The sequence below is a fragment of the Paenibacillus polymyxa genome, assembly GCF_018614975.1.
GTDB classification, from domain to species: Bacteria; Bacillota; Bacilli; order Paenibacillales; family Paenibacillaceae; genus Paenibacillus; species Paenibacillus polymyxa_E.
Window position 1 is genome coordinate 1 of record NZ_JAGGNR010000004.1, and the last position, 56,260, is coordinate 56,260.

At 37.6% G+C, this 56,260-nt stretch carries 49 protein-coding genes and 1 pseudogene; 8 read left to right on the top strand and 42 right to left on the bottom strand.

The window, feature by feature from the left end; genetic code table 11:
• Positions 1-97: 97 nt before the first annotated feature.
• The 16 genes from J7E78_RS01255 to J7E78_RS01330 form a co-directional block, all read right to left on the bottom strand.
• Complete coding sequence (locus J7E78_RS01255; RefSeq protein ID WP_215074566.1) at positions 98-1,015, bottom strand: ThiF family adenylyltransferase; 918 nt, start codon at positions 1,013-1,015, stop codon at positions 98-100.
• Position 1,016: 1 nt separating this feature from the next.
• Positions 1,017-1,829: a class I SAM-dependent methyltransferase gene (locus tag J7E78_RS01260; protein WP_215074567.1), complete on the bottom strand. Its 813-nt coding sequence runs from the start codon at positions 1,827-1,829 to the stop codon at positions 1,017-1,019.
• A gap of 220 nt (positions 1,830-2,049) precedes the next feature.
• Positions 2,050-3,174, bottom strand: a complete 1,125-nt coding sequence (locus J7E78_RS01265; protein ID WP_215074568.1) for a hypothetical protein — start codon at positions 3,172-3,174, stop codon at positions 2,050-2,052.
• Between the two features lie 339 nt (positions 3,175-3,513).
• Entirely contained in the window at positions 3,514-5,136 is a 1,623-nt protein-coding gene (locus J7E78_RS01270; RefSeq protein ID WP_215074569.1) for a hypothetical protein, read from the bottom strand.
• A 56-nt stretch (positions 5,137-5,192) separates the two neighbouring features.
• Complete coding sequence (locus tag J7E78_RS01275; RefSeq protein WP_215074570.1) at positions 5,193-6,719, bottom strand: hypothetical protein; 1,527 nt, start codon at positions 6,717-6,719, stop codon at positions 5,193-5,195.
• A gap of 358 nt (positions 6,720-7,077) precedes the next feature.
• A complete protein-coding gene (locus J7E78_RS01280) occupies positions 7,078-8,016 on the bottom strand; it encodes a hypothetical protein (protein WP_215074571.1) in 939 nt (312 codons plus the stop codon).
• 379 nt (positions 8,017-8,395) lie between these two features.
• A complete protein-coding gene (locus J7E78_RS01285) occupies positions 8,396-9,058 on the bottom strand; it encodes a hypothetical protein (protein ID WP_215074572.1) in 663 nt (220 codons plus the stop codon).
• 20 nt (positions 9,059-9,078) lie between these two features.
• On the bottom strand, positions 9,079-9,951 hold the full coding sequence (locus J7E78_RS01290) for a S1 family peptidase (protein WP_215074573.1): 873 nt from the start codon (positions 9,949-9,951) through the stop codon (positions 9,079-9,081).
• A gap of 102 nt (positions 9,952-10,053) precedes the next feature.
• Positions 10,054-10,284 (bottom strand): hypothetical protein, encoded by a 231-nt coding sequence (locus J7E78_RS01295; RefSeq protein WP_215074574.1) that lies wholly within the window; start codon positions 10,282-10,284, stop codon positions 10,054-10,056.
• 808 nt (positions 10,285-11,092) lie between these two features.
• Entirely contained in the window at positions 11,093-12,307 is a 1,215-nt protein-coding gene (locus J7E78_RS01300) for a helix-turn-helix domain-containing protein (protein WP_215074575.1), read from the bottom strand.
• Between the two features lie 28 nt (positions 12,308-12,335).
• A complete protein-coding gene (locus tag J7E78_RS01305; protein WP_215074576.1) occupies positions 12,336-13,073 on the bottom strand; it encodes a hypothetical protein in 738 nt (245 codons plus the stop codon).
• Between the two features lie 98 nt (positions 13,074-13,171).
• On the bottom strand, positions 13,172-14,719 hold the full coding sequence (locus J7E78_RS01310) for a TnsD family Tn7-like transposition protein (RefSeq protein WP_215074577.1): 1,548 nt from the start codon (positions 14,717-14,719) through the stop codon (positions 13,172-13,174).
• Complete coding sequence (locus tag J7E78_RS01315) at positions 14,716-16,368, bottom strand: ATP-binding protein (RefSeq protein WP_091013378.1); 1,653 nt, start codon at positions 16,366-16,368, stop codon at positions 14,716-14,718. Before J7E78_RS01315 ends, J7E78_RS01310 begins: the two co-directional genes overlap by 4 nt.
• Position 16,369: 1 nt before the next feature.
• Positions 16,370-18,496 (bottom strand): Mu transposase C-terminal domain-containing protein, encoded by a 2,127-nt coding sequence (locus tag J7E78_RS01320; protein ID WP_215074578.1) that lies wholly within the window; start codon positions 18,494-18,496, stop codon positions 16,370-16,372.
• Positions 18,477-19,322, bottom strand: a complete 846-nt coding sequence (locus tag J7E78_RS01325) for a TnsA endonuclease C-terminal domain-containing protein (RefSeq protein ID WP_215074579.1) — start codon at positions 19,320-19,322, stop codon at positions 18,477-18,479. Before J7E78_RS01325 ends, J7E78_RS01320 begins: the two co-directional genes overlap by 20 nt.
• Positions 19,315-19,785 carry a hypothetical protein gene (locus tag J7E78_RS01330; RefSeq protein WP_215074580.1) on the bottom strand — a complete coding sequence of 157 codons (471 nt, stop codon included), beginning with the start codon at positions 19,783-19,785 and terminating at the stop codon, positions 19,315-19,317. The genes J7E78_RS01325 and J7E78_RS01330 overlap by 8 nt, the downstream gene beginning before the upstream one ends.
• 328 nt (positions 19,786-20,113) lie before the next feature.
• On the opposite strand from J7E78_RS01330, the gene J7E78_RS01335 reads away from it, so the two are divergent.
• Positions 20,114-20,533, top strand: a complete 420-nt coding sequence (locus J7E78_RS01335) for a hypothetical protein (protein WP_215074581.1) — start codon at positions 20,114-20,116, stop codon at positions 20,531-20,533.
• 615 nt (positions 20,534-21,148) lie between these two features.
• On the opposite strand, the gene J7E78_RS01340 is transcribed toward J7E78_RS01335, so the two are convergent.
• Complete coding sequence (locus J7E78_RS01340) at positions 21,149-21,454, bottom strand: Vps53-like N-terminal domain-containing protein (protein ID WP_215074582.1); 306 nt, start codon at positions 21,452-21,454, stop codon at positions 21,149-21,151.
• Between the two features lie 19 nt (positions 21,455-21,473).
• The gene (locus tag J7E78_RS01345) at positions 21,474-21,842 is read right to left on the bottom strand and encodes a hypothetical protein (protein ID WP_215074583.1); all 369 of its coding nucleotides are present in this window, start codon (positions 21,840-21,842) and stop codon (positions 21,474-21,476) included.
• 761 nt (positions 21,843-22,603) lie between these two features.
• Between J7E78_RS01345 and J7E78_RS01350 the strand changes: the two genes are divergently transcribed.
• Positions 22,604-23,347: a hypothetical protein gene (locus J7E78_RS01350; protein ID WP_215074584.1), complete on the top strand. Its 744-nt coding sequence runs from the start codon at positions 22,604-22,606 to the stop codon at positions 23,345-23,347.
• Between the two features lie 86 nt (positions 23,348-23,433).
• Here J7E78_RS01350 and J7E78_RS01355 read toward each other — a convergent pair whose 3' ends face one another.
• From J7E78_RS01355 to J7E78_RS01375, 5 genes are all read right to left on the bottom strand, one after another.
• The gene (locus tag J7E78_RS01355; protein WP_215074585.1) at positions 23,434-23,595 is read right to left on the bottom strand and encodes a hypothetical protein; all 162 of its coding nucleotides are present in this window, start codon (positions 23,593-23,595) and stop codon (positions 23,434-23,436) included.
• A 296-nt stretch (positions 23,596-23,891) separates the two neighbouring features.
• A complete protein-coding gene (locus J7E78_RS01360) occupies positions 23,892-24,356 on the bottom strand; it encodes a helix-turn-helix domain-containing protein (protein ID WP_215074586.1) in 465 nt (154 codons plus the stop codon).
• Positions 24,357-25,240: 884 nt separating this feature from the next.
• Positions 25,241-25,609 (bottom strand): DUF6075 family protein, encoded by a 369-nt coding sequence (locus tag J7E78_RS01365; protein WP_215074587.1) that lies wholly within the window; start codon positions 25,607-25,609, stop codon positions 25,241-25,243.
• A 303-nt stretch (positions 25,610-25,912) separates the two neighbouring features.
• Complete coding sequence (locus J7E78_RS01370; protein ID WP_215074588.1) at positions 25,913-27,700, bottom strand: helix-turn-helix domain-containing protein; 1,788 nt, start codon at positions 27,698-27,700, stop codon at positions 25,913-25,915.
• Positions 27,701-27,948: 248 nt separating this feature from the next.
• Positions 27,949-28,191, bottom strand: coding sequence for a hypothetical protein (locus tag J7E78_RS01375; RefSeq protein WP_215074589.1), 243 nt, complete (start codon positions 28,189-28,191; stop codon positions 27,949-27,951).
• Between the two features lie 215 nt (positions 28,192-28,406).
• On the opposite strand from J7E78_RS01375, the gene J7E78_RS01380 reads away from it, so the two are divergent.
• The 3 genes from J7E78_RS01380 (at position 28,407) to J7E78_RS29640 (ending at position 29,698) form a co-directional block, all read left to right on the top strand.
• Positions 28,407-28,760: a hypothetical protein gene (locus J7E78_RS01380; protein WP_215074590.1), complete on the top strand. Its 354-nt coding sequence runs from the start codon at positions 28,407-28,409 to the stop codon at positions 28,758-28,760.
• A 174-nt stretch (positions 28,761-28,934) separates the two neighbouring features.
• Positions 28,935-29,492: a helix-turn-helix domain-containing protein gene (locus J7E78_RS01385; RefSeq protein WP_251034748.1), complete on the top strand. Its 558-nt coding sequence runs from the start codon at positions 28,935-28,937 to the stop codon at positions 29,490-29,492.
• A 71-nt stretch (positions 29,493-29,563) separates the two neighbouring features.
• Positions 29,564-29,698, top strand: coding sequence for a hypothetical protein (locus J7E78_RS29640; protein WP_285229339.1), 135 nt, complete (start codon positions 29,564-29,566; stop codon positions 29,696-29,698).
• A gap of 517 nt (positions 29,699-30,215) precedes the next feature.
• Here J7E78_RS29640 and J7E78_RS01390 read toward each other — a convergent pair.
• From J7E78_RS01390 to J7E78_RS01420, 7 genes and pseudogenes are all read right to left on the bottom strand, one after another.
• A complete protein-coding gene (locus tag J7E78_RS01390) occupies positions 30,216-33,257 on the bottom strand; it encodes a hypothetical protein (protein ID WP_215074591.1) in 3,042 nt (1,013 codons plus the stop codon).
• 168 nt (positions 33,258-33,425) lie between these two features.
• Positions 33,426-34,448, bottom strand: a complete 1,023-nt coding sequence (locus J7E78_RS01395; protein ID WP_215074592.1) for a copper amine oxidase N-terminal domain-containing protein — start codon at positions 34,446-34,448, stop codon at positions 33,426-33,428.
• A gap of 179 nt (positions 34,449-34,627) precedes the next feature.
• Positions 34,628-35,038 carry a hypothetical protein gene (locus J7E78_RS01400; RefSeq protein WP_215074593.1) on the bottom strand — a complete coding sequence of 137 codons (411 nt, stop codon included), beginning with the start codon at positions 35,036-35,038 and terminating at the stop codon, positions 34,628-34,630.
• A gap of 97 nt (positions 35,039-35,135) precedes the next feature.
• Positions 35,136-35,192: pseudogene (locus tag J7E78_RS29945) on the bottom strand (YgiT-type zinc finger protein); the annotation flags it as partial.
• A gap of 77 nt (positions 35,193-35,269) precedes the next feature.
• Positions 35,270-35,440 (bottom strand): AbrB/MazE/SpoVT family DNA-binding domain-containing protein, encoded by a 171-nt coding sequence (locus J7E78_RS01410; protein WP_215074594.1) that lies wholly within the window; start codon positions 35,438-35,440, stop codon positions 35,270-35,272.
• A 352-nt stretch (positions 35,441-35,792) separates the two neighbouring features.
• A complete protein-coding gene (locus J7E78_RS01415; RefSeq protein ID WP_215074595.1) occupies positions 35,793-36,005 on the bottom strand; it encodes a hypothetical protein in 213 nt (70 codons plus the stop codon).
• A gap of 106 nt (positions 36,006-36,111) precedes the next feature.
• Entirely contained in the window at positions 36,112-36,639 is a 528-nt protein-coding gene (locus J7E78_RS01420; protein ID WP_215074596.1) for a hypothetical protein, read from the bottom strand.
• 763 nt (positions 36,640-37,402) lie between these two features.
• Between J7E78_RS01420 and J7E78_RS01425 the strand changes: the two genes are divergently transcribed.
• Positions 37,403-38,125 carry a hypothetical protein gene (locus tag J7E78_RS01425; RefSeq protein WP_215074597.1) on the top strand — a complete coding sequence of 241 codons (723 nt, stop codon included), beginning with the start codon at positions 37,403-37,405 and terminating at the stop codon, positions 38,123-38,125.
• Between the two features lie 17 nt (positions 38,126-38,142).
• Here J7E78_RS01425 and J7E78_RS01430 read toward each other — a convergent pair whose 3' ends face one another.
• From J7E78_RS01430 to J7E78_RS01475, 10 genes are all read right to left on the bottom strand, one after another.
• Positions 38,143-39,297, bottom strand: coding sequence for a hypothetical protein (locus tag J7E78_RS01430; protein WP_215074598.1), 1,155 nt, complete (start codon positions 39,295-39,297; stop codon positions 38,143-38,145).
• 17 nt (positions 39,298-39,314) lie between these two features.
• Positions 39,315-39,917 (bottom strand): hypothetical protein, encoded by a 603-nt coding sequence (locus J7E78_RS01435; RefSeq protein ID WP_215074599.1) that lies wholly within the window; start codon positions 39,915-39,917, stop codon positions 39,315-39,317.
• A gap of 1,856 nt (positions 39,918-41,773) precedes the next feature.
• The gene (locus tag J7E78_RS01440; RefSeq protein WP_215074600.1) at positions 41,774-41,998 is read right to left on the bottom strand and encodes a hypothetical protein; all 225 of its coding nucleotides are present in this window, start codon (positions 41,996-41,998) and stop codon (positions 41,774-41,776) included.
• A 265-nt stretch (positions 41,999-42,263) separates the two neighbouring features.
• Positions 42,264-42,989, bottom strand: a complete 726-nt coding sequence (locus tag J7E78_RS01445) for a M48 family metallopeptidase (protein WP_215074601.1) — start codon at positions 42,987-42,989, stop codon at positions 42,264-42,266.
• A gap of 12 nt (positions 42,990-43,001) precedes the next feature.
• On the bottom strand, positions 43,002-46,094 hold the full coding sequence (locus J7E78_RS01450; RefSeq protein WP_215074602.1) for a type I restriction endonuclease subunit R: 3,093 nt from the start codon (positions 46,092-46,094) through the stop codon (positions 43,002-43,004).
• Positions 46,095-46,136: 42 nt separating this feature from the next.
• Positions 46,137-47,342, bottom strand: a complete 1,206-nt coding sequence (locus J7E78_RS01455; protein ID WP_215074603.1) for a restriction endonuclease subunit S — start codon at positions 47,340-47,342, stop codon at positions 46,137-46,139.
• Between the two features lie 10 nt (positions 47,343-47,352).
• Positions 47,353-48,882 carry a type I restriction-modification system subunit M gene (locus J7E78_RS01460; RefSeq protein ID WP_215074604.1) on the bottom strand — a complete coding sequence of 510 codons (1,530 nt, stop codon included), beginning with the start codon at positions 48,880-48,882 and terminating at the stop codon, positions 47,353-47,355.
• A 111-nt stretch (positions 48,883-48,993) separates the two neighbouring features.
• The gene (locus J7E78_RS01465; RefSeq protein ID WP_215074605.1) at positions 48,994-50,970 is read right to left on the bottom strand and encodes an N-6 DNA methylase; all 1,977 of its coding nucleotides are present in this window, start codon (positions 50,968-50,970) and stop codon (positions 48,994-48,996) included.
• Between the two features lie 1,205 nt (positions 50,971-52,175).
• Positions 52,176-52,529, bottom strand: coding sequence for a hypothetical protein (locus J7E78_RS01470; RefSeq protein ID WP_215074606.1), 354 nt, complete (start codon positions 52,527-52,529; stop codon positions 52,176-52,178).
• A 93-nt stretch (positions 52,530-52,622) separates the two neighbouring features.
• Complete coding sequence (locus J7E78_RS01475; protein WP_215074607.1) at positions 52,623-53,306, bottom strand: Fic family protein; 684 nt, start codon at positions 53,304-53,306, stop codon at positions 52,623-52,625.
• 190 nt (positions 53,307-53,496) lie between these two features.
• On the opposite strand from J7E78_RS01475, the gene J7E78_RS01480 reads away from it, so the two are divergent.
• Entirely contained in the window at positions 53,497-53,817 is a 321-nt protein-coding gene (locus tag J7E78_RS01480) for a hypothetical protein (protein WP_215074608.1), read from the top strand.
• A 441-nt stretch (positions 53,818-54,258) separates the two neighbouring features.
• Here J7E78_RS01480 and J7E78_RS01485 read toward each other — a convergent pair whose 3' ends face one another.
• Positions 54,259-54,408 (bottom strand): hypothetical protein, encoded by a 150-nt coding sequence (locus J7E78_RS01485; RefSeq protein WP_215074609.1) that lies wholly within the window; start codon positions 54,406-54,408, stop codon positions 54,259-54,261.
• Positions 54,395-54,970 carry an NUDIX hydrolase gene (locus tag J7E78_RS01490; RefSeq protein WP_215074610.1) on the bottom strand — a complete coding sequence of 192 codons (576 nt, stop codon included), beginning with the start codon at positions 54,968-54,970 and terminating at the stop codon, positions 54,395-54,397. The genes J7E78_RS01485 and J7E78_RS01490 overlap by 14 nt, the downstream gene beginning before the upstream one ends.
• A 173-nt stretch (positions 54,971-55,143) precedes the next feature.
• On the opposite strand from J7E78_RS01490, the gene J7E78_RS01495 reads away from it, so the two are divergent.
• The gene (locus J7E78_RS01495; protein WP_215074611.1) at positions 55,144-55,959 is read left to right on the top strand and encodes a hypothetical protein; all 816 of its coding nucleotides are present in this window, start codon (positions 55,144-55,146) and stop codon (positions 55,957-55,959) included.
• Positions 55,960-56,260: the final 301 nt, after the last annotated feature.

The window sequence follows — 56,260 nt, forward strand, 5'->3', positions numbered from 1 at the left end:
AGGAATTTTTTATTTGTTAAATCGAAGAAAGAGTTGTAGGGGAATATTTAGAACATTCAATATGCGAAAATCTATTCTCTGATACCATTTCCCTACCTTAATTCTTCCATTCACTAATAGGTATATACTTGGAAGAGAGTGTAATCACATCAAATTGCCACTGATTTAATAACAACTTTGTATTCTTATATTCCAAATATTTTATCCACTCGTTGATGGCAACACCAGCAACAATTGAATTGGAGAAACCTACTGAGGGCGGAATAAAATCCCTTTGGTACTGATTCCTTTCGAACTTGTCGCCTTTCTGATATAAGTCTGTGAGATTCCACAGACTATTTGAATCAACAATTGGTCCGACAACTAAGGTAGATTCCCAATATCCCATCACCATATGGGCGATCCCAGAATCCTTCAATATTGTCCCAATACGAAGTTGAATTGCACCGTCTTCTCCGTCTGCGGTAACAAATATAAAATCACCACTGAACCTTTCCGTTTTTATATAGAGCTCAGCGCATTTTGGATAAATGGTAACTACCGTTTGTGGACTGATATCATTAATCAATTTTTTTAAGACATCAACTTTGTACTTACCAACATCAGAATCGCTAAGCCAAAACATCCTTTGAATGTTTGTTGCATCTACAATATCTGGATCCACTAAAGTTATTTGGTTAGGATTCAAAGCGGCTAAATCAAGAGCCAATCGAGCTCCTAAACCACCACAACCTAATATTATGATATGTGCATTTCTGACCTTTTCAAGTAAGGTTACAGGATATGCTGTAAATAAAGAGAAGTACGAAAGTGTCCTTGAAAATTTATTTGAAGACTCAACTTTCTCGTAGTTTACCAAACCTACAGAATTTAACCTTTCAAGGACAAATTCATTCTCAATATCCTGAACATCCATTATTGTTCTTGTCAAATCTATTTTAAATCGATTAGTTAATCCAAGTCTGTAGCCGTTACTCCGAGAATTTGAGATAGTTAAAAAGGGTTTAATCTGCATTCTAATTGACCACATCCATAAGCAACTTTGTGCCTTGAAGCTTTCTCATTGTATACACTGCTAATAGTAAGTATTGTTCATTTTGAATGAACAAGTTAAGTGACTCACTTAGTTTACTTCTGTCATTATCTGATAAAGTTCTATTCCCCCTCTGCAAGTAGTCTGAAACGGAATCAACAGTATTTTTTACATTTTTAGCTCTGTGTATATATGGTTTGAAAACTTGCAAACCCTCCATGTAGAGAGAACCTTGTAAATGGATGTTATTCCAATAAGTTAAATTCAATCGGCTTACATCGAACTCAAGTAAATTTGTTATTTTGTATTGCAGATCTTGAGGCGGGGTAATATCCTCTTTATAACAATATTCAAGTGATAAGAGATATCCTCCAGGCTTCAAAACACGCTCCATTTCTTTTACCGCCGACTCACGATCCTCAACGAAAGAAAGTGTCCCCCCTGATACAATTAAATCAAAAGTTTCATTACTGAAGGCAAGATTTTGAGCATCGTCTGTTTTAACCAAAACATTCTTGTTAACCAATAAACCACTTTCTTGCAAATCATTTATATACTCTTTTGCTACTTCTGTCATTTTTGGAGAAATGTCGATTCCTATAATACTTTGTGTTGGAAACATTTCCGCTAATGCCGCAAGTGAAGAACCTGTATTACTTCCTATTTCAAGTATTTTTGCATCGCTGGTTAATGGAGAAATTCCATGAAGTGATTGTCGCAATAAAGACAATCCTCCAGGAGAAGGATTACCTTGGCGAATTCTTGCTATGAAATCAACATAGTCACTTTGATACATGTGTTTGTCCCCCTTATATTTTCCTCGTTCTTATTAACAAGAATTCCCATCCCCTTTGGATTGTATACCTATTTGACCAAACCCCAGGCAGTAATAAAGACTTTCTTCATAAAAGCCCCTTGCCTTACACAGAAGTAAATTTCAACAACAATAAATAGTTGTATATCTTCCGAAAAAACATGTTTTCTCCACAGCTTTCTCTACTATAAAATTAATACATTCACTCAAATTTTATCTCTTCCTTGTTCTTTATTTCGGAAGCCGATTTATAACTTCCAGAAGCATTTATTTGTTCATATCTAATATCTTTTTTGTATTCTGTACTAAGCTCTTTTGCTGTCTTAAATAATCCTTTTGATTTTTCATACTCTTTATCCGTATAACAAATCAGTACAAAATAACCGAAATCAACATTTTCCACCAAAAGATACGTTGGTAACTGATAATTAATACCATCTTGATATCTTTGATGCTTACCAAGTTTTAATTCAATTAACGCCCTTTTATTTTTTCCAATAGAAAAGTAAAAATCAACAGATCCTCTTCCAAGATCTACTTCTTGATTTACTATTATGTCTGTATCCTTCAAGCATAACTTAGCGATTATTTGAAACAATCTTTGTACTTTCTTTTCGTTCACACCACCTTCAGAGGTATTTAGTAGCTCAAACCCTTTTTGGTGCTCAACAACATTTTTAAAATACTTCACCATTTCCATCACTGCTTCTTTGAATTCATTTACGCTATATTTCTTCACTTCGTCTAATGAATGAGAAACAAGTTTATCTCTAATTCTCCGATACTCTTCCTTTATATCCTGTGGCATAAGTTCTTCATAGTAGTCTAAATCAATGTTGAAAAACTTAGTCACTATTTGGGGCTGATTTTTGTAAATCTCAAATAACTCACCCACATCAAGAAAATCAATATCTTCAAATATGATACCAATCAAATCATAAGGTGTCTCAATTTCCCTAAGAATTCTCAAGGTACCTTCATCTAATCTCCTTACTGTATCATCAGTTAAATACTTGGTTACAATCTCACCTACATTGAAGCCATCATCAGATGAATCATAAACGAAATAGAGTATATTAAATAACACATACTCATAAAGTGGGTTTAAATTATGCGGAAACCGATCTCGTATATAACTATGGAGAGTTTTTAGATCTTGCATCGCTGAATGCTCGTCATCTTGCTTGTGTTCTGGGAAAACAGTAGCATATATGTCTTCGAATTCAAGATTCCCCCCAATCTCCATAAAATATGAATAGATATCATCAATTAAACTGTTAATAATTTTAATAGACTCTTTGGGGAACTCTTTATCAAAATTTATCATTGTTCTTGAGACTCCTTCTTAATAAATGTTCTTCTATCTCATTTCCTCTCCCCTGTACCTTCAACAGTTGGTAGCAGTAAAAACCCATTTTATTCAACGATTGATTAAAGGTAGCGACAACAAGTTAGGTTGTCGCTACCTCTCTTCACCATCAATAATAATTTGTTTCCCTGAAGGGGGCTGAGAAATCCCTTGAGTATGTAGCGATCGGTATTTTATAGCGATTAGATAAGATCCTTGAAAATACCTGAGTAAAACTGTCCCCCAAAAGCCTTGATTAATGCTTTAACACTGACGATTTTAAATGTCGGCTATTAGCTTTTAAGAAAAGAACTATTACTATTCAAGGTTCATAAAGAATTCGTTTAAGTCATCTTGAGCTCTCATCATTAACTGGGATACAGGTCCATTAGTTTTCCCTTTAAATTTGTTGATATAATTCTTAAATGACATTGATGGTTCACTTGTTGTTCTATATTTCTCAAGGAAATATCCAAATGGGGCGTTTGTTGAACATATAACTTCTAAAAATAATTCTAATTCTTCCACTGAAAACGAATAAAATCCGCCTGTTTTCAATTGATTAATTTGTTTAAACTTATTGAGGAATTCACTTCCATCAAAATTCGAATACGGAATATTATCCATAGTTACCGTTACATAATAGTATACTTTCTCATCATTCAACTGTTGGTTAACCTCATTTGAAACAATTAAATTCATTGCTTCTACAGCTTGCAAAAGAGGAGAAAATATGAGCTTATCCGTAGACTTTTTCACACTTTCCTTTTTAGAAAACCCTTTGTCTAAATCATATCTAACTCTAAAACTTTTAGCTTCAATTACCATTACAGTATCTTCATAAGTCAGATATATATCTGATGATAAATTATTAGTAGGACCATAATAAAACTCTGGAATTGATGAATATTTAAGCTCTGAAAGCTCGGGTACTTTTTGAACAATTTCAACGATGTATGCTTCAAACAGATATCCATAATTAGTTCTAAAATTTGCAATCTCATTTTTAGAATGTGAATCTTTGATTTTTACATATAGAGAATGAAATAGTGAATTTTGAAACAACTTTTTCTCTATTGGAATGTATGTGTCAGAATTAATTTTTAACAATGGCTTTTTTTCAAATAATTTAAAATCAAAGTTTGCATCTATATATTCATCAGCCCATTGTTTTCCTTCTTCTAAAGAAAAACTTAAACTTTCAAGTGTTTTATTAAACAGTTCTTTTGATTTAGGAGATTGAGGAGGAAGATCCTTAGGGTCGATTGACCAATTCTCAAATATTATTTCAGATTTATTCCAATCCTCGTTTAATTTTTTTGACAACCAAAATGACATTCCAGCCACCGCATAAATATATTCATTTAGATGAATACCATACTTTTCATTAAATCGGTTTCGTATTTGCTCTGTATACAATTGTAATTTCTCACTTTTAAATGAGTTCAATATAAATATATAATACGATCTAACATATTGATGAGCCGCAGAATCATAGTAATTTAATACAGAGTTTGAAGCTAAATATGGAATATATTCTTCTCCTTCATACTCCATGTATGATTCATGGATAATCGTCACCATTTTAATTAACTTTATAAAATTCTCACTAATACGCTGTTTATTCACAATAGAATTCTCGGTATGACTTTTCAGCAAATATTTCCATCCAATTAATAGTCCTTGCCGTGTAACAAGGTGTTCGTCTTTCAGTGTATAAACAGGGATCATCTCTGATTCACGAGAGGAATAGTAGAGTAATAAATTTTTTATTATATCATTATCAGGACTAAAGCTACTATTAGTATCAAGAAATCCAAATATGGATAGTATTCTTGCAAATCCAAGAGTATCAATATTACTTAGACAATCTTGCCATGCTGTTTCCATATCTATATCAAAGAAAACATTAGAAAACTCTGCATAAATATGTTGATTCATAGGTCCTCCACTTTTCTATTATCTCGTTAATATCAAATTAAGCGTGATAACTGTACTTAAAAAATATTGTTAAGCTCTTCTCTTATTTGTTGCACTGTATCCATATCACCAAATTGTAGATATAACTTCTCAGCCTCTAAAAGAGTAATTCGTTTTTCAGCTTTATTAAGTCCTTCTATTATGAACGCTTTGTTAAATAAGGCGATAGCCAATAAATGATACACGCTATCATCCTGGGCTCGATTAAGGTGTTCATTTATTTCAAAGATTACTTCATCAAACTCGATTTTTCCATCTTTTTCTTTGTCTATTTTGCATAAAATTGTTGCTTTAGATATTTTGACCTTGTAAAGCATAAAATAAATACCATTACTCTTATAAATTCTCATCATTCTATCGAGAATCTTTAACGAATGTTGATAATACTCCTCGAATCCACAATCCCCTAAATAACCATAAGAATTAGCAATAGCTCCTTGTGCAGAAAGGATAACATCGGTTAATTCTCCACCTGACTCCATACTTTGATTTATAATCTTATCTAATTTTTCCGATAAAGAGATAACTTCCTTTATTCGGTCTTGGTAAATACAAATCTGAAGTAAATGACCTGTTGTTCTTATTGTTTCTGATAAATTATAATTACTTTCGAAGTGCTCCAATATTTCCTTAAACAGCTTTTCAGCAAAGTTTAAATCACCTGACGACTCTAAGAGTGCAAACGCCAAATTCCCCTTACAATATGCCCTGTCATCTTCATCTTTTAATATACTCATCGCTTCTTCAGCACATGTGATAGCATTGGCATTATTAGAAACAAGTACATACATACCTGAAAGACACATTAGTATTTTCCCTTTAAATCCCACATCAATACATTCTCCATCAAGATCAAGCAATCTGATGGCATCTTCCAGATTGATTATTACATTATCAATTCTTTTTAAATAGTTACCTTCATTTGCTCTGGAATAATGAATGTTACTTTCCTTAATCAATTTACTAATGTACTTGTACGGCCGACTCATCTGAATCAACTTATTCAATTTCTCTTCCAAGGATTCATTGCCTGTTTGATATACATCGGTCGTTACATATTCTTCGAATAATTCAGGACAAAAGTGTGGATATTTGAGTAACTTTGTATGAACCCAGTTCAGATCGAAATATTCAACTTGAACGTCATAATTTTCCTTTGCCCATTTTACTACTCTTGATTCAAATTTTTTCAGATCTCCGTCTACACTAAAATGAGAAGGATCTAAGTTCATATTAAAAATAACAATAAACTTATTCAACTTTTTACCAAGTTCTGTTTGAGTCTTTTGCTTAGCATCTTTAATATTTTTTTTCAATGTTTCAATTTGACTATCATTAAAGCTACTCGTATATTTTTTAAATTGAAAACCAATCAATGAATTATCATCTACTATTTTGTATGCGTCTAAACCATTACCTTTACCATTAGCATCATTAACTCTTTTCGTTGAAAATTCCTCCACGCATAAATGGTTGCACAAATCTTCCCATTTCTTATTATCCAAAAAATCATTTAATTCCTTAGCAGTTGGTGTTCTTCTCATGTTTCTGTCTCCTTGTATCCAGCTATGAATTTTTTCAAGTTTAATCAAAATACCATAAGATACATAAAACTCCACAATTATTATTGATTCGACATATGGTACAAATGTCCTTCCAGAATATAGGTACAATATACTTATAACTTCCGAAAACGTTCCTTTTCGGAATATATAACACTTTGATCTCGATACTGAGTGAAGAACACCCAATCAAAGAAGAAAGACTGAATTTGTAGAAAAACAAAAAAGCCAAACGATTAACAGGAATCAAACACCTGAAATTCATCGACTTAGCAATTAACTCATTATTCTTGTGTAAATTTATGTAGAAGAAACCATCTAATTATAATTGGAATTAACTTTAACAGCCGATAATTGGTTCAAGAACATCCTCACATAAATGCTGTAGCCCTTCTAATTGTAAGCAATTAGAACGATGATTAAAGAATAATGTAAGGATTATGGTGAGTTTCTTGTTTGGAAGAATTAGCTCAGCAGTCTCATACGATTTTCCATTTCTCAAAGTCTTTTTCGTGAATGTTAAATTTTCATTTCTGAAAATAAATTCCAACAACTTCTTCTTGACGTTTATATCCCCTACACCGATTAGTGTTGAGAAAGGGAATGTCACAAATACTTTCCTAATAAGCTCAGCACGATTCCATAACATCTTGGAATACTCATCGAGTTCTTCTTTTGTCAATCTGCCATCGCTTAATTCAGTTATTTTTTTAAAATTCCTTTTAGCTAATTTGAAAGCTGATATGTACTTTTTTCTGTCGATTCCATCGTATGGCCAACAGCCCTCTTTGGGTCGAGGCAAGGGTCTCCAGTCCACTAATCCTACCTTAATTTTAGTCTTGTTTGAATATAAGTGTTTTTTTAACTCTTGTATTTGATTCCATTGATCATTGAGAAGGTTTTTCTTAAAATTAAACCAATTTTTATCCATTTGCTCGAAATGTAACAATATCCTCGCTTGGAATTCTAAGAATGGAGATGATGAACGTCGAGGTGGATCCTCAGATGGTAGCCCCTTCGCAATTCTTATTTCATTTGTTACCTTTCCCAGTTTTAAATACCCATCATGACTTGTTTCATCCCAATATCCAAGTCTCCAATCATTTTCAATCCACGTATTTGAATCATATCCGTAAAGCTGACACCTTCCTAAAACCGCTTCAATTGGATAGCCACCCAGTCCTTCTTCATTTCCAAAAAAGACTACTTCTGCTTCATTAAAATTCCCATACCCAAACCAAGGTACTAATCTTTCAATGTGATGAAGTTCCAATTTCACTATATGCCGCTCCTGTTCTTAAAAAATTTATAGCTACTGAACTACATTTCGACACAAAACCAAAATATCCCTCCTATGTTGGGAATGACCATCACTCCTACAAAACCGCATCTCTTTCACCGATTTTGTTTTGCGGAATAAAATAACTGTCACTAATCCCTTACCCCACAAAGCTTCACCACCAATTACGTGATGAAATTTTCTAACTCAAAACGCTGAGAAAAAGACTGGGATTGATCGGATGATTAGCAGATCAGTATTCAGTCGGTTTGAGAGTAGTTAATGAGAGATTGATGATAATTATTTATCGGATGTTATAAAATTTTTTAAGAAGTAAGAATAAGACAGAATGCAAGGGACAAAGCTCAAAATATCAAAACTATTGACGTCCTATCAGTGGCATCCTACATTCTCTAAGAATTCGTTCATATGTATATAGTCTGTCACTCTCTGATTGATCAATTAAAATCACTTCACAATATATGGAATGTAATTTAAAGTCATCAATAAGCTCTGACTCTATTTCCAAAAATTCTTTAATTAACGAATTAGCTTTCCTTTGCTTCTCTAATGTTGAGCCAATCAATTTTAATGCAGATGTTTGAATTGAACCATTATAATGGCACAGAATTCTTTCTCTTAACGTTTCTTTATTACCCTTGGCTGCTCCCACATATAGACACACATCCGAGTATTCTTGTGAATTGTATTCCGAATCTTGATTCCATTTGGGATTTATTTCAGGCAATAAAAACTTAATAGAATCCCCTTTAAATGTCTTTATGGAGTTATTCGATTCTGAATTCAACTGCATATATTTTTGATAAAGTGCTTTTCGCTTTATCCATAGAGCTTTAACATTATAAGGATTGCATGTTGCATACCACGTATAAAGCCCTTTTGCATCCTTATGTTCCTGAAATGCTTCTTGTATGCTCTCCCTCGATAAAACATCAACTCTGAAGGATGACTCCCTGAGTTTATTGTCTATTTTTCTAAGCTCAACTTTTAATTTATCTAATTCTAATTTTCCCAAAGTCATAAAATACCCCCCTGATGAAATCATCTCCCTTTATACAAGTCGTATTGTGCAACAATCATACCGTTCTTACAAATCATATTCGACGGGGTAGCTTTTAGACCATATAAAAATGATCCTAAGTCTTCTTTAATAATTCCTACTAAGTGAAATTCTCCATCATTTTTAAGTATAAACACTCCTCCTCCACTAAAACCACCAAGACGAATTCTTAATAATTCTTGATCATCTTCGCCAAATAATTTTACTACTTGATCCATATCTATTGGAATTGTTATTGAGATCTCGGAAGCATCTGAAACGGGACCTGAGTACGCTCCGAATCCCAACACTGATTCCTGCATATTATCATGCCGTAAGACTCCTGGATATCCAACCACTGTTACTACTTCACCAATTAATTCTGAAAAGTTTGAAGGCGGTCCACTTTGAGGCCGAAATGGTTCTTTATAACATGTGGCATTTATAGTTTTTAGATCATCATAGCTTAAACTAATAGTAGCCAGGTCGAGTGTTTCATTTACATCAATTAAAAGGGTTGCTAAATCTATCTGTAGATCGCCAACTTTGAATATACAGTTTTCATTATTAAAATAAAAATCGGTTACATGCTTATTAGTGACAAGAAAAAGACTTTCGTTTATATCCATAAGGACTCCAGATGCATTCTCTATTTTCCTTTTATCTTTATCTTCATAAATTATTACGATGGGGCATACATAAGCTTTCAGCAATGTCTGAAAGGCTGTGGCAACGAGGTCGCTATATTCTTCATTCGATTCATCTACTTGCCGTAATCTTTCTTTGAGAAAGCTTTTAATCTGAGTTACAGTTTCAGAATTCAAACCTTCTTTGTGTACACTTTCAAGTACTTTTATTAACTCTTGATCGTCCATAGTCGTCACACCGCCTATATAGTATATAGTTATATAACATTTCAAGTACATAATACGAATAACAGCCGCCGCGGGTTATGACTATTTTCAGATTGTTACAATTCATTCCTCACTGTCTGCAACCAAAGCCAACTCAAAAACGCTGGCTATTCGATGGAGATCACTTACATCAGTTCTTTCTTTAGTCTTTAATCCTGAAAGAGAATCTATCCGTTTCAAATCTCGCCCTATATTGTTACCTTTCGGAAAAATATCTTTTTGAATAATAATAGGAAAGTTCATTAATCTGTGAACAAAATGATTTAATTGAATGATAGTTTTTTCTAATGGCATTATGGTTAATAATCCTTAACAATCTTATTAATGTTCTTGTATGATTACATATATCAGTAATCATTTCGTATGGAAATGGATATTTTACAATGATCCCAGGTTTTAAATTCTGATCAAACTGATGAATTGTCATATCAATAACAGGATTTTGTAATTTTCCAATTGATCCATCTGTCTTATGTACAATTAACCAGTGATAACAATAATTCTGATCATTCAGATCTACTCTTATCTTTCGAATACAATACTCACTAAACAACTCCTTATTTTCATTCAAAAGAAAGAAATATGTAAGAACCGAAGAATAATTGCAAAAATTATTTGGATATTCAACACCTCTAAATTTTTTAGAAAGAATAAAAAGCTTCTCCTGAAGACTATCTAAATAAGATTGATAGTCCTCTAAGTTCTTTTTTATATTATCAGTATCTCCCAAGATATTAACCCCTCATATCTATCATTAATTTACAAATATTAGAATTCTTTAACGATTACCTAACATCATTGAGATTCTATCAAGAAATGAACAAAAAACTTTTTATATGTAATCATTTGAACAATATACATACTAATAGCACCGAAATGCATAAGCACTCGTCTATTGATGAAGAAAATAAATCAGAAAATATAAAATTCATGAGACAAGATCCTTTTAGTATTTTAAATTCGACAAAACAGTAATATTGTCCTGCACTGTTCAGTAGGAATATATGTTGAGTTACTACTTGGACTCACAACAAAAATAGAGCTGAACGTATTGTGAGATGAATTGAATACGCTTAGCTCTATTTTTTATTATTTTTACCGTCTATGGTAAAGTATTTAGTTCATGTTGATTTCGAAACTGCAATAAGACTTCAACATTGTCCTTCTTCTCTTCATTCAAAGTTCCCTTTTCAAGATTAAGCAAATATTCAACAATTTCCTGTGTAAGATTTAATCCATCAGCTTCAATGATATCCTTCGGTCTTAATATATTAGCCTTTAGTAGCATATCCACCGCTTTATTAATTAACATTGGTCTCGGAACGCTAAGAATATCATCCAGAGGTTCTTTCTTCCGCATATTTTTTTGATTCATTTGCTTCATAAGATAGGTGTACTGATTGTAGTTAATCGCTTCTAAGTGAAACGCTCTAACTATCATCGCTTGAATAGATACTTTCCATTTTTTCTTTAAGTCAATATAGAAGCTAAGATTATTGGGATAATGAAGATCTTTCAAAAATGCATTTTTTGGTAAAAGAAATGCTCCTGCAAATGAATCTGCTTGATGCTCAATTAATCGATGTTCCTCAAGATAGATGTCATTGTAGTCAGTGTTCCAATTATGAAGAAGCATGTGTCCTAATTCATGAGCTGTATCAAATTGTCTCCTACTTGCTGATTGCTTCCCGTCTCCAAGAATAATCACGTATCTCTCGCGATTATTAATCATTTGCCTTTGACTAAAAGCATCAATTTTATAAGTATCTGTTGCCAACGAAGTTATTACGAATCCATTTTTCTCTAACAAGAATACAATATTAGATATCGGGTCTTCGTTAACTCCCCAATATTTTCTTAATGAAAGTGCAATTTCTTCAATATCTTCACGTTCCAAAACACTGGGGTTATCTAATTTATTCTCAGGTAAGTTAATCAGGTCGCTGACATTAGGCAAGTTTATTAAAGGAAAATCAATGTACTTTTCAAGGTAATCACAAAGTTTAGAAAAGTATCTTGTTTTTTCAATTTGTGATAATCGTTCCTTTTTAGATGTTGATACTAACGATCTAAAAAAAGTGTTTCCAACCAGTATTTCCTCAAGGGTATCTGATTCATAGAAATACTCCCTTGGGAACTTAAGAACATACATTAACTTCATGAGTGTTTCTAAAGTAGGTTTAGTTTTACCATTCTCAAATTGTGAAATCGCCTGTTTAGATACACCCGAGAGTTCCGCCAACTCGGATATCGTAAATCCTAAGAATACTCTTGCTGATTTTAATCTGTCCTTGTTAAAGGTACTTACGATAGCCATAGCTAACTCCTTTCTCAGAATTTATTTTTCACTCATCTTGATCCTTGTGTATACTTTTAAGTTTGAGTAAGTTTTGAATTTCCTGATCCTGTTTTTGGTCTGAAAAATCTGAATAATTTGATTCAACTACAAAACCAACAGTATCATCTTCGTTGTTGTACCCAACAATGTAATGACTTAAGTCTTCTTCATAAATTGGGGTTAAAACAATATCTGGATGAAGAACCCTGCTCTTGGCTGAGATAACTTTTCCATGAACCACATTGTAGGTAATAAGTTGAACTACTTCTACGTCCATATTTTTCATTACAATATTAGCCTTATTTTGAATAAGGACATCTCTTGCTGAAACTATTTCCCCTTCAAACATTTCTAATTGACCTCTTATTGGAAGAGGTTCATTAATTAAGTATTTGTTTTTCATAGCATAAGCATACAAGTAATGAATACTTGTATTTTCATCATCAGCTCTATCAATTTGCTCCTGAAATGTGCTTTCTCTCAGGATTACATACAAGTGTTTGTTAAAAATTGAGTAAAGCCGTATATGCTCGTACCCATTTTCTCTATAAGTATCAATGATATACATATCTTTAAATACTTCATATACAAGTTGATTAACTTCATCGGAGTTGGAGTTTCTATACTTATTTTTGGTTATACTATTATCTGCATACTTTTTTTCACTGTTCACTCCAGTTCCGTTTACAAAACACTCAACCAATTTTCTCTTCTCATTAAAATCGTGCAAGGTAACAGTCTCCAAAAAACACCACTCCTCTCGTATATGTATATGATTTTACTATTTTACCTCATTTTTGTCCAGTAATTTACTTAAGACTCTGTAAAACTTCCGTGTCAAACTCAATATACACTGTTGAACTCAAACTCTTCTATTATGTGTTTCACGTTACTTACCCCTGCCTTAATCTTTATTTGGTTTAAAGTTAGTGATTCATCGTTCGACTTCAATTCCCCGATTGCCCACAATACTCTACGTTTTTGAAACGCTTCAGCATCTTCTACCACCTGCTCAAGAAAGGTTCGAGTACGTGGCATCTTCTTCAAATGCTTGGACATTAAACATTTCCTGCCCAGAATCTCCTGTATTCTTTTTAAAGTGATGCGGCGTGGCTTCCCTCCTTCACTCATCAACTGTTCTGCAATCCCAGTAACTTCTTCAAGAATTTCCATATCTCGCTTTTCCCAATCATGACGCGTAGCACCAGCCTTCGGTGGCAACTTTTCGGGCATGTGATCCATAAGAAATTCTCGGTCGTACAGATAGAGCCAAGCGTATACCTTGGGATTAAGCTTCCTCAACTTTAATCTCCCAAGTCCAGGATGCTGGCTTCGCATTTGCAACCACGCTTCTCGTCTTTCTCTTTTAGCTTGTCCTTTATGTTCTTCAGTCATTGTTTTCTTCATAATTTTTCTCTTTGGCAGAGATCCTTTACTCGCATGACCATCTAAAAAATCCGATGGTTCACTATTAAATAATTCGTCCAGTGTCAGTCCTAAAAATTGCATAACCAGTAGATGACGAACAGGATGGAATCCTTTCCGATGCTTCTGAAAGATTAGCTTCAGCCAACTACTTTCGCCATTTGCTGATGATTGGAGAATTTCCAGCAGTTCAACTCCATAAAAATCAACAAATTCTGCTCTCAATCGCTTATAATCAGTTCTTCCCTTATTAGAGGCATAGCCTTTCCGCATCAACAGATTTATATAGTGTTTATGAAACCATTCCATTGGACGATGAGGATATTTGAAATTGAGCAACTTCTCAATGTTGTTCACGATGCAACTGTATTGACTCAATAGTTCTTTGTCAGCAATTTCTTGAACAGAATGATCAGAGCAATTATCCTGTGTTGGAGCTATGAATGCATACTTCGTTCTTTCTCTCATCAAAACCGAGCTTTCAGAAAGCCATATGCCATGTTTGATGCAAATTCGAACGCCTGGAATTTGATGAATTCGCCTCCAATAGTATTCACCATGTTTCTCCATATCTAATTGATTGCACAATACACAGTATTGGAAATGAGCATGTGGCTTTATAGCTGACGACATCAAACCAATTGCATTATGCAGATCCCTCCCATGCTCATCAAGCATACTCACATATATGGCGTGCGCCTGCTCTTCATCCCGAAAAACGGTATAAAAAAGGTACATCGTATTCTGGACGATAAGCTGGTCGGATGATATCGTTGAACCAGCAGGCAAGTTGGTGACGATGTTACTAATACCTGGTTGCAATTCTACACCTGCTGTGAAGCTATCCATTCCGAATATATCCTTCAAGATAGCTCTGTGACTTATATTGCCACTTCGAATCCCAACTCTGGCAAGCAAACTATATAGCAGTTCATCCTCGTAAGGAATCGGGAATTGGAGCATCATCCGATTTCACTTCCAGCGTCTATTGAAAAGTCCGATGCAATATATCCAGCATCTTTAAGCACTTGATAGGCAGTGAGACCATTCTCCTTTCCTGCCTTAACCAACTTCCTCAAGTCGCGTTCATCTTCGATTTGCGGACGTGTTTTGCTTGTAGTTTGCTTATCTTCAATTAGTCCGAGATGAAACTTGTATGCTACTTGGACAACCTCTTGAACGCTTTGGACATGTGGCATTTCCGAGAGAATTTTGCTGACATTATGTTTGGCTTCTTTTTCTGGAACCCCTAATAGTGTTAATCGCACCACGGCGTCCTGTTTCAATCGCTCAGCATGCACCTGTTGTTCTTTTTGTGTTTTCTGAAAGGTTTGAAGCATACTGCCTAAATCCAACTTGGATTGTTCCGCCGCAATAAATCCATTAATAGGAGCAATGTTGATATCGCCAAACTTGGCAATCCCGTTCAGGTTGCCTGAGCGAAGAGCGTTCAACATCGGCTCAACTAATTTCAGGCTATCCTTAACGACACCTTTAATGATCTGTGGAGTTATCGTCTCCGTTCCTGATGTTATTGCTCGTATTTGAGAGAACATAAAAATCTTGACGGCAATGTCCGTTATTCCACAACTCGCTTCATATATGGCATCATTCAACTCAGTTGTTAATTCCATTGGATTTCGAACCCACTGATAGTCCCAAATTCCTTCGATGAAAAGCCTCCAACTCGGCTCTTCTTTCTTCATTGGTAGCCAGGCAACGTCACCCTGACCACTTCCGCGGCGTGCAATGCGAAAATTCGAAAAAAGAGCTTGGGCGGTGGGGGTTCCAATTAAAATTGTTGGGAGTCCAATTGAATTAGAGAGTGTGACGAAGAATGAGAGCATTTTCTCAGCACCTCCGCTTTTCGCCACAGACAAATTCTGAATTTCATCAACTACAAGAATACCTAAGTTACAGCTTCTGGATATTTGGGAAACAATCGGCATTAAGGAGGCGGCAGATAATTTTGTGTTCTTGCCAAAGCGATCCATATAATTTGTCCCGAGGAGCTGATCCAACTCTACAAAAAAGTTATTAATCAATCCTCTAATTGAGCCGTCTGGAGGGCATTCCAAACGCAGAAATACAACCTCATAGGCGCTTAATTGAACACCATTGTACTCCGAATGACTAATAATTTGTGGCATCGTAGAGAGGATGCGATTGATAGCCGTGCTCTTCCCCATACCACTTACGCCAACAATGGTCAGTCCCGAAGAAGAAGTTTGTATGTTTGGATGGATTTGCCCCCTTTGAATATCTGCATATCCTTGAACCATTTGGCTCGCGTAGTTAGGCTGTATAGGGTTTCGATTGACATAGCCCTGCCGAATCAGTCTCGATATTCGATTTTCAAGGTCAATGTGAAGAGGTATCACCTGAAAATAGCCAAGCAGTTGCTGGATCATGTGAAAGCGGTAATGACTGTCGGCATAGCGTTCTTCCTTATCAAAATGAGGGTAACTACTCAGGGATTGAACTACTTCTTCTTTAGACATGATAGAGGGCAGTGCCTCAATCATTGCGTTGTCTTTGTATTGACTCACGATTTGGGATGAATATTGAGCTACTTGTGCCAAAGCGCCGTTAGGAATATGTATCCATTCAGTCATGCTATTCCTCCCCTCGTTTCTTATTCAACAAATCGAAATCATTAAAATAGTCAATGTTGCCAGCGGAATCCACATTGTCTTTAGAATTCATTGATTTTCCGAACCCAAGCTGAGCGTGTATGGATTCCTCATTTCGCATGAGTTGCTTTTCAAAATTCCGATAGTCTTGAATTCCACGAAGTTTTTCAGCTTTTGTACCCGAGACATATTGCTCTTTCGTTTGCTTTTCCGCTTCCTGTACAATAGCCTCGATGTGTGTTATCAAGTCAATTTGAGGTTGTAGCTCTTTTTCTACATGTTGCGCCTTTTGCATCCGCTCAAACTCCTGCAAATACTCAATCTCCTCCTGCGTTCGACCGTTGTATTGATTGTACTGGCTCAGAAGATAGCATGGTTCAAACCCATTCTCGCCTACACCTCTCAAATATATTGTCCCTAAATTTCGTGGATCGTAGCTGACAGAAAGCTTCCAGGTTCCTACGCGTGCTTTCTCCATCCACCGCTCTTTCAGTGCCGTATGACTGCTATAAAACAAACTTTTAAATTTCAACCCTTGGTAAGTCACCAAGCATTCAGCGACTGGAAGCAGGTTTACTAAGACAACTGACTTCGAAACTTCTCTCAATTTTCCCGATCTATATTGCACACCCCATTGCCAGATTTTTGATGGGATGCTCTCTACATCATCGCTGATCATCATTTCCTCGCGAGGATAATTCGGCAGGTAGTGGTTGTTATGATAGAGCACGCATCGGATGATGATCTGGGTGAACTGGTATAAATCCAATTTTGCATCCAATCGATAATCGCGTGAGGAAGGACCCCTCTGCCTAAAATCAGGATTTATGACTCCAGGCAACATCATTTTTGTTAAATCATTTGTTGTTCTGAAATGTCGTTCAAGTATAGCTTTAAGATCACCTCTGTAGCTGGACGTATTCTCAACTTTGACGTGCAGATTGCTTATGAGTGTCTCCGCATCCTGCGTAAAGAGTTCTCCGCGATCCCCGAGAATGGTTTCAGGTAGGTGTTTTGCCTCCCATTCTTCAGGTCGAATATCGATCCCATACTGCTTGCAAAACTCCACTTTATCTTCACAACAGTTAGCGATTGCCATTGCCGCAGAGAGCCAGCTTGTTTCCAAAGTGACATGGATCGAAGTGATGCATCTGCTGAAGACATCCTGGGTGTATACAAGGTAGGGACGTCCGATTATCCAGTTCCTATTAATTCTTGAGACCAAATATACATCGAAAGCAGTCGCATCGAACAAGTAGCGTGACCCTGGTCCAATAGTTTCTGTAGTTGCACTCCCCAACACAGGACGATGAAGCAACTCATATTTTTTTGAACTGTAACGCGTTGAGACTTCCTTCTTTATGTTGTTTTCTTTCTGATAGAAGTATTTAAACTGTGCATATGTCGGCAATTCATTAGGACCTTGGATAATAGGCATCTTTACGCCATTCTCTATTTTATGATCCTGACTATAGAACTCCTGAATCATCTTTTGATAAGCAAACTTCAGCGGTGCTTTCTTCGAGGTATAATAATATTTTTTTAATGAGACTCGAAATATACGTTCAACCTCCTCGTCAACATTAATTCCCGTATCCTGGCTGTATTTTCGCGGTCTTCCCCGTTTGGCTTGACCTGAAGCTTTTGTCTTTCCCGCACCTCCTCTTTTGTCAAATCCAGGAGCTAAAGCGTATTTAACTCTTCCTTTGATCCAAAAAGATTTTAGATACCTTCCAATTGTTTTTGTGCTTAGTCCCGAACGATTTGATGCCTCCTGAATGAGCTGATTGCGAAGCTCTGGCTCAAATATGTCTGGCTCACGATCTACTAATTGTTTGATGCTCCCCCAAGCATCATCCATTTGAACCCTTGCCTTTGCAGATAAAAGCTCCTCGCATACGAGAGAGAACCACTGATCCTCGACCACATGAATCACTTCTTCCTGTATTCCTCTCTCAATATCCTCAATCAATCGTAGTTCAGGGAATCGATTCATGAAGATGTTAATGATATAACAATGGACTCGTCCAGCATCGATCCACAAGATTCTTTCGATTTGCCTTGGATCTCCTCCATATTGGAGCATCGTATTAACCGCTATCCTTGGCAAATGTATCACATCCTTTATAGTCAGCAATCTCGATGTATTCAGTAGATTGGTTAAGATCAATAGGCTTATCCATGTCCAGTTTGATTCTCTTTCTGGCAAGTAAATGTTTGAATAGTAGTAGCCCTTTACCTGGCTCTTCTGAGAATTGACTATCGAAGCGTTCGATTAAATTTTTTATCGATCCTCGCCCCCCGATTAACAGCTCCATTAATAATTGGCTTTCGCCTGCAATCTGATATTCCGAGTAGCTCCAGTCGCTTAGTCTTCTTGCGGCGTGCAACCATTCAATGTTCTTTGCCCGTACCGCATTAATTTCAGAGGAGCTGACCAGTGCCCAGGGAATACCTTTTTTGTACCAATATCGGCGAATGACCTCATAACGTTCAATGACTGAGTTTTTTTCAAAGTCTCTCGCCTCTTTAATGTTGCGTGCAAAATGTCGCTCTTGTCCCCGCTCGTCTTTCATCGTTAGTAAAAAGGTGCTCGTCAAAATATGTGGAGTACCCGTTTTGCGATCCATTAGCTTTTTGGCTAAGTCGTCATCGAGAATATCAGTCATCTCGTACAAATCCATTAGGGGATAATGCTCGCGGATGTCGATCGCATCTGACCACTCGCATAAATAGAAATAGCGCGTCTCATTATCGGATAGAAAATGATGCACCCTGCCCGTTTTCCAGCCCGAAACTCTGCTCACTCTTCCGCGGGATGCAATGCTATGGACATTTAGCCATGGCTGGTATTCTGCCCCACGCCCCTGACCTCTTCCTTCCTTAATGAATCGTTGTAATTTGGCATCAGAAGCATCGTAGTTAAATTTAGACATCAGATCTCTCCCCATTCTGCAATCTTAAAGAGATATGATAGGCGTCCGTCGCTTCAGCATGTTTTTGACCGTATGTGTAATTCGTCAGTATTACGCTGTTCAATGTATCTCCTGCAAGCATCTCCTCAACACTTTTGACATCCCACTGCTTCAAAGCTTTGTTTGAAATGAAGCCTTGAATAGCATCGTTTCTGAAATTGACGCTAAAGTTGTTACAATCGATGAATTCTATTTTAGCTCGAGAAGTGATGTCACCGTGGTAAAACTCAGCCAACTTTCCGATATTTTCATCGATAAATGCAATCGTTTTGATTGGTATATACATAGACGAGACCGTTAAATGTTTAAGTAGGTTCCGAAGCGATCCTAAGTCCAATAGAAAATCAAAGATGATCACAACATCTGTCTTATAATCTTCACCAAAATTGTATCTGACAACTTTGCAACTATACTCAATTTCCATTTTTCAACCTTCTTTCTTCTTATTTAAAGCATAAAAAAATGCATTGCCTATATGCGACAAGTCTCCTTTTTTTAAAGGAAACAGCATATAGGCAATGCATTTAAAGTTGGTGAAAGTGTTATTGGCAACATTATAACTCATAACGGGCTAATCAACAACCAACGATCTTCTCACACTTTTTGGTCAAAAGCACGATTATATGCAATGGAGAAATCTATCATATAGAGAGTTAAAATGAATGGGGAATGATTAAGTTCAAAAAAGTACAGGCAGGAAGTTAGGCAGTGAGATGTATACAAGGCAAAATAAAAAACAGGAGTGTGTTGACATGATTAAAGGCACATTAGGTTATATCTTAGGCATCGCATTTATAGGTTCGACTTTAGCGTTTGCTCTATCGATGCTATTAGACGTTTTGCTGTATGCAGCAGTTTGTGTAGTCATTCTTCTTCCGATTTGGGGATCTTTGCGTCACAGTAAGAATTGGACGCACGAGGGAGTTGGATTGAGGAAATGGCTGAGAGTAATTATGAAGGTTTTCAAAATGGGGAAGCCACGTTTAACATTTTATCTAATTGCGAGTATTGTTGTTGGATTGAGCTATGAGCAAATTGCAGTAACAGCAGGATATGTGGTCTGTGGGATATTGCTTATGCTGGTTTTGTGGGAGTCGTCTCGATATGCTCTGTCAAAAGTAAAAAAGGTCGAGATTATTTCATTTTCAAACGCAATGAAAAGTGTCTGGTAGTTTATAACGACGAGGGAGAGAGGATTAGATTGCCTCTCTTTTTTTGTCGTGGAAAAAGTGCGCCTTGAGTGAGTTTTTATTTTTTTTGTAAATAAATGGTTGCATATATAAAATGTCTTTAATTTATCAAGCTAAAATACAAATAACAGTGTTACGCTACTTCGCAATCTTCTATGTGTGCGTCCCTACGGACCCTTAGCGAAAAACGTGGTTTCAATATTCGCCTACGCGTAAACCTTGGTTTTTGTGTAATCTCCTCATTGGTGATAAGCTTAAAAAACTAAGCATCCCATCTCAGGGAAATATGCTTGATATAAGATTGCGTTCCTCCAAACATGGGATACACAACTTTAATGCGTTAAACCGATAACTATAGTTCGAATTATATGATTTTGCTATTGTTAAAATGGAATAGGATCGTCCTCCAAGTCAAATGATAGGTCTTCTGTTTCAACAATCGATTTCGAATTATCCGCTGAATTAACTTTCTTTGCAGGTATTCCGCCAAATAAACCTGATTCGCTTTGGCTTCTCCAAGTGCTTAATCACTTTTTCCTTTGTGAGCCCTCCAGTTCGATTTCATCGGATTTTATTTCAAAAGGGTTATAACTTGATTTACCAAGAATCTTTCCAATCCGATAATAAGCAGGAGTGCGGAAAACAACTCCAAATCCATCTCCATACTCTACATTCCTCTGGTTCATAAATAACCTCAAGGAAGTATGTTATGAATTTTTCCTTTTCGCATTCCTTTTCCAACGCTTGCTTTACTTCTAATGGAATGTGACCACGAAGATTCGAAATTAACCGCTGTAACTCCGTCAAGTCAAATCGACCAGAGAATCCTGTGACCGTGACTTCCCAATCTCCATCAGGAAACGGAATGTAATTGACTTCAATTAGTAATTGATCACCAATCAAGGCAATATCCCTCCATTCGTTAAATTGAAAATAGCATCTCACCTTCTGATGTAAAGCATTTCGTCTGATCAGGAAAAGGTAACTCTGAAAGAAGTAAAACCATCTCCTTAGCCGTCAACAGTTCAAAGCAATCTTTACAAACAAAAACTTCCTGATCATTAATAGCTTCTGGTGTCGGAAGCATGTCAATTGGAACTTTTCGTTCATCGAGCATCTCCTCCACGATTTCAGCTTTGTCACTTTCAACCCAGGTTAGAAAATAATGTTCTTGTGCCATTTCAAGCAACCATCCTTTCACAAATAAACATTGGTTTCCTTTTTTCTGAAAATCCATATTTCTTATGTGGAAAGTGCTTACTTTACAAAAGAAAAAGAACCAAGTATTCATGGCTCTTTCTCTTATATATTATTCTCGATCAGCAATTTCTTTGTATTTAGCAATAATATCAGGTCGATCCTTCAAGATGCCTTCAAAGTCCATTATATTATTGCCAATGTCTCCTACGTGTCACGATAATTATTGGGTATAATATATCTTTAACCATTATGTATACAACTGACCTTTTCTTCTGATATTTAGAAAATAATTAAGCCGCAGATTTGAGATCTGCGGCTTAATTTTCGTTCTGTCCAATATGGCTACGATACCAAATATGAGTAATGCTAAATGAAATTTAACACGTTTCTTTGTGAATCTCAAATTTTAGAACATGAGTTTATTTCTTGACTTTAGCCACACCTAATCTAATGAGATATATCACAAAATAACATATCATAACATTGAGTGTATAAAGCAGCATTTGAAAAGATACCTGTTTGCTGAGTATATCCCAACTAAACATGTCGAAACCAGTAGGCAAATTTGATCCATAAAAATAAAAGAACTTAATAGGAAAACCTAACTTATGCGTGAATCCATCGACAGTATTGTATATAGGCAACAGGATAGATAGTAACGGCAATATTAAACTGATTACCAAAGGCAAGATTACAGACTTGTTGACACTCCATTTTTTCTCAATGGTATTTTCTGATTTCAAATCACCACTCCTTTCTATTGAATAAAAAAAACAATTATATACAATTTATTGCCTAAGTATGGAAAAATAAATTGTATATGGTAAAATATATTCTATCACAAAGAAAGGAATGATAAAAATCAACAAAATTAAATTTGTTCCTGTCGTTCTTAGTTTTGTACTCTTATTAGCTTCTTTTCCATCAGCTCTATTTGCACAAGAGGATATCTTGAGTGATCCTCGATTGGACTCACTCTCGAAAAAGTATGGTGTGGAATTTGTCCCCATTGAGATCATCCAATCTCGTATTCAGTCAAATGACAATAACATACAACAAGATCCATCAAAAGCGTCTGAATTGGAGCCTTTAAAATTTAAAGATATGGATGAATATGAGCAATTTCTTGCTCAGTTGAGAGCTGATCTTGACAAGCATGAAGTTGCCGAATTCTCAATTGATCCTTCAAACCCTTCCCCTTCATCTGATCCGTCTCTGATAACAACGATGAATTCAGAGGACACATATATCATATCATGGGCTGCTCCTTTTACAGCTTGGGGATTAGCAGGTGCATTCGCCACCAAAAATATAACTATAAATTATAGTTATAAATATGTGAATAACTGGCCCCAATATACAGGTGTAAGCAGTATTAAGTCACACCTTGGAGGTCTTAACCTAATAGGTTGGGAGCAGACTGGTGGTAGTAAAACATACTCTCAAAAGTGCAGTCCTAAAGATACCGCTAACATCAAAGTAGTTGGATATTTTTTGTTGGGGGCTGAAATAAACGGATTTCCACTTGGTTCAAGGATGAATGATACATGGGAAGGTTCATTATCACTCCACCCACCTGCAACAGGCTGTTTCTGAGAAAAAATAAAATAAGAAAAAGAGGTGTCCAGTCATACGGACACCTCTTTTTCATTATCTTCTCCTTTTATTTAGTATAATGAGGTCTACTGATGACTATTCATCGCTTCATCTACGGATTGTTTGGCTTCGATCTCATTAACTCCCTGCTCCAGAAGACGACGCATTGCAATTGCTTTGTATACCGTTGGGTTAGGAACCACGAATGCACCAAGTTCTTGCAAATGTTGCCTTGCGTGTTCTACCATTTAATTCCCTCCTATAGTACTCAGTTGATCTATTGCCGATTTTCATCGTACCGTAACAGTATAACGAAATTGAAAACTGGTTCGTGTAATAAATGCACATACCACATGAGATTAGTTTAAATGTTCATGCTCAAATACATCACTAAATTCAGTTTTCAAAGTTTGCATACTGTTTTTTGTGATTACCACTTAGTATATAGTATACCTCTCTTTCATTATCTCCTATGGTTATCCATCACTGAACAAAAATTTGCACAAAAAAGGAGCCAATTTCCCGCTTCCCCACTTCTCCCTTTTCAGCTAACCGTCTGCTTAAAATCATCAATTATCTCTGACAACTGATACATCTCTCTCATTTTAGATGTCGGCGACCATTCGGCATGATCAATAAACTCAACAATGCGTATAAGCGACTGTTTAGCTTCAGAACTAAGCATGCCACTCCCTAAAAAATAGCTATTCTGAATTAACACCTCGGAAAGCGAAAATGGTCTCTCCTCTTCATCTAATTCATAGAGCAAAGTTGCAACCAAAACCGCGCTTGGAATCCGCAATGCTTTTGCCAATGCAAGGATCTTTTTAATGCTCGGGCTGTCTCTTTTGCCGCTTTCGAGTCGGTGGATATAGCCAGCACTAACTGATCCACCACTGGCATTTTCAAGATCCTTTAGCGAGTAATTGCGCAACTTTCGATAATGCTTGATCAAAAGTGCGAATTTATCAGAACCGCCTGTTCCTTGTTCAATCTTTTCTTCTGTCATGTGTCCCTCCATTATTATCCTTGTTAGGAATCCTGATTTGTTTTTAACCCTACATCATAGTCGCCAATAGGATTGATCATAATTTTATGGAGAGACGGTTAACGATTGTTCTTAAACCCTACTGCTTTTCCAGCTTAGTTTCATCTGATTCTTGTAATACAGTCTCCTTTTTATACTGTTACTGATCTGTCCAGCAGATAAGTTGTCCATTAATGCATTTATACTTTTAGCCTATCAACTACGCCAATGACGGCATGAATGTTATTCGAATACTGTTCACTTAGCAACTTGATTGACCTACTAATTTCCCCGCTTTCCATACCCCGATTAATCATGTTGCCGCCGTCGATTTAGTAGTAAACAATTGAGTTGTTTAATGTAGAGAGATTTATTATCAATCCTTACTACGGCTGCCCCTATATAAAATGTAAAGATCCCTTAACATCTCCAAAGCAAGTTGAAAAAGCGACAATTTTTGAAACATATGCATCGTCGCAACAAACATGAGAAAGAAAGTAATTTGCATAAAAGGTCTGTTTAGCAGATCGTGACCGTACATTTGATAAATCCTTTGGTTTAAAAACAATAAACCTCCTCCTACCATTAGCCGAACTGCCAGAAATAGCTTCTCTGGTTCCATATTCGTTTCGTTCCCCTCCTAAAATCAACGATCTGTTTAGTCTGATTCCTGCACTTTAACTCTCTTCAAACAAATAAAAAAAGCACAGATCCCCCCTTAAGGTAAGATCGGTGCTTCCGATTTGGAGTATTCGATTTAGTTGTCTTCATTATACCTGTTACTTCGAGTCAAGTAAATAAACCCTTAGAGTGATTGAGTATAAATTTGTCAGTTGCTCCCTCGCCATCATAATGTTTCTTCTGCTTTATTTCAAATCAACAATCTCAACAAGGATTTGAAAGCGATACTTAATTGCCTGCAATGCAAGTATGCTGTTGCGGTCATCAAGCGTGTTAAAGAGATATCGAATTTCGCATTCTGCATCCGAGCCATACAGACTAAATGCCAGATCAACTAAGCTACGAGTACCGCCAGACAAAAAAGCCTCGTTGTACGCCTCCAGTCTTATAGTGTGATCCTCAAAATTGTAAAGCATCTCGATGTTTCTATGCAACAGTTCTGCTCCTGAAAAAATGTAAAAAAGTGAGCGCCTTTCAACATCCTTGATATTCGTTTTGTCTCTTTCGCATAAATCATTGAATCGTCTTTTGTGCTCGTCTGAATGAAATTGCATACATATGCCTCCTTGTTTGTTGGTTTATACCTTATATGCATGCAAGCTATCAAAAACAAGTATCACATCTATGAAATTGATTCAATGTTGTATTGCAGTTTTAAGTATTGTTATCCTTATTCGCATCCTCTCACTTCGCTCCTCTCCTGTTTCTATTATTATTGTGAATAGATGACGGTTAAAACCTGAAACCCCTTATAAAACGAGGGTTTTCGGCTCCTCCAAGTATGTGAATAGATGACGGTTAAAACTTGATAGAAAACAAAAAAACCTGGAGCTTAGATTTGCTACAGGTTTGATGTATTAGAAATTCAAATTATAAATAGAATGCTTGATCCCGTTCCTGTCTATTGTCTTTTTTGTAACGAACCCCTTCTTGTGAAGGCTGGCTGTCATTTTGGAAATTGAATCATGACCCTTCTTACCAATTTTTTGAGCGATGTACTTTTGACTTGCCCAGCAATCAGCTCCTTTCTGAGATACAATTTTGCTCAGAAAGCTGTACAATTTTAACTCCCCATCAGTAAGATCATTCAGCATCAATTTAACCGTTGCATTCTCAAGGGTAGTAAAGCCAGAAACGGAATTAAAGAAGGGATTTAAGTAATACACATACCCTTCGCCAGCTCTACGATTCCCTCTGCGTTTAGTGACATGCCCTTTTAAAACTAACTCCTTCATATTTCGCTCCAGAGTTCTCTCGGAAATTTGAGCGTACTTTTGGATGTCCAACTTGCTAAAGTTTTTGGTTTCCTCCAGGCTTTCTCCAAGCTTCATAGCCAAGTAAATCCGTGTTGCACAATCAGATAGAACGCTTAGATCATCGAAAAAGTCATTCGAAATGATGAGTTTGTTTTTTTTCGTATAATTTTCAAACTCTAAATACCCATATGCACCGCGAAGCTCCTCCGTATACTTGCCATGTTTGCCCTTAAAGTCTTTTGCATATATTCTGTCTGTCTCTTTGAAAATGTGGGATGCATCCAGACTCGGTGAGCATCTTTCTCCCCAGCAAACCATAACGTCCTTAATCGTCTGGATATTTAAGCCAAGGCTGTTCCGCAAAAACGGAATGATGAACATCATCACTTTATTCCGCAACCCTTCCTGGCTTCCAGCAAGCATCTTTTGTACGGCATCAGGAAGCCGCTCGAAGTCCAGCATATTGTAAACGGCTTTAAGGGTTTCAACCTTTATCTCCCCAACCACTTCAATTTCCCGTTTGTTTCTCTCCTTTTTTCCTCTCCTGTCTGTATCGATTAGCGGTGTAGTTAGAATAGATTTTACCTGAATCTCGCTCAAAGGCTCTATCTGATTAATCAGATCGGGCAGACTGTTCAGCTTCTCGAAAACCTCAGTGACGTGATACCGCTTCTCCGTCCAATAAACATCCGTCGTTGGAACAATCTCTGGTTTTGTCATGCTATAATATTTACTATTACGATCAAGAGCCTTGCAATTGAAGGAGTAAGGCATTCTAAGGACTCTGGCAGGGTCTTGTACTGCCTCATCAACTTTAAAGCCCTTCGCAAGCATCAGAGTAGTAAACTTCTTGTAGATTTCCTTATCTGTAACCCTATGATTTAGCAGTATAGAACTTTGATAGCCGTGCCCCGAAAAAATATCAATTGTTTCAATACCCAAATCTATTAGCCGTTGTTTTTGAGACTGAAATTCTTTTGCCGTTATGCCGTCAAAATCCATTGGTAAAATACTCGTAAACAAGGCATTTTCATTATTCACCTTTCCTTTTTCATACTTTTTCCCATCCTTCTTGAAAACTTCCAAGCCATAGTCAAACGCAAAGCTCGAAAAGTATAAGTCTACTCCTTTGCCATTCATAATCTGGAGAAACTTTTTTAGTTCCGAGGTATCCTTTTCGCCGAGGTGCCATGTTCCGAAGCTCCGTAGATACTCTCTTATGGATGGATCTCGCTTAACTGGTCTAAGCTCGACTCTTCCCTCGTTCCAGTGCGTATCCTCTAATTGTGGATGTACTGCCTTCAAAAACCTAATCTGTTTCTCTGCTTGCTTGTCTATCTGCCCATCCGTCAAGACTGGCACTTGGTTAAAAATCTTCATTTCTTTCATGAAAAATAGCCCCCTTTGTACAGGAGGCTTCAACTGACCCATTCTCTTACATTCACTCATCTGCGAAATATCAAACCATCTCAAGCAATTGCAAGATTATATTTCTTAATTATCCGTAGTATAATCATTACATAGTGTGAATGAAGAGAGTGCTTACACAAACACAACTTGGCGGGAGTGTCGAAGCCTCTCTTTTTTGTTTTTATTCTTGTAGTCAAGGGCAACTGATTTGATAACTATTAATGCCTTCAAGCAAGTCCGACCATCCAATCAATGTTAAGATGCTTGTCAGCTTCAATTTTCACAAACCGATTTAGCTCTACAATGTAGTACCAACCCGCAATCGCCATATCCGCTCTCAGATCAGCCTCATCAACCATCAACTCACTCGCCAGTTGATTTAGCTCCCGATATTCCTCTTTCATTAGCTCCATGTTTAATAAATCCGCTCTATCATTCGTAGACAGCCGATAGATTTGATGCCCGTACATATACTGCACCCCCTTGTTTTTAATTTTTTATATTTTATGCAGAAAAAGAAGGATGCAATCGAATTATGTTGCGGAAAATGCTTATAATATAGAGTTAAAAACAATAAAGGATGAGCAATTATGTGTATCAAAAACAGCAACGTTAAGGAGGATCACTGAGGCTCAAAATCGAGAAATTTCAGAAAAACATATTTTATATACGGAGGTATTTCGAAATGGAAAAATTGGTAATGTATAAGGACAAATTCTTTTTTTTGCAATCAATTAATTTTGATAAATACGATATGGAGTTTGCTATTTATAATCTTGCTAATGAGCAGATTGGGAGCACGTTTTTCGGATTTAATAAAGGCGCTAATCCTTTTGATAATGAGGTAGAAACAGATGAGTTTATGGAATGGGTACAGGACGAGTCTCACAAAATTGAGGCGGAATTCAAGTTTTTGTTTGAGTTTTTTCATCCTGTCGAGGCGGCGGACGAGCTTGGATTTGCAGCACCTGAGTTGGCAACTATGATGCAGGAAAAATGGAACATTTCATATGAGATCATGGACGCAATCCTTCCTTGAGGTAGCAAGCAATAATTTCGGCAAAGAAGACTTCCTACATACATTAGGAGGTCTTTTGTTTTGCCACAATTCTTCGACTCATATATGAAATTTAGCTAAACCAACAAAACAAACATTAACGAAATTTATAATTCGTTAACCTTGCATTAGAATAGAATTACAAGGGAGATGTAGATGATGAATAGAACGGTATATGATTACACCCATGAGCGAATTAGTTATGGCTTCAATGAAAAAAATCCTGTGGTGATTGAAAAAGAGACGGATTATATCCTATCCAAAGTTTTAGCCAGTTTTGCAATATTCTTTCAGGATAAAGTTGTAGGCATCAAGGTTTCGAACGAACAATTTACATACACGGCAGAATACCTCTTATCTCCGACTCACAAAAAAAATCTGATAACATGGCTGGATCGAGTCTACGAAATCAACTCGCCAGTTAGTGAGTTAGATTTCGGGAAATGGAAGATTGACCTTGACACTTGGTATTATGAATTAGGCGGTGTGTCTATTGAATATATCTACCATGACGACTACCTACTTACCGCTTCGGAAGCCGCAGATCTACTGGGCATTTCAAAAGTGACGTTACGCAAATACGTAAATCAAGGGTTAGAATGCCAAGACAACAATGGATCTCACAAGAAAATTCCTAAGCATGCCGTCGAAATCATGCGGGATACGGTTTATGCCATACGGATGCAAATGAATTATCAGAAGAAAAAAAATTAGAACAAACTCCTCAAGAGCGTCTATTTGAAATTAATCAAGAACTGACTGAGTTGCAAATGCGGCATGGCAAGATGACTTACCAAGAAGCATTTAAAGGCATAGCGGAGGGGGATTTGGATGATCCAATCGACTGCTATCGTTGGAAAGACTTAATTGAGGAAATGGAAGAAATTCTTAAAATTGTGGGAGGAACTAAAGGAATTTGATGTATACTTGAATGTCGAAAAGTAGTGCTGATTGATGGCTCTGCTTTTTTTGTGTATAAAAAAAACAAGCCGCGAGGGGGCTTGCTTCTTCTTTAATGGGTTTTTAAACCCTTACAATCTTTGTAGGAGTATTTAGCTCCATTCTTCTTTGATTTGGTAAAAACTTAATGAAATTCCCGCCAGTCAATACTATCCAAATTATTTTTATATGCATATTTCAGCACTTCATCAACATTCAATTCGCCATCGTAGGAAGATTTTTCGCAGTGAGCACATTAAAAATGAGGAATAATGTTAACCGTAATTTTTATTGTTCCAATGAAAAAATCTCGATCACCTATTCGAATTTGTTTTTTTGACCACAACGACAAATGGATTCCATTTTTGAAACATGAGGGTTTTCAGTCACAAGCATAATCCTCACCTCTTTCTTAAAACTATTATATAGAGTTTCCTTAGAAAAGAAAATTACAGCGTAGTATTGGAAGAGAGTCATTTTAGCGACTCTCCTGGTTTTTTACTGTGTAACGTGACTCTTGATATCATCTTTATTACTCCCGAGGACGATAATGCTTAAAGTTTTCATATCACACAAATATTCGGACTGATTCGGTTTATAAGAACTTCCATAGAAGTAACGGTAGGTGCTTACGATCATGTTATAGCTTCCGTCCTTTGCTGATTCATTCACGAAAATGGATCTTGTGTTTTCGAGATTAAATGCATTCCTTAACTGCATCTCATATACCTGACTGAGCGAGTCCCATGAGCCTGACTGAGACGGATTAGTCAGATTGTACGTCACATGATTCCCGTATTTATCAGCAAACGGCATTTTAACACTCAGGGTAGTTGGTGCCGTTACAGTTCCACCATACTGACGAGACACGGTTCTAAAGGAACAATCGCCAGGCCACCCTTTAGGCGAGTTGCGATACGTGTTTGTATCGAACTTAACGATATACTTGATCTCAAATCCATATCCAGCTTTGACCTTTGCTTGATCTGGACGAGCTAAAATATCCACCCAACCATCTCCACCAAGTTTATCTTTCGTCAGTTTGCTTCTGAACATAACATTTGTGATTTTGTACTCCTCGTAATAGCTTCTTGTATCAGTCCACGTATTATCATAGGTGGTTATGCAATAGCTACCCGATCCCCAACGGTTTGACCAGTAATAACGATAACCTTCTCGATCATGGATATAGTGAGTCTCTGACCATGTATTTCGGTTGTTTACGACCAAACATGTCTCAGGGTTCGAATCCGTCATATATGCCATTACTGCACTCGTATCGATGTTGTCAGCATACGGATTTGTTGTGCTTGTAGATGTTTCAATTATCCGCCTCGGTGGTGGGTTAATCTCTACTGTAAAGGCATTTGAAGTACCATTGGATCCCGCACTTAGCGAAACATTGGGTACAGTCCATGAGAATGGATAATCAACGTTTGCTGGAAGTGTAACGATTTCTTCCTTAACAACTCTACCATTCCGATCTCGAATTTCAATTTCCACATCTCGATCCGAGTTTTCAGGGTTAATGTTCGATGCTATGAATTCGAATGTCAGCGTCTCATTCAAAGTAGAAGATGGACCAATAACCGATGTAGGAACAATTGTGAAATTGCTTGCGCTCAGATTGTTCGTGGATCTCCATACTTTAGATGCTTTGTCGTTCGAAGGATCAGAACTTTGATTACCGAAACTTGCCGATGCGTTAAACCAATGGATTTGGAAATCCGCCTTAATGCTCGGTACAAGTGGTGTAATCGCATCTCTAATCTCAATGACTGCCGTATCACCATTAAAGGTTAGTGCCTTCGTTGCTGATACCTTGTCATGGTCAATATAGACGGTTCCTGTATCGTTCAGAGCGATAGAAACAGCCGCAAATGGGTTGTGATAATCGTTTGGATCACCAACCAGTTTGTTACCAGTGACTTTTTTCACTGTGATTCTCACACCATGAGTCATCCCTGGAACAACATCGTTTGTAACGTTTCCTTGATTATCAAGAAGCTCGATAGAACTTTCTACAAGTCCGATATCTTCTTCTTTAATCTTGAATCGAAGTCGCCCATCGTCGTCACCCGTGTAGATATTGTCATTGTAGAGCTTGAATCCTGGGGAAACCTCAGCACCCAAAACAAACTGCTCCTTAACCGTTGAAGGGACAGCAAATTCCCATTGTAGGATCTCTCCAGTAGTATCGTTCTTTGTTTTGTCGAAGGTTACAACTTGACCTACATTTATTTTGCTTATGGCTGTCGATGTATTCGTGTTAACTCCTGGGATAACATCTTCCGTTACAGCGGTATTCCATTTTCCAAGGATCATCGAATCATCGTCAAATGCCGCCATCTGCATCATTCTAATCGGCGTATAGCGAGTTGGGCGACCATCAAAGTCTTTTTGAACCATGTTTTTGACCTTGGCAGTAATGATTAGTTTTTCGCCAGCGGCAACCTCTTGGTTGTTGATTGCCCACGTTTTTGCGATGTTGTCGTTGTTGCTTGCATCGGCAGTCATTAGACCTACGACTTTACCCGATTTCTTATCAGAAACTTTGAATTCCACAACCCTAAGATTATTGCGAGGGGGCGATTTCAAAACAAAAACGGCGTAGTATCCAGAGCCATGCCATCCCACGGCGATGCCTGTCGATTGATCAGGATTGTTTTTGAGAGTGAGCTTGGTCGCCCAGTCAGCCGCATCAGACCATAAATCCATATTAGCTCTTCTTAGCTCTGGGTGCTGTGGAAAGAGGTAGCGAATAAACCATTGAACTTTTTGTTCAAATACCTCCCTATTTTCGCTAATGCTGACATCGTAAGGGGAAGCATCAACCTTTTGTGGATGACCATCAATCTCTTTCCAAGGCTCTCTCCACCAGTCTTTTTCAAGAGGATTCCAATTTTCAGTTGGATAATCTGCTGGAAAATACGGGTTATCAATAACAATCCCGCCTCCATCTCCTGAATACCCCAAATACCTCCACTCTAATTTTTGTCCAAAGTATGCTGACAATCGACTGGTATTCGTAATTGTAGTTGTCCCTGTATTATCACCCTGATAATCCATGACATCTGAATTAAAAGGATCAACCGAACCCTTTTTGAGATTTTGCCACAAGCCCTTCTCAGCTCTTACCAATTTCCAATAGTCAAGATTTGGACGCTCCACATTATTTTCATACATCAAGGAGTGATCCTGATTGTCGTTTCGTTGTTCAGCAGGTGTATCTTCTGTGATAGAGTACCAAGAAAACTTATTCATATGGATTTGTTCCCAAATTTGAGTTATGCCATATTTGCTATACCACTTTTCCTGCTCCGTATTTTTATTAAAAGTTATATACGTAGGCGGCTCAGTGTTTGGATCCCGAACATTAATGCCCATATTTATCCCATCATCCCAATGCGGGGTGGCAAGATCTTGAATCCCTGCTCCTCCGCCAAGGGCGGCATAAGAGTTTTGGATATTCAGTGTCCCAATAAGTACAACCGACAATAATACTGCTCCAGCTACTAAAAGTTTCTTCTTTTTCTTCATTTTTTCAGCCCCTCTCTTTATTTAATTTTATATTTATCCAGAATATACAACAGGGATAATCTGTTCTATACTGTTCGAGCTTGCAATATCTTATATGCTAAAATCAGCAAAAAAAATAAGAGCTACGGATCTCTCCGTAACTCCTACTTGCTGTTAAACTACAGATATTTATTTCTTCTTGTGTCCGATCTGGATGGAGAATGAGCCTTCGCTGTTCACAATATTAATTTTCCTCCCATCAAGAGTAAACGGCTTCATGTATTTATCAATATTCTTTCCATCGGCACCGTCTTGGACAATGTTGAATAGCTTCATATATTCATCGGGAAGGAAAAAATTAAAAAGTTCTCTTCCAATATAAGGAATTCTATTTGCATCATTTTCAGCCGTCTTGTCTCCATACCAGGCGGAAAATTGGATATCGACGTAGTATTCCGAATGGGTTCTTACTATAATTTTGTTTCCCACCTCCATATTCGTGATACCGTGGATATTGTACATGTAACCCTTCAAGAAGCCAAGCTCTTTTTCAAGAATTGCTTTGTCTTTTTGAAAGTCATCTGTCGATGTAGAGCGTATTTGTGGCGGACTCCACTCGGCAGAAACGGGGTATTTTAAATCAGGTTTCCACTCAGACGGTGTTGATGTCGGCGTCGGCGCTTGAGTAGGAGTTACTGGTACATCTTCAACATGCTCTAAATTTGCTGGAGTCTTGCCCACAATAACAAACTCCGCATTACCCTCTTCTGTGACTTCAACATCGTAACCCATTACTTCTTTCAAAAACTCAACAGGCACATAGAGCTTGCCGCTGATTTGTGCGGGTTTCATCGCCACTGGAACCGTGACGGTGTTAATCACCTTGGTCGCAATCGGAACAGCTTTGCCATCGACAATGACAGATGATTTACCTAAATAAACATTAATCTTTGTACCATCTTTCTTCGTGATTAAAGCAGAATGTTGCTCGTCAATCCAAATCAGCTTATCCCCCATGCCCCCAACTACAGCCTCAATGGGCACAAACAGTGTCTCTGTCCGCTCAACTGGCTGTCCTTCTGTCTTGGCAATTTTTATACCATCTACATAAAGCGTCTTAGTGCTTTGATCGGCCATTACCACATTAACGCATACTAATAATAAGATGGCAGACAATATAGCCGATGTAATCATTTTCTTTTGTTTATTCATTTCATCGCCCTCCGTTTATTTTTTCTTTATTGTAAAGTGCCTGGCACTACATGGACATAGATTTTGTGTCGAACCACGTCCGAGCTACTATTACGATGTTATACACCATTTGTACGCATTCATTCATACATAGTAATGACTAAATGCACAACATCTATGAAATTGTTCTTAACTCATTCTTAACTTTTGCGAAGATGCTCCCATTCTCCAGTCCTCTTTCGCCAAAATGTCAAAAAGGAGTTCAAATCCTTTTCGAATTCCCTCAGCAAATATCCCTCTACTTTCTGATCCGCCATGCTCAAATCAATCTGTAAAAGATCGATTAACTCTTGCTTCACAGGCTTTTTCTCCAGCTCATGAAATAGAGCCGAAATTGCAGTATCAAAAATGTAGCCGATACCAAGCTCTTCTCGCATCTGATAATACAAATAAAACGTCTCTCGATTCTTCAGCAAATACATAGCAAAAAAACGTCTGGCTCTATGGTTGCTATTAATTTTGGCTATAATCTGGCTGATCGTGTTTGTCTCAAATAGATGCTCCCACATTTGCTCCAGATACTCACCGAATGCCTCTTGATCAAATATCATCCGCTGTCTCCTCCTTTTCAAACTCAAGCTCATTGACGCCCCACTCGACGGCTTTTTTGACTCTCTCGGCAAATCTCAAGCTATTAGGACCCGTCATGTATTCTTCCTCGCAGTCCTCGCAGTATAGAATTGGAACATTTTTTATGATTACGATTCTATCCTTTCTCGCCCTGGCTGGTTCTTATATTGCAACCGAGCCATTCCTCCACATACACATTCCCTCTCCATTTGCTAATGCTCTCCTGTAGGTTTAATGATTATTTTGTTTTGCTCAGCAACGACAACGCATTTTTCTCCAATATTAATGTTTGCCTGTTTTAAAACAGCGGTGGGGATAATAAATACGCACTCCTCATCGTCGGCGATGACCTTTATAAATTGTTGTTGATAGTCCTGTTTCATTGGTAATTCCCCTCTCTATCGTCAATCATCTCAATACAGTTCGGTTGAAAACTCTATTAAAAAAAGAAACACCCAGCCATTTTGGCTGAGCGTTTTTGGAATTTATGTAATTGTTTATTAAGCAGATTTGGTTCCTGCATACTCAGCACCTCGATCAGATTGTTGTTATTTGATTATAAATCATTCCAATGTTTCATTCAACCAATATTTGGATATTGTTGCATTTATAACACCATTGGATTCATCAAAAAAATGGAGGATACCTTTAATTTAGACTCGGCATCCTCCATCTTTTAAAGACGTATTGGTGGTACATTAGTTTTTACTCTCCATTCCCTTGTAATCAACATTGTTAAAGCTCAACCTCTTCAATATCACCTACAATACCTATGCGTAATATTATTTTTTCCATATCCAGTTTGTCCATCGACACTTCTACTACATTCTGTGCGGTTGCATAGAATGTAGTCATGGAAAAAGCACCCAAAGCAATAACCAAACCAGCAACGATCACCGTCTCGATCGAGACGTATCCTTTTTTGTTTCTCATCCAATTCTTCAACATATATTCCCTCCTCTCTTCTCATTTTTATATATATAACAATCAAGCCTCGTATTGTTAATATACTCAGGGTCTCATTAATTCATAACGAACGAGCGTTTAATCCCTCTTAGTCTATGAATGCTCGAAATGCACCCGATATGGCTTGACTGGAGCTGACACGCACCATATTTTCCAGGTAGCGAAGAAAGCTACAATAGCTTTCCATCAGCAATTTGCCTTCAAAAAAGAAAAGCATTAGTGAAGTCTCAACGCGGATCCGACTCCATGGTGTAATATCCACATAATCGTAAACCTCACTATTTTTAAAAAAGCGGAATTCCTTTTCTTCCGCCAGCTCAATGATTTCAACAAGCGATTGCCTTTTTTCAATTTCTAAAAGTAGTTCAGAAAAATCCTCCGCATAACTCTGATCGTAAAGAGAGAACTGCTCGCTCAAAAACATATGCAACTGCTCTTGCACAACCGATTCCTTGATGATAAAGGAGATATTCTCCTCTGATTCCTCGAGATCAAAGAGTTCCAGGTTTATTAATTTGCCAAGTTCTCCTTTGATTTTTTCAATCGTTGTTTTCTCAATTTCTCTTTTTCCAATCAGCATTTGATGACAAATTCCCATTTGTAGATATTGTCCCATGTTAATACTCCTCCTCGTTTCAATGATGTTGTATCCATAACGGTATAAAAAAAGTCAGCCTAATTTGGCTGACCCTTGGCACAATCTATGCAGATATAATGGATTAATGGTCCTTGCATTGTATTGCACCTTGCTTAACATCGTTTTGAGCACAATCATACAGCTAAACCCAAAGACAGTCAACCATAATTTGGAAGGTGTCACCTTGTAAACAGTATAGGAATGTCTCATGCAATTGAGCACCATTAGTGCTAAAATCATTTCCAAATATCGAGAGGGGATTGAATATGTCGGAGCATCTGAAAAGCATTGAAATTTATGGAGTGGCTGTTAATAATATTGGAGTGAGTGCTTTTGATTCAATTGAAATGTTACATAGGAGATCAAGTCTGGACAAAGTTTTTGACGAACTCTCAAATTGCTAAGTAATAATGTGCAACTGATAAAAAATGCGAAAAAGATGTCTGAGCATATTGCTGAGGTTTACGATTTTTCGTTGTCTGAAGAGCGGCTCAATCAATTTTTGGATAGAGTGGTGAGCGGCGAAATCACCCTGCGATTAACTCCTGATATCGTTTCGGGGATGACATTGTAATGTTCCTACCGAGCCAACTGTTTGGTTGCAATTTGGCTAAGTATCAGTTACTTTGCCTCTCTTCTACTTGCAGATATTTCGATTCATCTTATGTTATCTAAAAGGGTAGAAAAAGCTTTCGTATACTCGAAATCTATCATAAAATAAATAAAAAAAGGGGGATGCATCTTGATTAAATATCTGTTATCCAGTATTGACACACATGCCGATAAGGGGTTTGGTGTTACCGCTGAAGCTTTTAAAAAAGCGGCTGACCATTTAAACAATTCCGATTTCAAGGATGGGATAATTGCGCAATCTGAAATGCCTGTTCTTTATTTATATAGACATTCTATCGAGCTCTTTTTGAAATCTCTAATTATGCATATCCACGAAGAGCTAAATATACCATACTTGCTTGTTACATCCAGCGAAAACCATCAGTTTATGGTCAATGATAAAGGAAATCCGTTATATATTGAAAATTGTCATTCCTTACAACTACTTTTTGAGTACCTTTGCAAGTTAATCAAGGAGAATGATGAGGATTTAAAACTACAAGCTCCAAAAGCAAATTGGCTGATCACAGGTAGAATTAGAGGCTACATGAAATCCATTTATGAACTTGACGATAAAAGCGATTATTTTCGCTATCCGATTTCCCGTGATAAATCGAAAGATAAAGCTAAATATACAATGAAAAAGGTTAAGAATAAGGATTTTAGTCGCTTGGTTGGTAATTCAAAAGGAAAGATGATGTTGGCCACTAAGGATCGAAATGGTGAAATTCAAGACATTTACATGAGGGATGAGAATGTTCTCAAGGAAATCACTACTGTTCTAACTAAAACGACTGGCTTTTTTCACAATTTTCATATCATGACCCGCATTGAATTATGTAATGGATGGTAATTCCATCCGATAAAAAATTAGCGTCTAACAAGGTTCGCGTGCTTGATGCCATCTAAAAACTGATTTGTGATATCATAGTCCACAAATTGTACTTCAATTTTCTCCTGATTAAATCGATCAATATGCCATTTCTCTAAAATATGAGTAAGTCTTGAATCTCTTCGCTCTTTTGAAACAAAGTCGATAGTTGCCGATTCAGCCTGCGTCTTTAAATGATTGGAAGCGAACTCGTCAATGGATACGACGCCGATCTTCAGCTCAATTTGATCATTAAAATAGCGAGTGAACATATGATACATACACGCAATATGCGTGGCTACTTTATAAATGTTTGACCTATTGAAAATATCAAAAATAAGAGCTGTGATCTTAACCTGACCCTCACTAATCTTAATTTGAGCAATGTATGCATTAAACGAAAGCATCGTATCAAGTGTATAATGATGGACTCTTTCTTCCTTGTTTAAATCCTGACTTCTCATAGCGACTTTTTTAACACGATCAACTGAGGTCATTTCAGGCGAACGGTGTTTCCCTCCTCCTTTTCCGTCCGATGCCTCCGATCCTTTCCTTAATCCCTCTCCCATTCTCCGCTGGATGTCTTGCATTTTATCGTTATCCTGCTCAATCGATAGCATATCCAAATACTTTTGGAGAGTTGCTTCATTTTTCATTTTTCCCAGGAAGGAAAGCCCTTGATTCTTGTTATATAAAATTGTACTATGGTCGCGTTCCAACAGATCAATGATTGCACCAAAAGTTACCCTCGTGCCTTCCTTTTGGATACGAGGGATGATTTTATTGAGTATATAATGGTTTTTAAAGATGCTTACCAGAATCCGCTCATTACCCAAAGCTTTTTTAACTGAGGCAACACTGTAGCTGTCAGGCTTCTCCTCTAAAAAACGGATGCCATATTTTCGCATCACAAGCATATGGAGTTGGGTTTTCTTACCGAAAGCGTTAAACGACTCTTTTCTAAAAATATCGGCATCTACAAGTTCTATTATGGAGATGTAAAAAGCTGAGTAGCTTTTTGCTATGCCCATCATTTGAGCATAGTGATACAATTGCTTCATCAACATGACTTTGTTTCCAAAGCTATATATAATCTCGAGATAGATTCTATATTTCTCGCAAACTGCTTGTTTATTAGCATTTGATATAGTCATTATTTCGTTTCCTCCTTTCAAACTCTAATTGTTTCGTATTGGCATCCAATCATGCTGACGAATGTTTCTTTAGACCTCATTTCCTCGATCCCATACGAATTGGTGATTATTTCAACCCCTACTTCGTTTCCCGCGCTATTGATATATAAGCCATCTGGCATTGATAATAGGTTCTCTTTGAGCATATCTTGATACAGCTTTGCTTCCACCTCGTTTCCTTCTTTTCGCATATCGGAAATACGATCTTCAAATTCTTTGCGAATTAGAGTTTCCGTTTTCCAGCTTTTTCGCGACTCTTCTGATAAACTGAAATATTTTTCTGCTATCGCAAGGTCGTGTATCGGGCTTTGAGCATGGTATGCATAACTCAAAGCCCATAAGCGAGCGGCTGTTTCACGCCCAAGCTTACTAAGCTTAAAACAATACACGCTTTTCCCTTGTCTCTTGTAAGCAATCTTTTCGACAAGGCCATCTCGAACAAGGTTTTGGATACGCCTATCAGCTAAGCCGCAAGAGTGAAGATGATCGGAAGAGACATGACCAACTCTGTGCATTGCAGTGAATGCGAGTCGATCTCGGGTAAAAAATTGGGTAACGAGTCGTTTGCTTCGTCTTGCCATTGATGCACCTCCTTTTGCTATATGGATGATTTGTTCGTGGTGGCAATGTTTTTGTGACCATCATAGATGGTCAGAGTGGTATTTGCGTCTCGGAGAGACGGTTGTCGCGACGTACTTTCGCGGCAACATGCTTTGTTGACTCATCAGAAGATGAGGCAATGCCTTTTTGTGTTTCGCAGAAACACTTGTCCCATTGGCAAATGGGGCAACAGCTTTTCCCAAGGGGCGAGTTTCCATGGCTCCGTTTTGCAGGGAGTGCCGTAGGCCGAGCGGTCGGCGATAGGCGAGCACAACGGGGCTTGGTGGTTCTTAGTGAGCCGATTTTCCGTAGGAAAAGGCGAGGTTAGAACCCACCCATTGAAACGAAGCCCCTTATCCCGTAGATGATAGCATCATAGTTATTTGGTTGCGGCATTATAACGATTTTTGGATGAATGCAAAAAAAGGCTCATACGCACCAAGCGCAGGAGCCTCTTCTCGCTTGCGAGAAGCATGGTTTTATATTTGATGACAGCGAACAATCCAAACTATAGTAGCAAACGATGTGCACAATTAAGTTGCAAAATTGGGCATGCAATATTGGAGTAATAGCCACCTCCACACCGTCTTACACAGAGCAATTTCAGTATATTCCTATTTATTCGATCCAATTCAGTCGATTCTCCTGTGGCTGATTTATCAGACAAACGTGTTGTTTTTCGTATTCTTGTCGTGTTTTCCAAGCTAATCCTACTTTCCAACATCGATTTCACGAAAATCTTCAACACCTTTTAACACTAATCTACAGACAATCTGATGTGTTGCTATCAATTAGCGTTTTGGAGATTTCCAAAAGCTGAGGCTCGGTCATTAGTATCAATTTACCGCTGGATTTTATCTAATTTGAGATTTCTCCTTCAACTTTAAACAGACACAACTCTGTTCAGGGTTCCTCAGTAACTCCAATGCTTCTCTCATTAATTTGAGTTCATGTCGTCCAATCAACGTTGTCTTCATTTCATATTTTATATTTCTGTTTCTGTTATCCTTACGATTTACTTTAACCATATATCATCCCCCCATTCGAGTCTGAAGGAGCAGCCACTTGTACTACTAATGCTGATTTTGATGGTAAGTTTACTGTTAATATCCGTAAAAAGTCAACACCAAAAGAAAGTTAATTATTTTATCACAAATCAGCATCAAAAGTATATAAGAACTTATCACACATTGTATGAACATGTTTCATACAACCTCATAAATGTTATGAACAAGTTATGAACATCCTCACATCTATTCGGTAACATGTTCGTAATTCTTATGAATTTGTTACACATCTATCCATAAAAAAAAACCGAGCAACAATCAGATAAGCTATTTGAGTGAGCATTGTTGTCGGCAATGAAAGTTGCTTGCATATTGGAATTTGAAATATAGTCAACTGGGCATGCTTTTGATAACGTCCTTATAATTCCGTGCCACACAATCCTGCGCGGTTTCCCTTGCCTCTTTTAAAGATTCCCACAATATCTAAACCTCCTCCTCTCCTGAACACAGATTTCAGAGGAAGATGTCGATCTGTTACCCAACTCTTCTAAAATCTCGCCTTTCAAAGTAAAAGTACCGAAGAATCGGCTACATTCACCGATATCGACGGTACTTTTATTGATTAATTATCTCTTGATTATTCTTATACATCTGAATAAGAAATCTCAGGGATGGAGAAAGCGTTCGTTATAATCATCGCTTCAATGACAGAAAACCTACCTTCTAATGACCCCACAACTAAGAATAAACCGCCAATCCGAAATTGTTATATTAGTGACAGAGATTCTCAAGGCTCAAGTAATCTCCTCATGTTCAATCCATACTTGGAATTAAGACTTGTATTGATCTAAGAAAAAAGTGTACTGTTCATTTTTTTCATAATTGAATTGACTCCCAAATACTTCTTTTGCCCCTTCGTGCCAACCAATAAACTTATAAATCCTTTTGGTTACTTTCCTGCCTTCACCTGTAACACCACCAGTAATAGCCCCCTCGTTTATTGTCGCAGAAAGCCCACCTTTTCCACTTGTATCATAAAACTCTTCTATCTCCACGGTTTCAGCCGTATTTATTCGAGCGCAATTGCAAGTTCTTGAGCAACTCGGGCTTGAGCTTGAGCCATTTGCGATAAAAGTTCTTGTCTTGCAGTTTCTATTTGCAAACTCGGAAACAGGTGACTCTGCCCCTTTTCACAACCTGACAACTCGCATTTTACATTTCAGGCAAGTTTAACGGAGATGGAATTGATCATATTTCTTATTTATTTCAACTTCACATAAACCTAATCGGTTTTCCTCGCGTTATTTCAGCGTTATTCTGCTATAATTCTCTAACTATTTCTTCATCCAACATAGCTTTTCTCTTTTCCCAGTCGGGCATAAACGAATAAAGCATATTATAGAAGCCGTCCTTGTGGTCATTATATTGAAAATGAATCAATTCGTGTAGCACCACATAGTCAATGCAATGCTTTGGTGCTTTAATAAGCTCGGAATTAAGAAGAATAGTGCTTGAATCAATGAGTGCTGACCCCCAACGTGCCTTCATAATACGCAGGTCAATCTTCGGTCTTTGAATGCCATATTTTTGAACCAGCGAATATTGCTTATCTAAGGACTCTTCAAAAGTTTTGATCGCTTTCTCTCGATACCACTCATCCATCAACTTGGCTTTTCGGGCACGATCATTCGGGTCTTTTACCATGAGAACGATAAAGCCTCGGTAATACTTAACCATCTCTTCTTCAGAAGAAGTTTCTACACGCAAACGGTACTGCTTACCTAAATACTTGTACGACTCACCGCTGACATATTCACGTTCACTTTGTTTGTAAGGCTGAACTTGTTTGAAGTTTTTGACATTCTTCAAGATCCAGCTACCCTTACTTGTTACAAAATCGCATATAAATTTGAGAGGGACTTTTTCCGAAGCCGATACCATAATAGTCATGTTCGGCTTGATACTGATATTTACATTTTTCACATTTTTTCGTTCAACGAAAAATTCTATTACTCGATTAGCATATACTATTTGATGTTTTTCCATTTTTTCACTACCTTAATAACGACGTAATGCCACTGTCTTTATCTGCTCAATAATTTTATCAACTTGGTCAAAGCCAAGACTGACACTATGCTCTTTCGTAAAGTCAAAGATAAGGTCATCTAATTCCTGAGCAATCCGATTGTGCACTTCCATGTTATCATGCCAATCCACTTTGGTGTAAGCACGAATAATGTCTTCCATTTTCACTGCTAACTTAGCCAATAACTCTTCACTCATCATTTGCTCTTTCATGATGTCTTTCGTTACACCATAGAAAGCCTGAGCATTTACATTTTTCCTAATGCTATCAGGATAATCCTCAACAGGCTCCCCTTGCTGATATTCCCTCTTTAGATCATTCATTCTATGCAAATATTCTGCCTCAGAAATACGTTGTTGCTTATAGGCATCAATTGCTTCTTTGATCCGTTCCGAAAACTTCTTATAATAAGCAGGATTCTCATCCCATTTGGTATTGATACTTTTTGTCAGACGTGTACGAATCGCATCTGCCTTTGCTCGTTTTGATTCTAATCGATCCAGCTCTTCTTCAAACGCTTTTTCATTAAGAATATCTACTGGATTAGTAATACGAATAACCTCTTCGGCAGAAATATAATGATCCATAAGCTTCTGCATTTTGGCTTCATATTCCTTATGATCAATGGAATCGGAATAGCGTAGCTTAACAGCCTTACGAAGTTCCTGAAAAAACTTCAAATCCTTCTTATACTTTTTCAATTCTTCTGGAGGCAGAGCATTATAGATCTTCTCAGACTCCAGTGCTATTCCAAGATTTTTCCCGAACTGAGAAAGGACACCGTAGAAATCTTCCCTACGCTCTTCATCCTCCAGCCATACTTCATATTCTTCCGCATCTTGCTTGTTCTTGATTGGAGCAAAGATTTGAAGTAAGTCGGAGTGATATTGCCTCAATGAACCAATCACACTTATTACATCGTATATAGCCCCTTGCAAATCCTTTGGATCGAAGTTCTCAAGCCCTGCACCTGAGTACATCTCTAATGCTTGATCGAGTCGATCCAGCAACCCTCTGTAATCGATTATGAACCCATAGTCTTTACCTTCATACAAGCGATTGACCCTGGCAATTGCCTGTAACAATGTATGCCCTTTCATTGGCTTATCAATATATAAAACAGTTGCCCTTGGTGCATCGAAACCTGTAAGTAGCTTATCAACGACAATTAACAACTCGATCTCATCACCCTCGATGAAATCCTCTTTTATTGCATCTTCATAAGATTCGTCATCACCATAACGATTCATCATTCGGTTCCAAAAATTCAGAACCTTATCTCTGGATACCTCATCAACAACCTCATGTCCTTCTCGTTGATCTGGTGGAGAAATCACAACAGCACAGGTTAAATCACCAAATTCTTCGAAAGCCTCCAAATATCGAATAGCTTCGATCTTGCTGTTGGTTGCAAGCATGGCTTTGAACTGACTTCCCTGTGTTTTATAGTTATCCAAAAAGTGCTGATTTATATCAAATGCAATCATACTGATCCGTTGATTAGATGAAGCAATTCGCTCGAACTGACTCCACTTTTTCATAACTTCATCCTTTTGCTTATCATTTAAGTTACGAGTAATCATTTCCAAACGGGTGTCAATTGCCTTTTGATTAACGGTTTGATCGACCATTTTCCCTTCATAAAGGAGAGGAACAATCGCCTTGTCTTTTACGCCGTCAGCAATCGTATATGTATGAATCAACTTACCAAATTTAATCATGGTGCTCTTTTCTTTCTTCATCAGAGGTGTACCTGTAAAACCCAAATAACAGGCATTAGGAAAAACCTTTTTCATTTTGATGTGAAGTTCACCATACTGTGTTCGATGAGATTCATCGACCAATATAAAGATATCCTTGGATTCTATAGGCTTTAGCTGTGTCGAAGCCGTATCGAACTTGTGAACCAAGGTTGTTATAATATCCGCATTGTTGTCTTTAATAAGATCAACAAGATGTGACCCTTTAGTTGCTCTACTTGCCTTTAACCTGGTGTGCTTAAATGTCTTTTGTATTTGTTTATCGAGTTCTATTCTATCCGTAACAATTAATACTTTAGGATTAACCTCGTTCATCTCGGATAGGATATACTTCGCCAGCATCACCATTGTCAAGCTCTTACCTGAACCCTGGGTATGCCATATGACGCCAGACTGACGATTTCCACTTTCGTCATACTCTTGAATCGTTTTAATGATTTCTTTGATGGCAAAGTATTGCTGGTAACGAGCAACCTTCTTTACATCCTTATCAAACAAAGTAAAGAAGTGCGTCAATTCCAATAACCGTTCAGGATGAAATAGCGATATGATGTTTTTGTCTTGCATAGTTGGCATGCGATCGCTAACTGTCTCATTCAGCAAAGCTTGCAACCACTCTTCCTTCTCTTCTTTCCAGACTGACCAGAATTTCTTTGGTGTGTTGCATGTTGCGTACTTCGTCTCATTTTTATTCGTGGACATGACGATCTGTGCATACTTGAAGAGCTGAGGAGCATAGTCTTTCCCCTGGTTTCGAATCATTTGGCTAATTCCTTGCTCCATGGAGATTGATGCCTTCTTGCACTCGATAACTGCAAACGGGATCCCATTTACGAATAAAACAACATCAGGACGTACCGTGCCACGCCCATCCATCCGCTCTACAGCAAATTCCTCAACCACATGGAAAACATTGTTGTCGAAGTTATCCCAATCTACATACTGAATCGTAAACGACTTCTTTGAGCCATCAGGTAGGAACTCAGTATAGCTTCGCCCTAACATCAGGGTTTCAAAGATCTTTTCATTCGTCTTTACAAGACCATACGTCAATGGCTCATCCAAATCCCGAATGGCTTGCTGAATACTTTTCCGACTGAATTTATACGTAACGCCCTTGTATTCATATGAGTTGAACTCTTTTAACTTTGCTTCCAATACCGTTTTAATTAAAACCTCATAGAGACTACCACGCATTAATTCAGCTTGCTCAGGAGTAAGAATCTTATAATTCAATCCTTGTAAGACCTCAAGGGCAGGCTGTTGGCTGATATATCGCTCATCGTAACTACTCGGTCTTTCCATATTCCCACCTCCAAGTCAGAGTTTAACGAAAGAGGGCAAAGGTTAGACCTTTACCCGCACTTTTCCTGTAAGTAAAAGTTGCATAAGACCTTTCCTTTGAATTCCAGTTTCTTTAAGGTCCCTTTCTAACAAGTAAATTTCTTCATCAGCTTTTGATAGAAAATCAACTATTGCACTTTGCTCTCTAACATCATAAGGATATGAGATGTTGACTTCACCTAAGTCACCTAAGTTTATTTTTTGCGGGATTGCGGTTGTTAACGATTTGCTCAGTATTTCCCTCTTAAAAATATCCGTACCCATATATTGAACTAAGAATTCAGGCATAATCTTGTCCTTAGTCTTCAATAACGCTAAGCTAACATAAATACTTGATTCATGATCCCAATCTACCAGGACCGCATCCCCAATACTACCAATCCTTGTGATTAAAATATCATTCCTTTCAACCTTACATCTTGAACTAATCGCTTCATGCTCCTCTTGAGTAATATATTTACTATTTTCAAAATCCTTTCGTGTAACATTTTCCACGCTATAGAACGGTATACCACTATCTACATATTTAGGTGTACTGTGTGTGCCATCCATGATTTTATCACACAATTTTTTCAACTTATCTTTCTTCCATTCACCTTCATACCCTGGCAACCTGCCATTACCCGTCAACAACTTCTGCATTAACCCTTTTTTCTGCTTTTTTTTCTGTTCGATTAGCTTTTCTTTTAACTCAATTGCTTTGTCCCAGGTAGAAAGGATTGAGGCAATTTTTTGTTGCTCTTCTTCTTTAGAGGGAATTAGTAATCTCATTTTTTTCAACTCAGGTATTCTAATATTTGCAACAATTGATCCATTCCCTTTCAAAGGAGCAAGTTGTTTCTGAAAGTAACTGGACAATAAAGATAAATACAAGTATTTGGGTTGTATTAGCTTCTGATTTGCTTTAAGTTGTAACATTCTTTGACCTAAAAAGAACCTCTCTTCACTGCGAATAATCCCCACTTCACCCATTGGAGCTTCTCTCGTCAAAATAACATCATTAATATTAAGCTCTCCTCTAACACTCCATGCTTTGTAAGTTTCCTCTGTTACATAATTAACATTGATGGTATCAATTTTCCCATTCCTTATATTCGAAGTTCTTAGCATCTTATACGGGGTGATGTATTCAACTATTGGTGCCGTTTTATGTTGGCAATCAGTAATAGTGCAAGCGTCATCAACTGATATAATCTTCCATCCATCCATGTTCATTCACCTACAATCCAAGCTCTTTAAGATATTTATCCATTTGTTCCTCTACCTCTTGAAGCTCCTGCTTAATACTCACAATATTCTCTTTCAGTTTTCCCATATTCACTTGCTCTTCTTCTTCGAAAGTATCGACATAACGCGGAATATTTAAATTGAAGTCATTCTCTTTAATTTCATTTATCGTTGCAACATATGAATATTTTTCAATAGATTCATACTTCTCATACGTTTCCATGATTTTTTGTAGATCTTCTTCACGCAATTTGTTCTGATTCTTACCCTTTCCATAATTCCCTTCAGCTGAAGCATCAATGAATATTACATCTTTACGGTTTCGATCCTTCTTGAAAACCATAATACATGCTGGGATACTTGTCCCAAAGAACAATCCTTCTGGCAAACCAATAACAGCATCTAATAGATTCATTTCAATGATTTGCTGACGAATTTTCCCTTCACTTGATCCACGGAATAACACACCATGCGGAAGGATCGTTGCCATACGGCCATTTTCAGCTAACGAGTACAGCATGTGTTGTACGAACGCATAATCACCTTTAGATGTAGGTGGCACGCCCCACTCAAATCGCCTAAACTGATCCAAGCTTGCTTCCATTTTGAACTTCTCATCTGTATTTGCCTCGCCAGCAAAGCCCATCGCCCACTTATCGAGAGAAAAGGGAGGATTAGCAACAATCGCTGAATACCGCATCAATTTTCCGTCTTCTAAGTGGAGGGGATTGGATAATGTATCTCCCCACTCGATCTTTGCGTCATCTATTCCATGTAAGTACATATTCATAAGAGCTAAAGAATGAGTGGCTCCATTCCTTTCCTGTCCATAAATAGCAACCTTTTTATTTGGCACTTGATTAGCTACCTTAATTAGCAAGGAGCCTGAACCGCATGTTGGGTCGTAGATACGCTCGTTCTCCTGTGGCTTTACCAACCGAGCTAACAATTCCGATACCATGGTAGGGGTGAAGAACTCTCCTCCCTTTTTACCTGCATCTGAAGCAAATCGTTCGATCATGTACTGGTATGCATCCCCGATGACATCTTCACTTCCAACAACGGAAGGCTTTAAAGTCAGCTTATTAAAATCCTCTAACAAAGACCGAAGCATCGCATTACGTTCTTTTGCTTTTCCAAGGATTGCTTCACTATTAAAGTCGATATTACGAAAAACACCTCGCAGTTTACCTGTGTTTCCGTTTTCCAAGCGTTCCAATGCCTTATTGATGATCTCGCCAATTTCAGGATCAGTTCGTTTGCTATATAAATAATCAAAAGTGGATAGTTCGTCTAATACAAAACGCTCCCTGGATAATGCACGTTGAATCCGTTGTTGATCGCCATCGTAACGTTTGGTATATTCTTCAACATGCTCTTTGTACGCATCACTCAAATACTTGATAAACAGCATCGTCAGGATGTAATCCTTATATGTACTGGAATCAATTTTTCCTCGAAATGTATCCGCCGCTTGCCATAAAACTGCATTTATTTGTTGTGATGTGACTTGCTCAATCATCTTTCTTCCCCCTAAATTCTACTTCCCTATTATTGTTCAAGTAGCCTTTATTACAATAATACATGATAGGAAGGAGAGTGAGTATCTCTCCCTCTTTAACAATTATCGGTATTAATCAATCATCACATAAGAATCAGAGATTCCCATCATATGATAGCTCTCACTATAGTTGTGCTCCTGCCTCTTTCTCGCTTGCTCCATCACTGCTTGATACTCTTCGTCAGATCCAAGTAACAATTGTGCGATATCACGTTGCTTATCAATCGCAAGCTTTGGCAACTTAATCGACGCAACATCCTTATGACTCAATACAGTGACGGTTGTTCCACGCTGATAGGCTTGTAGGTAATATTGTCCAATGGGACTCTCCAGAAACGCCTTAATAAAATTCGGGTCGTATTGCATTGGGTCCAATACACGAATTCGAAGGAAATTCTGAGAAAATACCAACGGCTTCTCTTTGACATCTTCTTGAGTCACCACAGTCATTTTAAGCGTAGTACCACGACTGGACAGTAATAAGTCACCTGGCTCCAACTCATACTCTCGTGCTTTTTTTGGACTCAATGTAATCCCCTTCAGTCCATCTGGTATGATCTTTCCTTCTTGCACATCAACAAGATTCACCAAGTAATGGGTTGGCTCTGCATCATCGGAATCATCCTTTGTAGGATTAAGCCCCCTATCGACCTCTGCAATTTCACCCAGTGCTATTTTCGGGAGATCAGACTGCTCATAGTGCTTACGGTTAATGTTTGCTCGCCCGATCTTAGTGTCTACCTCTGCCTTTTCGAAGTACCTCAATGGGAGCAGACTCCAATCATTAGATGAGATCTCGCTGACTGGCACGCTTCTGCTGTACCCATCGATATGAGAGTAATTACGATATGCCATAACAATGTCTTCAATGTCAGACTCACGCAGTTCATTCTGATTTCGCATCGCCTTCTTGAAGCCATCTTCGGCATTGATGAACAATATTCGGTCACTCATCGTAGTAGGTTTGTTCTTATTAATAATCAGTACAGCCACAGGTATTCCAGTACCGATGAATAGGTTGGATGGCAAGCCAATGACGGCTTCGATCAACTCTTCCTGAATCAAGTTTGCACGAATTCTCGCTTCGGAAGCACCCCTTTGAAGTACACCATGAGGAACCACAATAACCGCCTTACCGTCTTTCTTGAGGGAAGCAATACTGTGAAGGACAAAAGCCATATCCCCATAAGCCCGACTCGGAAGACCGTATCTGAAACGTCCGTATACATCTTTCTCAGCTTCATCATAGCCCCAATTACTCACTGCGAACGGTGGCGAATTAAGGATTCCATCAAACTTCATTAAGTGTCCCTCTTCATCCTTCAACTGAGGTGAGGTGATGGTATTACCCAGCTTAACATCAGTTATTTCGGGATATAACCCATGTATGATTAGATTCATTATCCCTAAAGCACGAGTCTGAGGATTGATCTCTTGACCAAATAGCTTAACCTCCTCATGGTTCAACTGTGCGTACTTATAAGCCTCGATTAAAAAACCATTTAATCCTGAAGCATGGTCACATATCATTCCACTTGTCTTATCAAGAAGGCGTGGAAGAAGTGTGCTAATGCTTTTTGGACTATTTCCCTCCCCGCCCTGAGTACCTTCCCTTGAAATGAAAGCCTCCAGTAAATTGTCTAAGTATCGTGTAACTGTTCCTGTTAATGGATTTGAATCCTCGTATAAGTCACGATTGTAAGAATGGCGATTTAAAATATTTTCGACAACCTTATATAGACTCAGATCATTACGATATCGGCTGTAATCATTTAAAGTAAAGACATCCTTTAAGGAAGGATTCAATCTCTCCAGCTCTCGAAAAGCTATGGATAGCCTTTTTCCTAAATCTAATCCATTCGATGTAACTATCTCCCAGGACTGGTTATTCGGGATATTGAATCCATGATCGGTGTTTTCACATAAGAGCTTATAAGTCAGCATCGGTTGCAAAGTAAGCCTCATCTCGCTGTTTTGCATCTCGCTTCTCCAATTATCCCCAATAACCCATGCATCTTTCTCAGCCTCATTAAGAACTGCGTTTCTCATTCTATACAACCTCCTCGTTTTTGCAATTACATTAAATATGTATTGACAATACACATTAAAACCAGTTGTGTACGTGCTGTATTTCCTTGTTTTCTATAATAACTAATCCACGCCAATTTGTAAAGAGTATTGCCAATATTCTTTTTTAGTATTTATCTGTTACTTTTTTTGGTTTGACGACACATTAATCCACATCTACTCTCACTATAAAAAAACCGCAAATAAATGCGGTTCATCGACTTGCCCAATACAATTTTGGTCCCATTGCCACGAGTATCTCATCAAGAATGTAAGCCAGCTTTCTTATCGTACCGTCCAGGTCATCTTCTGGTTTAAAACTAACTCCTATCTTCCGATTCTTCGCCATAAATGCAGGGTGAACTGTTCAAAGTTCAGTAACTTTCTCTTGAATCGAGGTGAGTCCATATTTATTTCGAGTACTCACTCTAAAGTTAACGCCACTTCGACCTCCGCCAATCGAGATCTGACAATCATAACTGTTATGCTTCTTAGCTTTCCACACATTGGTTAAATAGGGTACGTGATCTCTTAGCTTTACAAGTATATATTGCTTAACTTCTTCAACTCGCTCAAAATTATAATCTGTGACAGCAATTGCTCGTCCAGTATGAGTTGACGGAACTTGTGAATAAACGTCAAATAGCTCCAGCGGCGGACACACGGAATCCCCTATTCATTGTAACTTTCCCATACATCAAGCTTGTACAATTTGTTAAGCTCCTCTACCTTAACGACGGCTTCTTCATCTACACTCAAGGCATAAAAATCGATGTACTTATTTTTTGGCTTCTCATGTATGTTTTTACTCGTTCAAGATGACCCTCATGGAATCCTGAAACAATCCAAATAATAGTTCCTTCCGATATTGCATTTAACATTTCAAGCACTTTCTCTAAGTAGTGTTTATCAGATTGATTGATCTGTGTTTCAACAAAAATTGGTAATCTCCAAGACGGATTAATCGCATACATATCCACTTTCCTAAATGAAAAAAGCCGAAGTAAACCAGATAAATGCCTGATTTCTTGGCTTCTTGCAACTTAGAATGCTATGGAGTGTTATTGCAAAACTATATTCTTGAATTATAAATGTATACAACTGCCACTTAAATTATTAAACAATCTTATCGTTCTGAAGGTTTATCGCTAAATACGTTCTTCTCAGATATAACTTTCAATTCTTACTCACTTTTTATAATACATCGAAAATACATCCAAAATCTGCTCCAGTCCATCCAGCGCCTCTTGAGCCAGCGCACTTCTTTCTGTTTGAGCGGGTGGTGATGGAAACAAATTGGGATTAGGTGTTACTTTTAAGAGATTTTCCTCCGCAAAATTAAATCTCTGATTGATTTGCAATATATAAGCGTTATATGTCGACATATCAATATTTTCCTCACCTTGCAATAATAATTGATCAATCGCTGATCTGGGTATATTCGTTAATTTTGAGAGCGTTAATCTTGAGTACCCTTTTTGCCGCATGAATGCAATTATGGACTCTTTAACGGTTTGCTGATGATTATAATAGTTAACCATAGATACCGCTCCTCCCCCATTTTCAATGTCCTAATTTGCCCTACCACAATGGCTATAAATTCTTTACACGCCTGCTCGTGCCATCTCCCTTGATTACTCCTTAGGAAGTGAATTCAGGAATGCTTTATATCGCTGTTTCTCTTTCTCTATGGTTGAAACAGCATAAACCGTAAACCCTTCTGCATTTTGCTCTTCAAGAAATTGAAAATATTCGAGCTTATTTTCCTTTGGAATTACAAGAGGCACAACTTGATTTTGTAACAACAGAAACATCATAAGCAATCGACCTGTTCGTCCATTACCATCGGCATAAGGATGGATTCGCTCGAACGCAATGTGACTGGAGCAGATTGAAAGAATGATATCATCAGATGACTTCGCTTTTTGAATACGATTGTTCAGATTTAGAAGCCACTGATCCATAAGTGAAGGCGTTTCTTTTGGAGAAGCTGTAGAGAATGTCGCTCGTACAATTGCATTCTCGTGGGACTTGAAATGCCCCTTCTCATGATCAAGTCTATCCATCAGAAGAGAATGAACGTCATGAATGAAAGATATCGTAAGCTCTTGATCGATATTCTCTATAATATAGTTGAAAGCTAACCGATGATTTTCTATTTCGTAAAATTCATGAACTGAAATTTCACCAGGAATTACTCGATAAAGTAGGATGGAAACAGCCTCGCTAAACGTGCTCGTGTTATTCTCAATTGCACAAGAATGATGTGTCATACGTACTAAAAGGTCATCCAAATATTCTTTTGGAAGATGCATCATAAATCACCCGTTCCTAAAAAGCTTGGAGATTTGTTTGATATGAACATACACAAGCATATTAATTCCGTCAATAAAAACTGGATGGTGTTGCAATTGTAACCACATTGAAAATAAATCCAAACTCCATCTTGCTTTATGCTCAAAATAGGATTATACATGGTATAACGATCAGACGGAGGGGTGAAAACGATTGGAGAAGTTGACCGATCTTGAAGGCTTAACAAAGGAGTTTTCATTTGCCATAAAGTCAGTGAAAAATACAGACAAGTCAGGAGAGCCGAGTTCGGAGGAGATTCAGAGGGCAACGATTATATTTATCGACGATACCATGCTATATGTTACTGAACATCTTACTAAGGGTTATTGGTATGATTGGGTTTCGAAAGACGGGAAATTGCTGTTTCATCACGATCCTGAAAGTACAACTCAAAACTTCTATCATCGGGATTTGTATTCGATATTAAGGGGAATTGTTACGTTTCACCTCTTGATAGGTGAAACCCATGAGTAGTAATTCAAATCAGTATTGGACAACTTTGGTGAATTTTACTGGTTAACCACTCATTGAAGAGTGCATAAAAGTCTTTTCGCAAATGCCTTTTATTGAACCCTATATCTTTAGAGTCTAATTGCATAATACTTATCAGATGAACGAACAACGTTGCGTGCAATGTAACCATAGCGTAGGCTCGTTTCAAAATTAGAATGAGTTCACCATACCTTTATAGATGATCGGAACCCTTTGATGAATAAGCAACTTACTTCCGAAGATGGCATGCGTAAGACCCATAGAAGAACTTTTTGTCCCTATATATAGGACTATGTATTCCGAAAGTTGTTTTGCCTCATAAACGTCGACTTTCACCTCGTCTTTTGAAATTCCAATGCTATCGATCTTCGTATGAAATACCATTTCCATAATAAGCTAACCAAATAAAAAGAAGCCTTGGGATTAACCCTCAACCCCTTCAATTGGAAGACCAGTGATCTCAGCAACTTTATCTGGATCAAGGTCCTTCAGCATTTTTTTGGCAAAATCACATGCCTGTTCTTTTAAGGCTTGCTCTTTTTCCTGTAAGTAGATCTTCTCAACCTTTGTCATTCTCATCCGCTACCTTACATTCTTCAAATATCCCTCTCCCATATTGGTTCGCTAATACTTCAACCGCTTTTTCAAGAATAGCCTTTTCCCGTACAATCATAAATTGGGTTGAATAATCATCGCAAATTATTTCCGAGCTGTTTAATGCTTCTAATGCTTTTTCAAATGTCATCCATTCAACGATCATTCCAAGCCCTACTTCACTTTCAGTAAGCATCGAGTTACTTACGCGGCTGTGTACTTTTGCTACAAAACAGTAGGAATGTTGCATAAAATTATTTTTGTTCTTATGCTCCTCGACGTAACCCAATTCACATATAATCTCAGCTTCATAGCCTGTCTCTTCCTTTATTTCACGTAGAAACGCATCTCTGATCTCTTCGCCTTCATCAATTCCTCCGCCAGGAAACTTATAAAGGTTAATTTTTGACATGTACATCATAGCAATATGCATCTTGTCGTCCACTAATACACCCCTTGAGGCATAACGACTTATGGTTTCCATGAATTCAGGAGCACCACCAATGAAATCACTGTCGGTTATTCTTCTTAACAATTGCATGAACTCACTCCTGTCACTTGTTCAGTAAACCGAAGTCTTTAGAAACAAAATTACAAATACAGATGAAATTCTGACTATCTCCCAATGGCTGTATTTGACACAAATATAGTATTAGCCATAAAATTGGTTAAATAAGGTCAAACCAATAAAATTTGAACTTAATGGGGGCTACAATGCTTAAAAGATACGATCCATCAAATCCTGAAATGATTCACTCTGCGGTCTGTTTTACTGATATTCTCGGTTTTTCCCAAATGATACTTGATGCTCAAGGTAATGGGACGGGAAATCAACTTCTTCAACGTCTACACAAACTTTTAACTGAACAATACAATGAACTGAAGCCAACAGAAGATTACATTGGCGTATTCAAAGCCTTTACGGACAATATCATAATCGGTCTCCCTATCATTGAAGATGGAGAGGTTCAGCTCGGCAGTATTTTTCTTAATTTCGCTTCATTTCAGTCAGCATTAACCTTGGAAGGTTTCTTTATCCGAGGCGGTATTGCAATCGGCGATTATTACGGTGACAATGAATTTGCTTATGGCCCTTCAATTATTGAGGCACATCATCTTGAAAACAATAAAGCTATTTTTCCGAGAATAATACTGAGCGATGAGACTGTTATTATGGTTCGCCAACATCTCGCTTACTATACTGAACCTGAGTGGGCACCGCAAAGGACAGAATTACTCATTGATAATAGAGATGGCAAATGGTTTATTAACTACCTTGAGGCTCTTATGTTTGATGTCCATGAACATGGAAACTACGACTATGTTATTCATCATTTACTCGTTCACAAACAAGCAATCGAACAGAATTTGGCGAAATTTCAAGGAAATCAACAAGTCTATCTAAAATACGAATGGGCGGCACAATATCATAATTATTTTTGTCAGCACAATATTCCTCAACACTTTCAACAACAACACAGTTTATTAATCACTCAACAACCCGTTGGAGATTTTGGCTATATCGTTTAATGGAGATGCGTTTTCTCTCTAACTTAGAAGGATAACATTTCAGCGGCGATTAATCGCCGCTTTTTTGTTTTATGAAACTCCCTCAACAGTTTCAAGGTTACTATATTCCTGCTTTTAATAGTGATGAGAAAAGCTAAGTGAATTCAGTCGCTCTATGTCTAAACATCAATTCGGCTACAAAGATATTTTCAACATAGCATCAGCCAATAATGTTACCTTTTAAACTGGATAAGTACCTCAAATTCAACTCCCTCATTCTTCCTCCAAAAAGTCGCTACTTTGTAGAAAACTAAAAATAACT

Bases quoted from the DNA above. Each gene is read 5' to 3' on its own strand.
- J7E78_RS29640 (WP_285229339.1), top strand. From the start codon at position 29,564: ATGACTTACCAAGAAGCATTTAAAGGCATAGCGGAGGGGGATTTGGAT.
- J7E78_RS01465 (WP_215074605.1), bottom strand. From the start codon at position 50,970: ATGAGAAACGCAGTTCTTAATGAGGCTGAGAAAGATGCATGGGTTATT.
- J7E78_RS01330 (WP_215074580.1), bottom strand. From the start codon at position 19,785: ATGGAAATTGAGTATAGTTGCAAAGTTGTCAGATACAATTTTGGTGAA.
- J7E78_RS01380 (WP_215074590.1), top strand. From the start codon at position 28,407: ATGGAAAAATTGGTAATGTATAAGGACAAATTCTTTTTTTTGCAATCA.
- J7E78_RS01345 (WP_215074583.1), bottom strand. From the start codon at position 21,842: ATGAATACTTGGTTCTTTTTCTTTTGTAAAGTAAGCACTTTCCACATA.
- J7E78_RS01385 (WP_251034748.1), top strand. From the start codon at position 28,935: ATGATGAATAGAACGGTATATGATTACACCCATGAGCGAATTAGTTAT.
- J7E78_RS01445 (WP_215074601.1), bottom strand. From the start codon at position 42,989: ATGGAAAAACATCAAATAGTATATGCTAATCGAGTAATAGAATTTTTC.
- J7E78_RS01315 (WP_091013378.1), bottom strand. From the start codon at position 16,368: ATGACTGAATGGATACATATTCCTAACGGCGCTTTGGCACAAGTAGCT.
- J7E78_RS01260 (WP_215074567.1), bottom strand. From the start codon at position 1,829: ATGTATCAAAGTGACTATGTTGATTTCATAGCAAGAATTCGCCAAGGT.
- J7E78_RS01490 (WP_215074610.1), bottom strand. From the start codon at position 54,970: ATGCAATTGTTAAGAAGAATAACCGACAGTGATTTCATTGGTGGTGCT.
- J7E78_RS01295 (WP_215074574.1), bottom strand. From the start codon at position 10,284: ATGCCATTAGAAAAAACTATCATTCAATTAAATCATTTTGTTCACAGA.
- J7E78_RS01290 (WP_215074573.1), bottom strand. From the start codon at position 9,951: ATGGACGATCAAGAGTTAATAAAAGTACTTGAAAGTGTACACAAAGAA.
- J7E78_RS01475 (WP_215074607.1), bottom strand. From the start codon at position 53,306: ATGATGCATCTTCCAAAAGAATATTTGGATGACCTTTTAGTACGTATG.
- J7E78_RS01410 (WP_215074594.1), bottom strand. From the start codon at position 35,440: ATGAAACAGGACTATCAACAACAATTTATAAAGGTCATCGCCGACGAT.
- J7E78_RS01285 (WP_215074572.1), bottom strand. From the start codon at position 9,058: ATGACTTTGGGAAAATTAGAATTAGATAAATTAAAAGTTGAGCTTAGA.
- J7E78_RS01430 (WP_215074598.1), bottom strand. From the start codon at position 39,297: ATGACTATATCAAATGCTAATAAACAAGCAGTTTGCGAGAAATATAGA.
- J7E78_RS01470 (WP_215074606.1), bottom strand. From the start codon at position 52,529: ATGGTTAACTATTATAATCATCAGCAAACCGTTAAAGAGTCCATAATT.
- J7E78_RS01400 (WP_215074593.1), bottom strand. From the start codon at position 35,038: ATGATATTTGATCAAGAGGCATTCGGTGAGTATCTGGAGCAAATGTGG.
- J7E78_RS01270 (WP_215074569.1), bottom strand. From the start codon at position 5,136: ATGAATCAACATATTTATGCAGAGTTTTCTAATGTTTTCTTTGATATA.
- J7E78_RS01275 (WP_215074570.1), bottom strand. From the start codon at position 6,719: ATGAGAAGAACACCAACTGCTAAGGAATTAAATGATTTTTTGGATAAT.
- J7E78_RS01370 (WP_215074588.1), bottom strand. From the start codon at position 27,700: ATGAAAGAAATGAAGATTTTTAACCAAGTGCCAGTCTTGACGGATGGG.
- J7E78_RS01415 (WP_215074595.1), bottom strand. From the start codon at position 36,005: ATGTTGAAGAATTGGATGAGAAACAAAAAAGGATACGTCTCGATCGAG.
- J7E78_RS01255 (WP_215074566.1), bottom strand. From the start codon at position 1,015: ATGCAGATTAAACCCTTTTTAACTATCTCAAATTCTCGGAGTAACGGC.
- J7E78_RS01300 (WP_215074575.1), bottom strand. From the start codon at position 12,307: ATGGCTATCGTAAGTACCTTTAACAAGGACAGATTAAAATCAGCAAGA.
- J7E78_RS01420 (WP_215074596.1), bottom strand. From the start codon at position 36,639: ATGGGACAATATCTACAAATGGGAATTTGTCATCAAATGCTGATTGGA.
- J7E78_RS01460 (WP_215074604.1), bottom strand. From the start codon at position 48,882: ATGATTGAGCAAGTCACATCACAACAAATAAATGCAGTTTTATGGCAA.
- J7E78_RS01395 (WP_215074592.1), bottom strand. From the start codon at position 34,448: ATGAATAAACAAAAGAAAATGATTACATCGGCTATATTGTCTGCCATC.
- J7E78_RS01265 (WP_215074568.1), bottom strand. From the start codon at position 3,174: ATGATAAATTTTGATAAAGAGTTCCCCAAAGAGTCTATTAAAATTATT.
- J7E78_RS01335 (WP_215074581.1), top strand. From the start codon at position 20,114: ATGATTAAAGGCACATTAGGTTATATCTTAGGCATCGCATTTATAGGT.
- J7E78_RS01375 (WP_215074589.1), bottom strand. From the start codon at position 28,191: ATGTACGGGCATCAAATCTATCGGCTGTCTACGAATGATAGAGCGGAT.
- J7E78_RS01455 (WP_215074603.1), bottom strand. From the start codon at position 47,342: ATGGATGGATGGAAGATTATATCAGTTGATGACGCTTGCACTATTACT.
- J7E78_RS01450 (WP_215074602.1), bottom strand. From the start codon at position 46,094: ATGGAAAGACCGAGTAGTTACGATGAGCGATATATCAGCCAACAGCCT.
- J7E78_RS01325 (WP_215074579.1), bottom strand. From the start codon at position 19,322: ATGTCTAAATTTAACTACGATGCTTCTGATGCCAAATTACAACGATTC.
- J7E78_RS01435 (WP_215074599.1), bottom strand. From the start codon at position 39,917: ATGGCAAGACGAAGCAAACGACTCGTTACCCAATTTTTTACCCGAGAT.
- J7E78_RS01310 (WP_215074577.1), bottom strand. From the start codon at position 14,719: ATGATGCTCCAATTCCCGATTCCTTACGAGGATGAACTGCTATATAGT.
- J7E78_RS01365 (WP_215074587.1), bottom strand. From the start codon at position 25,609: ATGCAATTTCATTCAGACGAGCACAAAAGACGATTCAATGATTTATGC.
- J7E78_RS01390 (WP_215074591.1), bottom strand. From the start codon at position 33,257: ATGAAGAAAAAGAAGAAACTTTTAGTAGCTGGAGCAGTATTATTGTCG.
- J7E78_RS01485 (WP_215074609.1), bottom strand. From the start codon at position 54,408: ATGACAAAGGTTGAGAAGATCTACTTACAGGAAAAAGAGCAAGCCTTA.
- J7E78_RS01350 (WP_215074584.1), top strand. From the start codon at position 22,604: ATGATAAAAATCAACAAAATTAAATTTGTTCCTGTCGTTCTTAGTTTT.
- J7E78_RS01355 (WP_215074585.1), bottom strand. From the start codon at position 23,595: ATGGTAGAACACGCAAGGCAACATTTGCAAGAACTTGGTGCATTCGTG.
- J7E78_RS01360 (WP_215074586.1), bottom strand. From the start codon at position 24,356: ATGACAGAAGAAAAGATTGAACAAGGAACAGGCGGTTCTGATAAATTC.
- J7E78_RS01495 (WP_215074611.1), top strand. From the start codon at position 55,144: ATGCTTAAAAGATACGATCCATCAAATCCTGAAATGATTCACTCTGCG.